Here is a 57671-nt window from a genome sequence, read left to right as displayed (position 1 = left end):
GTTTGACAGTACTACTAAAATAGATAGATTATCCAGGAGCTCATTGATTTTTTCTTCCTTTTTTTCAGTATCATCTTCACTATTTTGAATATCCCACAGCAAGCTGACTTGATATTGTGCTAAATTAGTGATTTGTCCAATCCACATTTGGCTTTTAGCCGTCTTCTCATCGATTTCAGCTATATTCTCATTGGTTAGCTCAACTGGACTAGCTTCAGATGTGATTTGATTCAAAATAACAGGGTAATTTCTATGTACCAATGTCCGATCTACTATTTTATTAAAATTTTCATCCGCAAAAATTAACACTGTATCGCTGTCCATATCCATTCCATTACATATATCCAAAATTGGCGACCCTATACTATTGATCACAACAATGTTCTTACTAAAATTAAAGTATTTATCTATCAGATTGCATTCTACATTTTCTGCTTTAAAGAAGTTGTGCATGGCATTATGTGGATTTCTTACAAGAGTGTATTCTACCCCAAATGGATGCAATGTTGTATGTATCTCATTACCCTTTAAAACACTTGCTACAACCTCTCTATCGCTGTCTAGGACAGTCTCTAGCATCTCATATGGATTACTCACCACTGTACAATAATCCGCCTTTAATCGAAGTTTACCGCCCTTCGCCTTAGTCTTATAGTTGCTGATTTGTCGCTTTCGATAATCACGGAACATTTTTGTTCGGACTACATCAGGATTAATTTTATATAAATCAACCATCATCTCATATGCATTTGTTAGCTCTTTTTTGTCGTTTAAATGCTTAATATAAGCCTCATCGTCATCCTGTAAGCCTTGAATATAATCCACCTCATATTGTGCTAATGCCTTTATGTCTTCTTTATTAGCGTCCAATGTATTTATCATTTGATATGAAGTATAGGAACGATCACCATATTTAGATGGCTTTTCATGTTTACAAATCCCAAACAGATTGTTATCCTGTTTCACACATTTTTTCCAGTTATTGAACGCTCCTTTTTTGTCCTCATTGGCATATTTGAGAAACTTTAGTGAGCTAGGAGTCGTTATGACTAGAATGTCCTTTGCCTTCATCGTATTCCCAAACATATCAATTAGCTCCCACTGATCATACTCAATCCCTTCTGGACAATTATCCTCCAAAAATTGCTGAATATTTGCATTAAAGACACAGGATTTAAAAAAGTGTTGCCGCAACAACGCCATTCCTTTATCACGTTGACCAATTGACTCGAAAATCGACACATTCATTAACCCTTGCCCATCCCAGATATTGTTCCTAATAGTAGCTTTATCATTAGGCTTAGCTTTTAGATCATTTCCCACTTCAATGGCATTCACTTCAAACTCACTAAATTTGTCATCAATAATAAAGATGTTATCAGGATTAATTGTGATCGTCCCCTCCAAGCTGCTTGACACGAGGCTCTCATAGGCTAACAAACTAGCTACATCAATCTTACCGGTCAAATCTAGCCCCATATGACTCCATTCCTTCATCGGCTCGAATAAATCTTCCAGGATAAATAGACACTGTGATTGACGTGATTTACTTGCTGTACGCTTATAAAACACGTATTTTCTCCCCTTAAAGGTGAATCCATCCACATATAGCTTCTGACGCAATTCTGGTGCTCCCATTGACTCATATATCCCATTATCCTTATCGGCTCGTATGCGTTCAATATGGCCATTCACAAGGCTTGCTCTGTTAGATAGGTAGTTGATCGTCTTCTCCATTTTGACACTCTCACGCTTATTCTGAGACGTTTCTAGTGCCTTCTGAGTGTCCTCAATGGATTTGTTTAGAGATTTGAGCTGATTGGTCATTCGTTCCATTAGATTATCGTATCCACGCACATTAGATACTATCTCTTTATTCTTTTTAATTTTGTTTTTAAACTTTACGTTGATCACGGCATCTGAGTAGTATTTTTCTTTGCTATTTTTAACAATCATCTTTTCTCCAAAAAGACGTTTAAATGAACGTAATTTGATAAGCTCTAGGCTGAATGGAACCATACCCAAATATTCGTATTTTGTTATGTTTTCCAGTCCTCTTACTGTCATGTCATATAGTTGCTCTGCTTCGATGGATGGTATGTATACACCTTTGTTATTGTCGTTAGTCATTTATAATCATTCTCCCTTTTTTGAATTTCCAATATTGGCAATTTTCCTATTACATCGACACTATCTTCACTGGCTCATAGTCATCTTTTTCACTTACCTGACGCTCTCTAAAATGTTTTTGAGAGTTGATAACAAATGTATCTCCAAACACTCTATGTCTATATTTTCTTTTTGGCTTAATTGGCTTATCATCTTCCAGCCCAATCTTGGTTATGTCAATAAGCTCTCTACCTTTAGCTCTTGCTTCCTCTTGATGTTTTCTATAACTTTCTTCAGCGAACAGTTGAGCAACCTCATCTTGATTGATACTAATATCCTTTTGCTGTTTAACCATATTGGCCTTTTTGATCTCAAACTCTTGCTTTTGTTTAATTAAGTCTGAAGCATAATCAGCCCTAATTTTTTCAATTTCTGCTTTTAAGCTAAATCTCAACATGTTAATCTCATCTGTTAACCACTTTGCACCCTTTATACGTAGAAATAAAAGAATATTAAAATAATAAAATCTCATGTTATAAGTAATTGCGTTTTTGTGCTTGTCCTTTGCCTGTTGCTTTTTCGCCAAGTGTACAAATCTATCTATAAATGCTCTGTAAGCTTCGTCATGTGATACAGCACCTGTTACGCTTAAATCAAGTATCTTTATCTTAATCGCCTTGTAATACCGCTTTATAAAAAATTCAACTTCCAAAAACTTGTCCATTTGTGGCAAAATCTCAATTACTTCTTTCTTAGCAAACTGTTTCCTAGTCCTGGCCATCATGTAATCATCAAACGAGAAACCAAATTCCTGAAGTTTTATCTCTTCAGCCTGTTGAATTTTCTCGATTTGCTGATCTGATAAGGTAGTTATTGACTTAACATTCCCTCCAAGATCATCTTGCTCCTGTTGAACAATCTCATCTGTTAATTGCGCCTTATATTCAACGTCACATTTAATCCTACTCTGCTTTTCCAATCGTTTAATGGCTCCATCGAACACATTAAATATACGATTATCCACTTTTTGGAGTGTGAGTTTCATCATGGCTTTGATCTTGATTTCATTACCATAGACTTCTTTTAACTCGTTCCCAAATGCCATTAAATCATTATTATCAATTACAAACAGGCCAATCAGGTTAATCCATTTCCTAGTAGTCATAGTGACTGCTTTATCTGATGCAACGGAAACTAAGCGATTAAATATAAATTCATCCATTATAAGATTTTCATCTGCTGAAATGCCTTTGTTGTTCCTTCTTCCATCTGAGATTTCCGTAGGTGAAGCTTTGGGATTGGAGAGAATGTATTTTCTCTTTTTACCCTTTCCTGTAACCTCCACTTTATGGAATCTTGTTTCAAGTTTCTTGATGAGTTTTTTTTGAGTCCTATCAAGCTGCAAACAACCTCTATCTTTCCATTTACTTGTTTCAAATTCTTCTCCATCAAATCCCCATTTAATTGTTAGTTCAATAACTTCCCTTTCTGTCAGTTCCATTTTTAATTCCTCATTCCTTTATAATATTTTTTATAATCATTTTGACGACAGTTCAAATTCGCAAGTATATTAATATATATATTTATGAAATTGATTTGTCGTCAAAATTATATTGAAGCTTTATCTATAATATTTTCTTTGTTTGTCCAAACATTTAACAATCTACTTAATTTTGGATTCATTTCAAATGTCCACATAGTTTTTCTAGACCTCTTATGTATAGACACACTAAAAGGCACTTGACCATTTTCCATCAAAAATCTCATTAGATTATAGCTGTAACATTCATAAATCTTTTTTCTCATATGTGATTCTCCTTATTTATTATGTTAGGAAATTTCCTCAAAAAATCTATGTAATACTTATTGACTTAAACAAACTAAAATAATATAATGTAATAAATATTAACGGTAACATAATAGAATTATTAGTACTAAACATAATGATAATGAGTAAAATCCCCACTATCACTATGTCTATTTGTGTTTGTAATATTTAGCGCATATAAAAATTAAAATATAAGCAATTCCTCATCATCAAATTGCTCAATATCAGAATACCAAACTCCTGCTAGATTGCTTCCTTTGATCTCTAAGCGCTCACCTTTATCATTTATCAGGATGATTGTTTGTGGATCTCCAAACTTCTCCAGGAAGTCGTCTGCCTTCATTTTCTCTGCCATAAAGTTAATATCCATATTACCTAGCGTGTGCTTGATTTTTTTGTTTGATTTAGTTTTTGTTGTCATGTTGATTTCTCCCTTTTTTGTTTTGATATTTTGGTAGAATTAATGCTTAAACTTTCCATCATAGATTATATGTTTATAAATGAATAAAGTAAACTTGATTCCAAAAACATGTCTTTAGCCCTATTGCTGCTCCCCTGCTGTCGCCCCTAGTTTACCTGATGACACAAGTGTTTGTAACTGAGGAATGAGTGAGTTGAGTTTTGAGTTTTGAGTTTTAGGATCTGTCTAGTGTTTCTAGATGTTTCTCCTATCGTTTTGCCAATGTCTTTTATATTTTTCAAGTTACAATTCTTGTCACTTGATCGTTTACTTGATGACACTAGGGATTGGAGTTGTGGGATTAGAGAATTAAGTTTTAAGATTCTTCTTGTAGATTTTTCGGACTCTCCGATAGTTTCCGCAATGTCTGCCGTTGTTTTAGACTGTCCATTATGTCCACTCATCGAATACCGATTCATTCCATGATTAACGCCCCAATATTCCTTCAAAAAATTTGCTATTCTACTTTTCTTAATGGGGTCAGTTTCGGCTTGTCCTCTCTCCTTTCTGTTTGATTAAATATAATATATCACTAATGATATATACTCGTCAAGTACATTTGTAAAAAAATATACTTTATATGATATAACACATATGTTATAATTCAATTTAATTAACTATAATAATATAAACAATATAGGAGTGATCAAATGATCGATCATAAGATCAAATTGGTGCTTAAAGATACACTCGATAGGCACGGCATAAGCATGAACAAACTGGCTCAAACTGGAAACGTTAGATATCCTACAATCCATGAAATGTGTAACCATAAAGATAAGGTTAAACAGGTTAACTTTAGCACTTTGACTAAGATCGTTGATGCCCTTAGAGAGCTAACAGGTGATGATAGCATTAATGTAACTGACGTGTTTGTGTACGATGATATAGAGGACTGAGTGGCTTGATGACTACTCAGTCTTTTGTTTTACCGCAAACTATACATTTGCCTGTATAGTAGCTGTATCTGTGTTTTCCTCTCAACCTGCAATCGATCCAATGTTTTAACTTTTTCATTTTGTTTTTCTCCTTTTTAATGTATATTTTTATGCTTAATTTAGGTATATATACTTGACTTATGCCTGAACGCCCTTTAACTTGGATTGAGTCCTATGGACAACGGCTTGGCAAGAAAAGTTGCTACCTTAGTTTCAAGTTAAAAAAAATAACAAGAAACAAGGTAGCAACTCTTACATTAGGTACTTGGCTTATCGCCTTATGGTGTCCGTTTTGTATAAGTCCTGTTAGTTGTCAGATCATCTGAGACAAGCCTACACGCTTCACCTAGCCCTTAGCGGTTAGATTAGATAGATAGATATACCATCTGATCATTTATGGCTTGTCCTACGAGCGTGTTAAGCTCCTAGGCATCCTCCGTCAGCACTTAATGGCAGCTTTCTCCTTTTGATGACTTTTGCAAACAGGAATGCTACTTGTCACCTATCCCAATTTTTTTGCAACGGCTGGTCAAACCTTTCCAGTTTATTTACAATTGGTGTGAGTCGGCTGTCCACCAATGAAACCACCTTATATCATCAAATTTAGGCATAACTAATAAGCCTTGTATTACCTGAATTTTTTTGATAATATAAGGATAGGTTCCTATTCAGTTTTGAGTAGGTTATTATTTTTCTAACTGAACCTGAGAGATGGCAGTCTCTTGTGGTTCTTTTTTTATGTCATTTTTGATTGAATCCCAGCCATACAGCCAAACGTGCAGAATTGGGAATAGAACAGCTACTAAAGGGATCATAAAAATCCCAAAAAGGAAAGCTCCCACTATCTATCTCACCTCCTTTCTAATTCTGGCTGTCAATCCTGCATATAAAGGCCAACCATCACTAGAAAGCGTGTGTACGGCTTGCTCATAGGTTATAGAAACCCATTCAGTATCATTTAGGACTTCGATCTTATAAGTGTCATCTAGGATGATGATCTCATCTGAATCTTCAACTTCGAGAAAAGCGCAATCACCTGTGTATACTATTAATCTGCCAAGGGTTGTTTTGGTTAGAATGGCATCAATTTGATGAATTAATTTTTGTAGACTGTCTTGTGTTAGCACTGTCAATATCCTCCTTTTTAACAACCACTTTGGGATTACGCAATTCTTGGGCTAGTTGCTTGATGGCTTCGTCATTATTTATGAGCCAATATTGGTCTAGCACATTGACTATTTTGGATATTTCGTCATAGGTGGCTTGGATGTTGATTGATTGGTTTCCAATGTTTTTAACTTTCATTTACATCTTTCTCCTTTTCAATATTTAGAAAGGCTCGGATTTCTTCAATCGTGATCCCTAATTTTTTGCTTTCTTCGATGAGGGATAACCACTCCTGATCAAGGTTTTTCATTGTCATCTCCTTTGCCTACTTGTCCTAGTTTTTGATTTCTTTTTTAGCTTTTTGATCGGGCTAAAATGTTCATGATAATTTTCAATCGTTTGATCTAATACATGAGCATATCTTTCTGTAGTTTCTACGCTTGCATGACCCAATATAGTTTGAAGAATCCTGATGCTCCCTCCTTGTTCGATAAACATTTTGGATGCTGTATGTCTAAATATGTGAGGATACACATTCTTTTTAATTTCTGCCCTTTCTGCCACTTCGTACAGATTTTTTCTGAATGTAGCATCATCCAATGGCTCCCCAAATATAGTCAAAAAGACATACTCACTATCAAAGTCTTCATTTTCCTTTATCAATTCCCTTAAAAGTTTGAGTGTTTCATTCGACAATGGAACTGTTCTGATCTTTTTATTTTTGGTGCGCTTGAAGGTGACTGATTTTCTTTTAAAATCAATGTCTGATCGTCTGATGTTCAATGTCTCTGATACACGACTGTATGCATCTAGCATTAAGTGACAAGCAACATAGTTCCTAAATTCTACATAGTTTTTTTTATTGAATGTCCTGAACAATTTATTAATCTCATCAGTGGTAAGAGTTTCAATCATTTTTTCATGCTCTTTAATTTTTTTGATTGAGCTAAAAATATTGAAAGTAATACCCTCCTTTTCGAGAACATTGAAAACTGATTGAGCCAAAATTAAATAATTATTTGCTGTTCGTATGGACACTCCTTTTTCACCTTTTTTGTTACGCCTACTACTGTTTGAATAGGGTTCTTTTTCGTGTAACTGCCAGAATATATAATCTCTAGCATCATCAACTGTAAGACTTTTAACATCAACATCGTTCCCGAAAAACTTTTCAAAGTCATTGAATAGCAATTTGTATGCTCGAAGTGTTAAATCTGTTACACCGTCCAACATTTTAATTTTTAGGATTAATTCCTTCGCATCCTTGAGACTAAAAATTTCATCTTCAAAATATTTTCTTTTTCTTTTAGACGACAAAAAGACAACCCTCCTTAATAAGAAAGGTTGTCTTGGTTGGTAAAAATTTCTACCTGACAAGTAAAATGATAAGTTTTAAGAGAAATTGGTATTTACTGGGAATTATTACGAAAGAGTGATACTCCCTAAACCCAATAGTATCAAGGCTCTAACACAACTTCTACTTCATCTGCCATGGCAGATACGGATTCTAATCCCCCGCCAGATAGATACCAGTTTTCAGGATCTAAATAAACGATTTTATCATTTTTGTAAGCATTTGTTTTCTTCACTAAGTCATTCTCAACTAATTGTTTGGAACTTGACTCGCCACCAATGGCCGTTCCTCGGTCAATGACAAATAGATAGTCTGGGTTTTGTTCATGAAGATATTCGAACGATACGTTTTGTCCATGAGTAGAAACTTCGATCCCTTCATCTACTGGAGCAAATCCAAACACATCATGAATAATGCCGAAACGAGAGCTTGGTCCGTATGCACTCATCTTTCCTTCATTTGCCAAGATCACTAGAGATTTTCCATTATCTTTGCTCGCTTTTTCATGTAGAGCGGCAATTTTATCATCAATTTTTTCTAATTCTGTTTTCGCTACTTCTTCTTTTCCAAAAATCTCAGCTAATGTGTTCACATTTTCTTTAAAAGAATCCATATATCTTGTTGTATCTAAGCCAACGTAAATCGTTGGGGCGATTTCCGCAAAATCATCATAAAGCTCTGACTGTCTTCCTGAGATCAAGATCAGATCAGGATCCAAAGAATGAATCTTTTCAAAATCAGGTTCCTTTAGACTCCCAACATTCTCATACTCGTCACCTTCATATTTTGACAAATAGTTAGGAATATTCATTTTTGGAAGTCCTACAACCTCTTCAACACCTAAAGCATCTAGAGTATCAAGCGCACCAAAATCAAATACGACAACTTTTTGGGGATTTTTTTGAACGGGAGTTTCTCCTAACTCATGTTTGATTGTCAATGTTTCTTCTTGTTGCTCATTGTTATTTCCATTTCCTTCATTTGCTTGCTCATTATCCTTATTAGTATTTGAACCACAAGCAGCTAATACAGCTGTTACAAACAGAATGGCAAAAATAAAACTTAGTTTCTTCATTTCTACACCTCTTCTATTAGAATATGTATATTTTTCAATTGATAACCATTATCATTATAGCATAAAAAAATAAAACCCTTCACCACTTTCTATTTTCTTTTAGATAATGATATTCATTCTCAATTAGTAATATACCATATTTATATTTTTTTACAATATTTTTTTACAATATATTTTTTTATTTTCTTTTCGATCAGTGCTTTTTTCCTGGAACTTTCCTTTGGTTGAAAAAGATTGGTACAATAGAAGAAATGGAAAAAGTATGAAGGGGAGAATTTATTTTGCTTGGTATTCTGCTTATTATCGGCTCTTTTTTACTGGTTATACTTTCTTTTATTTGGGGCTTTATTGATATTCGAAAAAATCGCCATCAAGAGAATTGGAAAAAGTACCGTGTGGCCGCCTTTTTATTCACAATTGGCTTTATTCTCTCCGTTGGCTATATATTGGTGGCAAAAAAGTTCAATGACAATATGGACCTTACCATTTCGTGGATGTTTCTTTCATCCGGATTTCTTATTTCCTCTGCCGGTATTTTCGCTATTGGCTATCTGTCTCAACAAAAAAATACCGATGAATCATAATTAAGAAAAGCGTAAGCGCCTGTTTAGCGGCGTACAAATTTAAAAGATAAACAGCTAAAAGCGCGCCGTCCTGGCGCAACGCTGTTTTGTCCAACGTCCTGTTGGCCTAAACACGGTATGGACGAAGGACGAACCGATGTTGACTTATCGTAGGAAGAAGACGTAAATTTGCTAGCCGCTAGGCGCTGGAGCTGGATCCAAACACTAGCCAAATTTTACACCTTTTTATCTTTCAAAAAAAATCCATGGAGAATGTTCTCCATGGATCTTTTGTTAATTTTTAGCAGAGATTTCCTCTATTGGCTTTGCATTTCCATAAGTTGGATAGGCACGATCCACTGGTTTCACCCAATTTGCCGCATTTACTAAGACTTTTTGAACATCTTGATTGTAGTATGTTGGATAGGTTTCATGTCCTGGACGGAAATAAAAGATTTTGCCGTTTCCTCTCTTATAAGTGCAACCAGAGCGGAATACTTCTCCACCTTCAAACCAGCTAACGAAGACAAGCTCATCAGGTGCTGGAATATCAAAATGTTCTCCGTACATTTCTTCTTTTTCTAGCTCAAAATATTCTCCGATTCCTTCGGCAATCGGATGAGTCGGGTCCACAACCCAAAGACGTTCCCGATCATCTGCTTCACGCCATTTTAGGTCACATGAAGTACCCATCAGCTTTTTAAAAATTTTCGAGAAATGCCCGGAATGTAAAACAACCAAGCCCATTCCTTCTAATACCCGTTTATGTACACGGTCCACGATATCATCGGACACCTCATGATGAGCCATATGCCCCCACCAAAAAAGAACGTCCGTATTGTTTAAAACATCTTCTGTCAATCCATGTTCAGGTTGTTCCAAAGTGGCTGTTTGCACTTGATGCTCTGTGCCTTCAAATATTTTTGCAAGAGCCCCATGGATGCCTTCTGGATAGATTTCAGCTACTTTTGGATTGGTTTTTTCATGCTTATTTTCATTCCAAATCGTAATCTTCATACATTTCTCTCCTTTTTATCAAGCTTTAAAATCCTAAAATGCTCATTTAATAGAGTATTTTTCTGCGTTCACTTACTCATTCTATTTTAAAGAGCATTCCCTTTTCTGTCTAATCATGTGATTCATTCTCTAGGAGTTTATCCTCCTGTCTGATCTTATCAATCGGAACAAACACATCAAGATGGCGATATAAATTAAAAAATTCAGCTGGAAGCAGACCACCGTATTCACCGTCAATGTTTAATTGCATTTTCGCTGGTGATTTCACTTTGATATGATTGGCCTTTGTATAAATAAGATTCGGATCATGGATATGCTCACCTCGCAAAGCCAGTGTTGCAATCCGAATAAATTCCGCTAGATTTGTCTTTTTCAAAATCATTAGAGTAAATAGGCCATCATTGATGGAGGAATCTGGGGCTAATTTTTCGAACCCGCCAACCGAATTCGTCAACCCTACTAAAAAGAGCATAATTTCACCTTCAAATAGCTTTCCATCATATTCGATCGTTGCTTCTGCTGCACGAATCGATGGCAACATCTCAATCCCTTTTAAATAATAAGCGAGCTGGCCAATCATCGTTTTCAATCGACTTGGCACTTCATAAGTCAGTTCAGTTAACCGACCACCGCCAGCAATATTAATAAAATAATGATCATTCATTCGGCCAATATCAACGGGAATGGTATCATTTTGAATAATCACATCCACCGCTGCATCAATATCTCTAGGGATATGCAAAGCTCTGGCAAAATCATTCGTTGTTCCAGTCGGAATGACTCCTAGCTTAGGACGGTATTTCTGCTCAGCTAATCCATTCACAACCTCATTAATGGTTCCGTCCCCACCCGCAGCAATAACGACATCGTATTCTCTTTCCACCGCGATCTTAGCCGCCTTAATGGCATCCCCTTCCCCTGTCGTTGCATGGCAGGAAGCTTCATAACCTGCTTTTTCTAATTTCATTAGGACATCTGCAAGACTACGTTTAAAAATCTCTCTTCCAGAAGTCGGATTATAAATAATGCGTGCCCTTTTCAATCTCATCACCCATTCATAAAAAATAGGCATTGTTGTGCAATGCATTTGTCATACGCTTTATCTAGTATTGCTAAGTCTATCGAACTTATCATACCTTTTTTTGAGCGCAAAATCCACTGTATGTCTGGTAAGATAGAAAAGCTACATTTGTTTTGTTATAAAGCGCAGCGTAAACTTTTATGTTTAAAACGGAGTGATAAGCTGTTAAATTGGCAAATTTTAATCAGAAAGGGACAATTCAGTTATAACTGGAAAATGATCACTCGGATATTGATTGTCCTTTTTATAATCAATTATTTGAATTGATTTTGCCCTTATATTACCCTTTGCTAATATCCAATCTATACGATATTCGGGTCCGCCCCCATTCGGAATTCCAAATTGATTTAATGTTCCAATATTCTCATTTTCAGTTCCTTCAACTTCCCCCCAAAGATCAACAAACCCATTTTCGGCCGTTAAAATATTATATGGCAAACTTCTGGGCTTTGAATTAAAATCACCTGTTAAAATTATAGGCACACCAAGTTTAAATTCACCTGTTTGTTTTATAATAAATTCAGCACTATCTATTCTTGATTCGACTGATTGGTGGTCAAAATGAGTATTCATAAAATAAAATTCTTGCTTTGCGTTCTCATCCAGAAACTTACCCCATGTGACCATACGTGGAATTTTATTTCCCCATGTCCTTGACCCCTCAACATTGGGTGTATCCGATAACCAAAGATTTTCAGATTCTAAAACCTTAAAACGATCCTTGTTATAAAAGATAGCTGCATACTCTCCGTTTTCTCCACCCTCACGGCCAACTCCTATCCAGGCATAATTTGTTAAAGACTCATCTAGGTCTTTTATTTGTTGGCGAATAGCTTCCTGTGTACCAATGATTCCTGGATTATATTTTTTTATTACATGCTCAATTAACGGTAATCTTTCCTCCCAAGTATGTGGTGTCACATCATTATTATTTATATATCTTATGTTATATGTCATTATCCTTAATCCATTTTCTTGTTTTTGCGTTATACTATCCGTAAATTGGCATCCAGATATAATTAGACAAAAGGACAAAAGTAACAAGGGATAACCGTTGTTTTTCACATAAAAACCCCACTTTGTAATAACTATCATAGTGTAATCCATTTTAATTCTATGGCCATTTATAATAATTTAACCTATAGATTTTCAACAGGTTTTAAACTGTACTTATTTCTAATTGTAATTTTTCAATTGCCTTTTTAATAGTTTTTTTCGCTTCAGGTGAAACCTTGTGCTTCTGTTCCCCTTGATTTAATTGAATTAAGAATTTCTCTAAAAATTTTTCTGCTTGCCTTGTATGCTCGCGTTGATAATGATGCTCTGCCTGCCTAAGAGTATTCATTAATTTCGAGCACAGCGGTCCACTTATTTTATTTATTTCAATGTATCTTTCTACCATTTCACTAACCGTATCAAAATCTAAGTCCCTACTATGTTGTCCTGGGCTAGGATTCTGATTTTGTGCTTCCTTTTCTACTAAAATTGAAAATGGCTCAGGTGCCGAATATACAATTGACCTATTTTCTTCAGCCTCAATCTGACCATCATTATAAGTTAAAGCACTTATCATAATATTGTCAGGGGTCATAAGAGCGAGACTTCGACCGTCAATTGATGAGCCATTAAGTCCTTGATTTACTTGTGGAGTGAAAACGGCGACTAACTGATCTGGATTAAGCATTTTTTGATCCAATTTGTAATTATTCATAAACTGTTCGAAACTTAGCTTATAACAGCAGGGTTGTTTCTTAATCCACACAACCTTTGTTTCTAGTGGTTCAATCACAGTTGTTGTACTGTACAAGTCATCCTTCACTATTTCCCATACATTCCAGCGCCCTTTCATAAAGGGTTGAGTAGGATCGTAAAAATAAGCAATTTTATATCCATTAAGATCAATCGGTGTATACCCATTATTATAAATTTCTACGAAGTTATAATTTCCTTTTTCTGTTGATAACGGGACAAGCTCACTTATAAACAGTTCGGCATGTGCTTCCTTATAAAAAACAGAATCTTTATTTTCTGGATCTTTCCCTGTTTCTATATGGTTTAATATAAAATCCACCATAACCGGATAATGATCGCTAGGATATACATCTTCATTTGTATAGATAACAGTTTCAGCACGAAGTGTTGACACATTTCCTTGGAATAAAACCCAGTCTATGATATTTTTATCACCCTTTTCCGTTCTTTTTCCATAATCATGAAAAGTCCCAATATCCTTATTTATTTGTTCCTCCGCATTCATAAATCCATCTTCAAAGCCTCCTCTTATAAACCGATTGTAAATGTCACTATTTCTAGATGAGTTAAAATCTCCAGTAAGAATAATAGGTAAATCGGAATCAAAGTTCTTTATTGATTTAATGATAAATTCTGCGCTCTTTTGGCGTGATTTTTCAGATTGATGATCTAGATGTGTATTTACAAAGTAAAATGGTTTGTTTGTTTTTAAATCCATAAATTTTACCCACGTAACCATGCGTGGAATTTTGTTTCCCCAGCTATAGGAACTAACCACATTTGGTTTATCTGATAACCATACATGATTCCATTCAATCGGAGCAAAACGATTTTTCTTATAATAAACCGCCATAAATTCGCCGAAAATTCCCCCTTCTCTCCCTACACCAATCCTAGCGTATGCCGGTAAATCCTCCTCTATATCCATTATTTGACGGTACACTCCTTCCTGTGTACCAATAATATCTGGTTGCTCTTTTTCGATTAATTCCTTTACAATTGGGCGTCGACTTTCCCATGAATACTCATCATTAGCGTTAGCATACCGAAGATTAAAACTCATGGTACGAACCTGCTCTTCGGTGATATCTGAACCATAGGCCGCTTCAGAGGTCAACTGATTCCCGAAAAGAACAAGTAAAAGGGTAAAAAACACAGGGCACAATAGCCTTTTTATTGTCATACTGAACACCCCTCATTTGATTTATAAACAATCTAGCAAGAATCGTAGTAACATTCGAAATTAATTACATTAGCTTTAACCTAAAATAGAGATAATTTAAGGAAGTTTAGTTAAAGAAGGCTATGAAACTTGCATTTCATAGCCTTCTTTAATCATATTTATTAAAATTATTCACTCATATAACGTTTATAGGCTTCATTTTGTACTTCCATGTATTTGTCTAAGTTCAATTGTTTCACTCTATCAACATATTTCTCCCAACCATCAAAGGATTCTTCTCCCGAAATGAATTTTGCCTCCATTTCAGTTATATAAGTTTGAAGATCGGATCCTTCAGATTGTAAAAACCTATTTTCTTCATCAGTAAAGTTGAAACTATTCCAGAGCTCTTTTACAGCATTAGGCTCGGCCTTTTCACCTGCATCCATGGAATTCGGAAGAGTTTCGGAACCATTAAACCAATCTGGCTTTACATAACCTGGATAACTGCCCCCAAGCCAGGTAAAGTTTTTAGCCAAGGCCTGATCCAGGGTTAACCCCTGCGGGTTATCCGTTATTTCTTTCGTATATTGCAATGTTCCATCGTCCGATTTTTCGTACGTCTCTCCTTCTTTTCCCATAAAATAGAAGGTTGCGCCTTCATCTGAATAAAAGTAATCCATCCATCTTACAGAAGCCTCGGGGTACGGGTTCTTATCTGTAATAACAAAGGACCCAACCCATACCATAGGAACCTTCAGATGTGTGTATAATTGATCTCCAGATGGTCCTTTCAGGGCGCCTAAACCAATATATCCATCATCATTCATTTGGGCAGAAGGGTTTGGAATAATGGTTGCCCCTATTCTATTATCTGCTCCCTTTGCATATACCTGCGTGCTTTCTTGGGTAAAAATTTCTTGATCTATTAAACCTTCTTTATACAGCTTATTAACATACTCTAATAACTCTTTATACTTCTCGTCTATCCTAAAAAATCGAAGTTCATTCGTTTCAGGATCAACATCAATATATTTATGACCTAATCCGCGATTACCTAGTCCCCAAGCTCCCTTAAGTTGATCAAGAAGTGCTCCAGTTCCTGCGGCACTAAACGGAATCTCATCCTTTTCTCCGTTACCATTTAAATCTGTTTCTTTAACTGCTTTTAAATATTCATAGAACTCTTCTAGTGTCTCAGGTTCCTTCATATCTAACTTTTCAAGCCATTCCTCTTTGACCCATAAAGGTGTTCCAATTAACATGGGTAAAAAGTTTGGATCATAGAAGGTTGGAAAAGAATAGATATGTCCATCTGGCATTGTCAAGCCTTTTTTAATGTCAGGGTATTTTTCCATTAGCTTCTTTAAATTAGGTGCATATTGATCGATTAAATCATCCAACGGGATAAAAACTCCTTGTTTACCATACTTAGATAGATCAGCTGATGATACACGAGCAGAATAAAATCCATCAGGATAATCCCCACTAGAAAGCGCCAAATTCCTCTTCTCTTCTAAACTCTCAAAAGGGACGAGTTCAAAGTTAACATCTATTCCCGACTTTTTTGCATATTCGCTCCATACTAATGTTTCTTCAAATTTATCCCCATTTGAAGAGGCTTTACCAGTGAAAAAGGTTAACTCTATCGGCTCCTTTACAATTGGAAAACCTGTTTCATTCAATACATCTTTTTTTTCGGAAGTTGTTTGTTCCTTATTATTACTACAAGCAGTCATAGCAATTATTGATACAATTAATAAAACAGTCATTAATTTTTTTCCACCCATACAATTTCTCCCCCTTAGAATGTGTTTCACTTGCACTTTCAGCATGAATAACGAATCGCATCCCCCCTTTAAAGGATTCCTATCAACCTTTCAACGCACCAATCATGACACCTTTAACAAAATACTTTTGTAGAAACGGATATAAGACTAACATCGGCAAACTTGCAACAATCACAACTGAATATTTTATCCCTTCAATTTGCATTAAATAGCGTGCCATAGTATCATCAGTAACTTGAGCCATATCCCCCATGTCTTCCTTAATAAGCATGTCCCTTAAAAAAAGTTGAAGTGGAAACTTGTTCTGATCGGTTAAATAAATTAATGCATCAAAGAAAGCATTCCAGTGACTCACTCCGTAAAATAAAACCATAACGGCAATTATTGGCTTAGATAATGGAAGTAATATTCTTATTAAATATTGCATTGTTGAGCATCCATCTATCTCAGAGGATTCTCTTAGTTCCTCAGGAATAGATTGGAAAAATGTACGAATAATGATGACATTGTATACAGAAACGGCTCCTGGTATTAAAACCGCCCAAATCGTATTGAGCATTCCTAAATCCTTAATTAATAAATAAGTAGGAATCATTCCTCCACTAAAAAACATCGTAAAAACGAGGAAAATTGTGATCAAGTGTCTCCCTACAAAGTCCTTCCTTGATAAAGGATAAGCAATCATAATTGAAAGAAACAGATTAATCAGGACACCAAACACTGTATAAAATATCGTATTTCTATAACCAATTAAAATCTTTTCGTTTTGAAAGACCTTAATATATGAATCAAATGTAAAGCCTTTAGGTAGCAACCAAATCTCACCTTTTAAAATGGAGGATGGATCACTAAAGGAAGCACTTAATACATATAAAAGCGGATAGATCACAATAATCGCCACAACAGATAATATTACATAAACAAAAAAACCAAATATTCTATCTCCAAGGCTCTCTTTAACCACTTTACCAACCCCTTTCCCAATTACCAAAGACTAGTTGAACTAGTTCTTTTTGCAAAATAATTAACCATTATTAAAATGATAAAGTTTATAACGGACTCAAACAGTCCAATTGCAGCGGAGTAGTCGTATTGGGCCCCCACAATACCGGATCTATATATATGTGTGGCGATAACATCAGATGCTTCCATATTTAAGCTATTTTGCATTAAGAATACCTTTTCAAAACCAACACTCAATATTTGTCCTGATTGTAAAATAAGCAGGATAATAATCGTTGGTAAAATACCGGGTATATTCACATGCCAAATTCGTTGTATTCTACTAGCACCATCTATTTTGGCTGCATCATGAAGTTGTGGATCAACCGACGAAAGTGCCGCTAAATAAATAATGGAACTCCATCCCATTTGTTGCCAAACACCAGAAAAGACATACGTTGTTTTAAACCAACGGGGTTCCGTCATAAAGAAAATAGGTTCCCCACCGAACATCTCAATTAATTTATTCACAATTCCATTGGTTGGAGATAAAAACAAAAACAACATCCCTACTAAAACAATTACAGACAAAAAGTGTGGGGCATAAGTAATTGTTTGGACAAATCTCTTAAAGGCACTTTTTCTTACTTCATTAATTAATAAAGCGAGAATAATCGGAATTGGGAAACCAACCAATAGTTGATAAACGCCAATACCTAATGTATTTTTAATTAATCTCCAAAAATAGTGACTATTAAAAAATCTTTGAAAATGTTCCATTCCTATCCATTCACTGCCTGTTATACCTTTAGTTGCAATAAATTCTTTAAAGGCTATTTGAACACCATACATAGGAAAGTATTTAAATATTAAAAAATAAAGGATGACTGGAAAAACAAATATATACAAAATAAAATTCTTTCTTAAAGATTTCTTTAACCGTTTAAAGTTATTTTGTAGTTTATTTATTTTAATGGGCCCAGTATTTCCAGTGGCAGTAGTTATTTTCGCCAAATTATTCACCAACTCTCTAAATAATAATTAAAATAAAATTAAATGTATCGCATATTTATTCAATAATTTTATCTGAGAGTCCCAGATCTATCCGGGGTCTCAGATCTAGCAAATCAAGATTTAACTAATTTTTAACATTACATAAATTGAATTTGCCTCCTCCATATCTTTTTCACCAAATCACACAAAATGATGTTCCTCCCTTCAGAATACTAACGTCAATTGAAAAGGGTTGCAAAGGAAAACAAAAAGAGAACCCCAATTAGATTTTCGGCACGAAAATTTTCTGTACCAAAAATCAATTGGGATTCTCTTATTCTCCATCCATGTTATATGAACTTGTAAATCTTTATAAGAAATAATATTATAAATCGTTATAATTGTCAACCAATATTTGAAATTTTCTCTAATTCATACAACATTTTCCCAACAATCTGCTTTAAATCGAGACAGTGTGGTTTGCTATATCCCTGGTTTTCCTTTTGGGAACAAAATTCCCGTGTAGGAAATTGAAGTAGTGCCATTGTTCAGTGATCTAAATGAGGGACCAATTTCTAGAATGTAAAAATATAGGCAAGAAGGCTAAATAAGAAAGGTAAAAACTTTGGATTAAAACGAATACTCATTTTAACATTTATAAACCCATTTTTCCTAAAAATAAAATTTAGTAGAGGAAATTTAATATAAACAGAGAATGTATAAAATTAGGATAGATTTCAAAAAATTTCAAAGGTGGCTTTGATAATGAAAAAATTAGTAGATTCTAGGTTTTCCTTTCAAGTAGTCTTATATGCTACAATTGTCATTAGTTGCTTGTTCGGTATTAGCTTTGGCGCATCCATTACCCACGCGGAGGAATTCACATTTGATACTACCAGTGTTCAAAAACTATTTTCAAATGCACATGCCAATTCTACAATTATCCTTCCAAAAGGAACTTATGAGCTAAGTGGTTACATCGAATTACCTAGAGAAAATAATGTCACCATTGATGCAACGGATGCCGTTTTTACTGGACAAATCACTTTTCTTTCCGCGGGTAATTCGGGTATGAAATGGAAGGGAGGAACATTCAATGGTACCGGCGATACTCGACTTGGATTTACACTTTTGCATGTTGAAAATGCATCATTTGATGGAATGACATTTAACAGAGCAACTAGGTTTGGTCAACACGTTTTTGATTTGTTAGGAAGTTCTGATTTAACGTTCAAAAATCTTATAGTAGCCGGATATGGAAATTCAACTGATTTGTCTGGATTAAGTGCGTACCAAAAGTATGCAGAGGCCATTCAAACGGACTATGCAATCGCCGGTGCGTCTGGTTCAACTGCATCAGAAGAGCTATTAATAAGTTATGGTGGAGAACTTGATGGAGCGGCTACTGGAGGAATAACTGTAAAAAACTCTCAGTTTATACCATATTATGAAAATGGCAAAATGTTATCTTGGGCTCAATCTCCAATGGGGCAACATCTTTATGCAAAAGATACTCAAAATTACGATATAAACTTCACCCAAAATATTGTCACTAACCCAATTCCGTTGAACGAAATTACCCAAAATAAATATACTGGGGCTCTTCATTTTGTGTCAATAAAGAACTTGACTATTACTGACAATGTATTTACGAGTAATCATGTCGCCAAAAGGGAGAACTGGATTCAGGTCGTAAATAACGCAAATACGACTAATCCTGGAAATGGAAGTGGTAATCTTCCGACTTCTGGCGTGCATATTTCCCGAAATAACTTTATCGGAGTTCAGCCCACTCAATCTTATGTTAGCTTAGTATCTGACAAAAATAATGTAAACTTTAAAATCACAGAAACAATCATCAGTAATAATACATATTGGACCAATTCATTGGTCGATCCAACGAATTGGGTATCAATTACTGATACCGATTCGCAAATTGAACAACCCAGGGTAGAGCAAAACCATGTCCAGGTTGTGGATTTTTCAGTATTACTAAGCCAATTCGAAGAATATGTGAAAAATGATGACATTAGTGGCCCTCTTGTATCAATCTTAACCAACCGACTACAGCAGGTAGAGCATCATTTCAATAACGGCCACGATGAGCAAGCGAAAAAGCATCTGCAAGGATTTTTGAAACATATAGAGAATCGTGCCCACCAACAGCATATTTCCGAAAAGGCAAAGCAACAATTGACAATATTCGTTGAAATTTTGTTGGAGAAATAATTCTCTTTGTAATAGTGTCAGATTCTGAACAATTCAAAATCTGACACCATTACTATTCAGTTCTTCCTTCAGAATTATGAATTTCAATACATCTTGCGTTTATTGTAATTTGTCTGTGCAGTACCTTTATAATTATACTTGTCACCCATATTACCGTGGTACTTGATGTCATATACCTCATGATTACTTTTCCTGTATCCGTCCATACTTTCACCTTATATCAAGTACGGACATATAAGGGTAGGGCTAAAAGTTTATAGCTTCTTAAGACGGTGGAATTAGACTACGTAAGTTAAAGTGCCTTAATATAATTTTTATTCTTGTTATTTTTCATTTAAAAGAACATTATACGCACCCTGTATAGTTAGGCGATGTTCTCCTTTTCCATATTTCTGCAATGCAGATTCAATCGAATCCTCGTCTGTCTTTTTATTTTATCCCAATCCTGCTCATCTAAGTAATCAACGTTCTCTATCCCTAACGCTAGATTAGCTGTTGTTTTTTCTACATTTACGTGAACAGATTCTGCACCGTCAATATTCCAATCACTAAGAAGATTTCTAGGAGTAACTGTAATAGGTTGCCAATTGCCCTTTAATTCTAAAGCTATGTTTTGTGGGAGCAAGAGAGTGGCTTTCATTCCATCCATCGGCCGGTAAAAATGATTATAGGGGACTGCTTTCATTTTAATATAGATCGTGTCGCCTTTTTTCTCGACCATAGCATAATCCGAAACCTCTTTGATTCTCGTTTCATTAGCGAGCACGTCCCCCTGGTAAGTCCCAAAAAGGGAAATTTCCTTTTGATCCGTTGTTTCAACGGCAATAGCAAATGGGCCCGTATCCACTTGCACCCGTTTTATTCCCTTTACATCACTCTCTTCATATTTTGGTAAATCCAACTCACGCACTTCCGCTGAGACAACTTTTTGCGCAAAGTCGAATAATCCAGTAGAATGTAGGACCGCCATCCCAATCCCCGTTGTCCCGATCAAGGCGATGAAAATAATGCTAATAAAATCGTATTTTACCCGACTGTTTTCTGTTTTGACAAAGAAAAGATATAATAAAATCTCAATGCCTAGAACAATGAATAATGCAGGCCACCATGACATTAAAACGAGAGCAGGGTCCCACCCTAAAAATTGTTGTAGTAGTAAAAACACGCCCAGAAAAACGAGGGCTCCTCCCATTGAAAAGGAGCCAACACGCCATGTCCTCATTTTGCTTCACCCTTTTCTTGCTTAGATTTTGTTTTGTTACCTGTTAATAATTTGATTCCTCCACCGATCAACAAGAGACAAATAAAACCGGTTTGGATATATTCATGCAACACATAATAAAGATCAAACGAAAACCATCTATGGAGAAAAGGCTCCACGATTGGAAGGGCAACATTCATCCCAATATAATAAAAACCTAAGACAATTAACCCAATCCCCACCCATTTCTGATGATTCAAGAAGAAGGAAATAAGCGGTACATCTTCATTCTCTAATTCTTGATCTGATCTTGAAGCCTTTTGTAAACCATCAAAAAAGCTAAAGAACCAGATGATGGGGACAATAAACAGAAAGATCCCAAGTCTTAGTACATCTAAAATATAGATAGAGAATAGAAAAGCTGCCATCAATTGGATTCCGCGTTTTTGTAAGCCTAGATAGAGATGCCCAGCCCCGGGAAGAATCGCTAGTAATGTCGCGATCGCTTTACTTTTCTTTCCATCCGAATTGCGATTTTCCAAGTCTTCTAAAATCGATTTGTCTTGCAGCTCTTCTCCTTTTTGTTTTTTCTCTAATTGCTTCAATGCATCAAAAAAGCCGAAGAACCAAATGATCGGAAGCGAGGCCAGAAAAATGAGAAACTCGCTTCTTTCTGTCATCAAAGTGACAAAAAAGATCATCATCGCCGCTCCAAAGAAAGCAACTAGTAATGTCGTCCCCCGATACACCAAGCCGAGCTGGAAATGCCCTAATCCAGGAACAAACGAAAGGATAATCGTGAAGAAGCGCTCTGAATCATGTGTTTTCTTCCCTGCAACTACTTCTTCATCCACCTGATTGCCTTGCGGATAAAGTTTGGAAGCAGTGACAACTGTATCGATGAAATTCACTAGATAAAGGAGAACTCCTCCAAGTGAAAAGATGACAAAAACATCATAACTAAACATAACCGCAATCATCACGGAAAAAAGGGGGATGCCAATCACAGTCGCCGTATAAAAAAGCCCACGTAACACTTTCCCCATATACATTAGACCGCCACCCGGGAAAAAGGCGAGCAAAAAAGCTATAAACGGATTTTTATTCATTTTGTTTTCCCTCCTTAAAGTGAACATCCATTTCAAATTTATTTATAATCGAACCTTGTTTATCAAGAAAGCTTTGCACAAAGGATTCTCTGTGACGGGATTCATTATTTTCAACGGTATCTGTCATTTTCATCAATTGAGTAAAGACACCTGTCGACATGAAGATCATCGTCATCGCCACGGCAATCGCATAGTGAATAAATGTTTGTTTTCGTGAATGGAGAATGCGGGACTTTTTCTCCTCAGGCTGTATTGGCTTTTCCATTTCATGGATTTGTTCCATAATTAGATCTGTAAAATTCTCTTGTTTAGATAAATCCAGCTCCTGGGCATCATTGGATTCCACTGCCTGCAAATATAATTCTAAACAGTGATCACAATGATAAAGGTGGTTTTCATATTGAATACGAGTTTCTTCTTTGAGTTCATCACGTACATATTGCAGCCAATTTTCAACGCTATAGTGATTCATGAAAAATCATCCTCCTTCCAGTGCTTCTTCATCCATTGTCTTGCGCGATACAACCTGACTTCGATCGTTTTCGTCTTGACATTCGTTTTTTCAGCGATTTCCTGATAGGACTTTTCTTGAATATAAAAATCTTCCACGACCTCGCGATAATTTGCAGGTAATTCTTTTAAACGTTCCCTTAATAAATGTCTTCGTTCTTTTTGGATCACAAGAAATTCAACATTTTCAGTTGAGGGAGTATGGTAACTTTCTTCATATTCAACTTGCTGATCTTCTTTTCTTCTTACTTTCTTACGTTTTATATCGATCGCATGGTTTACCGCAATTCTAGTCATCCATGTTTTAAAACCTTGATTCTCATATTTGGGGAGAGAAGTATAGATCTTTAAAAACACTTCTTGGGTCGCATCTTCTGCATCTTTCTCGTTGCGAAGTACGCCATAGACAGTATGGAAGATCAAATTCCGATATTTCTCTACAAGTAATCGAAAAGCATGATCATTTCCATTCTTTATTTTTTCGATGAGTACATCATCCAACTCCTCTTCCCCCTTCCCCTTTGGCCTCTATGTATCTAAACGTTTGTTGAATGCTGACCCCTACACTTTACGCTATTATTTTTTTGTTTTACTAGGGATATAAACCTCTCTTCACCATTGTAAAGCACGCCTCCCATTTTCACATTCTCTTCTTGATAGACGCCATAAAAAATTTTAGCACTACACTTTTTGGAAGTTTTTTAGATGAGGGGAATAAAAGAATTTGTGATGAGAATACTAGAAGGCAAACAGCCCTGCAGTTCAACTTCTAATTGGATGTTGAGCTGCAGGGCTGTCCTTATTGATGATTATGAAATTGCAAATTCGCGATCAGGGGAAAATGGTCACTTGGAAAGCGTCCATCCACTTGGTCATCCACAATATGAACGCTAGATGTGGTTATTTTTCCTTTATGCAAAATCCAATCAATTCTCCCCTCCCCACCAGAAGGATCCTTAAAATTATTAAATGTTCCTAAATTTTCATTGATCCGTTCGTTTGCATCGTGCCAAGTATCGATATATTGACCTTCTCGGAGAAAGGTTTGATGAGTCTCTGTCTCAGCCACTGTATTAAAATCACCCGTTAGGATAATCGGCAAATTTGCTTGAAATGCTTCTGTCTTGCGAATAATCAGCTTAGCTCCATTCACTCTAGCTTTTTCAGATTGGTGATCTAAATGCGTGTTTACATGATAAAAAGTTTGCTTAGTCTCGCTATCAAATAATCGTACCCATGTAGCCATCCTTGTACAAGCACTCTCCCAGGCCGTTGATCCAATTTGATCAGGTGTATCAGAGAGCCAAAAATGATTAAATTCCATGATGTCGAATCGATCTTTTCGATAATAAATGGTCATAAATTCTCCATGACTTCCACCATCTCTTCCAAGACCAACCCATCCATATTCGGGAAGCAACGCCTCCATATCTTTAACTTGTGGATAAAGCCCTTCTTGTGTGCCGATTATATCAGGTTTTTCTCGCTGAATTAAGGCTTGGATCAGTCCTCTTCTTTCCTCCCACGAATTCGGTGGCACATCACTATTATTTCGTAGATTATAAGTCATGACTCGCAGACTTTCATTTTTCTTCAAACTTATCATCTCCTAAAATATTTAATGCTCATTGGTGGGAGAGGAACTTCCGTGTTGCCCACGCCCTGCGGGCAACGTAGAAGTCAGCATATTCTGTGTAAGTTACCTTTCATTTTCAAATACTGTGACATTTCTTTCGTTTAGAAAATCAATCGACTCTCGCAAAGATTCTTCCTCTATTTGATAAACTTCTTGAACTTGCTTTAACCATTTTTCCAATGAGTTTAGTTTAATCTCTTGAATGTTGCGGAATGTCATCACTTTCATTATCTTATTGCGTAAATAAAAACATTGATGCCCATTAAAACGAACAGCCGTGATTCTTCTCATCGTAATGTTTTCATCCTCATCTAGATAGGATTGGCGAATATCATCTGTGATCTCCTCTTCTGTGAGAGGATTCCAAATGATTTGCTTCGTTACAAATATTTTTCCATTCGATTTTCGCTCAATCTCATATAGATTAGCCTGCTTTTGTGTGATGGTAATTTCCTCGCCAAAGCCGTGCATCTTATGCTGTGGTCTTGCTTCTAAATCGACTGGCTTCATTATAGGGGAACCATAGCCAACATCGACATATAATTTTTTCCCTTGGATTTCAACCATAATGGCCAAATGACCTGGTTCCACTCTCACGAATGAACAGATGAATCCTAACTCCGTCAAAAGCCTAGCAAAATTCATATTTAATGTAAAACAAGTTCCTCCCCATCCCTTTTCCACTAAGTTATGAACAAATAATGAGAGAGGCGGAATAAAATCTGGTGCAAGAGTAAAATAATGAAACTTGCTGAAAGTTTCATAGGGAACTAATGTTAAATGGTGTTGAATGAGGCGTTGTAAATAGTTGATTGTCGGTAATTCTCGTTCCAATCGTAAAAAACGTACATATTGATCCACTGCTTGATTCACTATTCAACACCCCTTTCATTCAAATGGTTATTGTAATTTCAACTTAATGCTTTCATAAATATCATTCCACACCGAACGATCTTCGATATATTTTTTCATCATCTTCTCATACATTTCCTTTTGTCGCTCTTCAAATTGTGGTGCATCTTTCGGAGGAAGTTTTGAACGCTGTTCCTCTACAAAATATTGGACAGAATCTGCTCGAGGTCCCCATACTGCATATTCATTACCGGATTGATCTATGAAGATGAAAATCGGAATGGATCGAGATGTCCCATTCGTTAAATATTGATCCATCAGCTCCAAATTTTGGTCACGAAGGATCATTCTCACTTCCATGTTCGCCTTTTCGGCGAGACGTAATAGGATCGGAACATTCACCATGGCGTCACCACACCAATCTTCGGTGATTACAATTACGCGTAAATCTTTTTTCTTCAGTTCGGAAAAAAATTCTTCATCCTGAGCAGGAACCGCAAATTGTTCCAAAATATACTTTGAATTTTCTTGATGATTTTTCATTGATTGAATATATTCTTTAGATGGTATTCCTTTTTGAAACCATTGTGAAAGATTCATCATTCTTCCCCTTCCGTTTTAACTTGCTTACATTATATCTGGTTCGGAAAAACAAGCCAATACATTCGAATAAAATCTTGTAGTTAATTTTATGAGAGTATTTTAAAGTTTTACGATAGTAGAGCGGAAACGGGCGAGTTTAGACCAGAAACGGGCGATCGAGTCGCAAAATCGGGCTAACTTTGGTCGTAATTGGGCCGTTTGAACGTAAATGATAGTAAAATCAATTTTTACAAAAAATAAAGATGCAAGCTGGTTCGAATCAGCTTACACCTTTATTCGCTTATCTTTTCTCAATTTCTTGCTTTAGTAATTTATTCACCATCGGCGGGTTAGCTTGGCCTTTTGTTTCTTTCATGACTTGACCAACTAGGAAGCCAAGTGCCCGGCCCTTTCCATTTTTAAAGTCTTCAATTGATTGCTCATTGGCATCCAAAATTCCAGTGATGATCGGTAGAAGTGCATTTTCGTCCGAAATTTGCACTAATCCTTTTTCTTTGACGATCTTTTCAGGATCTCCGCCATTTTCAATTAGTTCACGGAATACCTTTTTCGCGATCTTCGAAGAAATCGTTCCATCCTGAATTAACTTAATCATACCCGCCAAACCTTCTGGAGTAAGAGCTGTATCATGCAGTTCTTTTTGCTCAGCATTGAGATAAGCAGAAACTTCACCCATTAGCCAGTTCGAGGCTAATTTTGCATCTGCTCCAGCTTTTAAGACTTCTTCAAAGAAATCGGACATTTCTTTTGTCAAAGTTAAAACCATTGCATCATAAGCAGGTAAACCTAATTCCTCTACATAACGCTTTTTGCGTGCATCTGGTAATTCAGGGATCTCTGCTCGAACACGTTCCTTCCATTCCTCATCAATATACAATTGTACAAGGTCAGGTTCAGGGAAATAGCGGTAATCATCTGCGCCTTCTTTTACACGCATTAAGATCGTTTCACCTGTGGATTCGTCGAAACGGCGTGTTTCTTGTAAGATTTCTCCACCAGAAAGAAGCACTTTCTCTTGACGCTTTTCTTCAAATTCAAGTCCTTTACGTACAAAGTTAAACGAGTTTAAGTTTTTCAATTCTGTTTTAGTTCCGAATTCTTCTTGGCCGATTGGTCGTAAGGAGATATTGGCATCACAACGTAGAGAGCCTTCCTCCATTCGGCAATCAGATACACCAGTAAATTGAACAATTGATCTTAGCTTTTCCAAATAAGCATATGCTTCCGCAGGAGTACGGATATCTGGCTCAGAGACAATCTCAATCAGTGGTGTGCCTGCACGGTTCAAGTCAACAAGCGAACCATCTTTAGCATGCGTTAATTTCCCAGCGTCTTCCTCAAGATGTACGCGTGTAATACCGATTTTCTTTTTGTAGCCATCGACTTCAATCTCGATCCAACCATGCTCCCCAATTGGTTTATCAAATTGCGAAATCTGATACGCCTTCGGATTATCTGGATAGAAGTAATTTTTCCGGTCAAATTTGGTATCTGTGGCAATTTCACAATTTAAAGCCATTGCTGCTTTCATTCCATATTCAACCGCACGTTTATTCAGTACCGGCAATACTCCTGGATAGCCTAAATCAATAACAGAAGTGTTGGTATTCGGTTTAGACCCAAATTGGTTAGGACTAGGTGAAAAGATTTTTGATTCTGTTTTTAATTCTACGTGGACTTCAAGTCCGATTACTGTTTCAAAATTCATGATTTTCCCCCCTTACAATTGTGGTTTTTGTTTGTGAAAATCTGTTGATTGTTCAAATGCATGAGCTACACGATAAACCGTTTGTTCATCGAAATGTTTTCCAATAATTTGCAAACCAAGTGGGAGCCCTTCTGTAAAACCACATGGCACTGAAATGCCAGGTAGCCCTGCTAGGTTGACTGGAATGGTTAATAGATCTCGCGCATACATGGTCACCAAATCATCCAACATTTCCCCAATTTTATAAGCTGGAGTTGGTGTTGTCGGACCAATCACAACATCATATTTCTCGAAGATATTGTCAAAGTCTTGTTTAATTAATGTTCTTGCTTGCTGGGCCTTTTTATAATAGGCATCATAAAAACCGGAGCTAAGTGCATAGGTTCCCAGCATAATCCGACGTTTCACTTCATCACCAAAACCTTCGGAACGACTTTTTTTATAAAGTTCCATTAGATTTTCTGGATTCGGTGTCCGATAGCCATAACGTACTCCATCAAACCGAGCAAGGTTAGCAGAGGCTTCCGAAGAAGAAAGTAAAAAATAAGATGAAACGGCGTATTTAGAATGAGGAAGAGATACTTCTTCCCAAGTGGCACCAAGACCTTCCAATACTTTTAACGCGGAAAGAACAGCTTCACGTGATGCTTGACCAATTCCTTCCCCTAAGTATTCTTTTGGAACAGCAATTTTCAAGCCTTTAATGTCCCCTGTAAGCCCTTCTGTATATTTTGGCACGGTTTTGTCCACGGTTGTTGAGTCATGTTCGTCCAAACCGGCAATAGCTTGCAACACGTACGCATTATCCTCAACATTTTTCGTAATCGGGCCGATTTGATCCAGTGAAGAGGCAAATGCAACCAAACCATAACGAGAAACACGGCCATATGTAGGTTTCATCCCCACGACTCCACAGAAAGAGGCTGGCTGACGAATGGATCCTCCTGTATCTGAACCAAGTGAAAAAGGTACTTGTCCAGCTGCTACTGCGGCGGCAGAACCACCAGAGGAACCTCCTGGAACAAAATCAAGATTCCATGGGTTTTTCGTTACTTGAAATGCGGATGTTTCGGTTGTTGATCCCATCGCGAATTCATCCATGTTCACTTTCCCAATCGTAATCACCTGTGCCCCATTCAATTTCTCCATCACGGTAGCGTCATAGATCGGATCAAAGTTTTCAAGCATTTTACTAGCACAGGTAGTTCTTAGATTCTTTGTGACAATATTGTCTTTAATTCCAGCAGGTATTCCAGCAAGGATTGAATCTCCAACTTGTCCATCAAGCGCTTTCGCCTTCTTTTGAGCATTTTCCTCATCCACTGTTAAAAATGCCTTAACCTGATCATCAACCTCATGGATTCTCTTAATCGATTGATCGACAAGATCTGAAGCTGTTATTTCTTTTTTATGTAGTTGTTCATGTAATTCTTTAATAGAATGATCGAATAATGACATATTGTTGCCCCCTTCCTTAATCGATAATAGATGGCACCTTGATTTGTCCATCTTCTTGTTCTGGTACGTTTTTCATTACTTCTTCTAGTGGTAAACCTTCGACTTTCTTATCATCACGCATCACATTCTTCTGAGCAAAAACATGAGAAGTTGGCTCAATATTGTCTGTGTTCAGTTCATTTAATGTATTTGCCATAGCAATGATATCATCAAGTTGATCTGAAAAATTTTCGGCTTCTTTTTCACTCATTTCCAGTCTAGCTAAGTGAGCCACATGAAGCACCTGTTCTTTCGAGATTTCCGACATCCTTCAACACCTCCGCATATTAAAATAAAGTGGAACTTTCATCAGTAGGGGATTTTCTGGCGCTTTCCCCACTAATATAAGTTGTGAATGCGCCATAAAACCGGGCACCTGCAATACTATTGATGATATCAAATAATCTTCCTAACAAGCAAGCTACTTAAGCTTCTAAGCAAAATCTTTTCTCAAATGTCCTGGTCGTTTCGCAGGTTGTATAATCTATTTATAAATATGAACAAACGGCTCCTTATCACCTGATTTTTTAGAGATTAAGGCCTCAGCCCCGTTGATCGAGGAAATATTGACATTCACATTAAAATTCTCGAAATGATCTATTACTAGTGAGGCCGCCCATTGAGTGAAACCAATGACTTCCGCTTCTCCATAAAGTTGAATAGGAATATCAATTTCTAAATTAACTAATTGATCATTTTTATAAAAAGCACGACCAATCAGCCCATTATAATTGGGAAAATATTTTTCTATATCATCTTTAAATCTCATGAAGTAAGCCACATCTTCGCGATGATCTTCTTCAGCGTCTGAAGATGGAAATAGATAGTGCTTTTCATCAATTTTTTTCCAATCCCCTAAGGATGAACTACCTTTTGCTGCGTGGGCATAAGCGAAAAAGCTTCCCGGAACAACGGCATTTTTGCTGTTTTGCTCAAATAAAGCGATTGTAATCGGGATATTGCTTAGCCCTTCCATGGAGCGGAGACGTTTAAGAACCTCGTCTGCTATTTTTTTGCCTTCCGCTTCAAGTTTAGCATGTTCAATCGGCTGTTCAAATGTCGCACCATATTGTTCTTTTTGATAATAATGAACAGAGTTCAGGGCAAGGCCTATGACCATACCACCTAGTTTTACGGTTTTACCATCCTTCACTAAATAATCATGTTCGAGGATATGGGCTAGATAAATAGGACTTTTTTCATTTTGTTCTTCTACAGAACCTTTTTCATCATTGACAGGGTTAAGCCCGACATTATCCTCCTCGTCTAATTTTAATTCTTTTAATTGTGCCTTCGTATATTTTCGATTCAACCAACTGCGAACCGTTTCCTGATCTAAATTTTGCCCCTCTTGGAACAGATAAGTGTCGGTCGAAAAATTTTCTTTGGCCACACGCATTAAGCCTGTTTCAAATTCATTAATATCATAAGTAGAATTCAATCGATCAACAACCATCCCTCTTGTTTTGCTCGGTTTAAAAGGTATTTTCGTACGATAGATTGAATCTGATATTTGATAATTAGGAATAATCGATTTCTCTTTCTTTTCATCCTTTTCTTGAACGATCTCATTCTCTTTTGTTATTTGGGGAGCACAGCCACTCAACAAAAAGATAATCAAACTGCTAATAAGCCACTTCTTCATAAGATTTTCCACCTTGTTTTTTTGTTAAGGTAATCTGTTGATCTCATTGTATTTGTAATTCTTCCAAAAACCTCTGCTCATCCCAGGTTTCAATGCCTAGTTCTTTCGCTTTCGTTAATTTAGAACCCGCTTCTTCACCAGCAATCACCAAATCGGTTTTTTTGCTGACACTTCCTGTCACTTTTCCACCCAAGAATTCAATTTTTTCTTTGGCTTCATTTCTGGTTAACTGTTCCATCTTACCCGTTAACACAATTATTTTATCATAAAAATAAGAATCCTTGTCAGCCGTTTCACTTCTTTTTTGACCAAGATATGTCATATTAACATGAGCTTGTTTCAATTTTGTTAGTAACTGTTCCACTTCCTGATTTTCAAAGAAGCTGACAATCGAATCAGCCATCTTTTCTCCGACCTCATCGATTTGTAGGAGTTCTTCCTCTGTCGCAGAAGCCAAGCGATCCATCGTCTCAAAATGTTCCGCCAGAGTAGTTGCTGCCTTTGCTCCTACATGGCGAATGCCTAATCCAAATAATAATTTTTCTAATGAGTTTGATTTGGAGTTTTCAATCGACTGAATTAAATTGGAGCTTGATTTCTCCCCCATTCTTTCCATTGAAAGGAATTGATCCTTTGTTAAGGAATAAAGATCAGCAGGATCCTTCACTAAATCAAGGGCAAAAAGCTGACTAATGACTTTTTCACCTAAACCATCAATATTCATCGCATTTCGAGACACAAAATGAATCAATCCTTCTCTTCTTTGCGCTGGGCATTTCGGGTTCAAACAGCGCAGGGCCACTTCTTCCTCTAACCTAACTAGTTCGCTATTACATTCCGGACAATGTTCAGGCATTTGAAATGGAAGTTCTTTTCCAGTTCTTCTCTCTTCCAAGGCATGTACGACCTCTGGAATAATATCGCCCGCTTTTCTGATGACAACCCAGTCACCAATTCGAATATCTTTTTCTTTAATTAAGTCTTCATTATGGAGTGAAGCTCTTTGTACTGTCGTTCCCGCTACTTGAACAGGTTCTAAAATGGCGGTTGGTGTGATGACACCTGTTCTGCCGACACTGAGCTCAATATCCGTTAATTTTGTCACAACCTCTTCAGCAGGAAACTTAAAGGCAATCGCCCAACGCGGCGTTTTAGCTGTTTGCCCCAATTGTTCTTGTTGATCAAGAGAATCCACCTTTATCACGATGCCATCTATATCATAATCCAATTGAGAACGATCATTTGTCCATTTCTCAATATATTCAAGCACTTCTTCAATGGAATGGCATTGTTTTCTTTCCTTGTTCACTTTTAAACCAAGCGTTTCAAGCAAGTTTAAACCGGCGTTATGGGAAGTCACACCTGTTGTGCCAAAATCGCCAATTCCATAAAGAAAAATATCTAGATTACGGGAAGCAGCAATCCGCGGATCAAGTTGCCTTAGGGAACCTGCTGCCGCATTACGAGGATTGGCAAAGACCATTTGTCCTTCCTCTTCCCTGATCTCGTTCAGCTTTAGGAAAGACCTCTTCGGCATATATGCCTCCCCACGCACTTCTAGAGAATATGGTTCCTTTAATCTTAAGGGGATGGAGCGAATGGTTTTCAAATTAGCTGTTATGTCCTCTCCAACTGTTCCATCTCCCCTTGTCGATCCTTGAACAAGAAGCCCATTTTCGTAGCGCAATGAAACAGCCAATCCATCTATTTTCAATTCACATACATAAGAGAAATCATCCCCAATACCTTGACGAACTCTTCGATCAAAATCGCGAAGATCCGCTTCTGAAAAGGCATTAGCTAAGCTTAACATCGGGGTTTGATGACGCACCTTTTCGAATTGGGATAAGACGGCTCCTCCAACTCGCTGTGTAGGTGAATCTGGGGTAATCATCTCAGGGTATTTTTCTTCCAACTCCTGCAGTTGTTGAAGAAGCTTATCATATTCTGCATCAGGAACAGAAGGATTATCTAGAACATAATACTCGTATCCATATTTATTCAGTAACTGATGAAGCTCCTTCACCTGTTTTGCAATACTTTCTTGATTCATCCTCACATCAACCTTTCCACCAAAACCAATACTTTTCATTGCAAGCTCTAAGTTTTAGAGATCAGAGCCCAGCTAGCTAGTAAGTGTCATGCCTTACTTATTATGCCTCAGCAATAAAAGCGCAAACGCCTGTCTTCGCCGTTCTAACCAACATCCTGTTAGCCTAGACTTTTTGGATAGGGGCAAACTGGGCAAGCAGTCGTTTAATCCCCACAGGGCTTGGAAAGGCAATATCCAATTCTTTATTATCTGCATCCCCCTTGACGCTCACAACGGTCCCAATTCCCCATTTTTTATGTTCTGCTTTGTCCCCAACCTTCCATTCCGAACCAGAATCAGGAGAATTATCGGTCGACATCGGTCTTGTAACAGGTTTTCTTCGTTCCCTATTCATGACTCGACGATCCGCGCTAGCTCTTTTCTGTTTTTCTTGTTCGTTGACATTTTCCAGAAGTTCGGCTGGAATTTCCGCAATAAATCGAGAAACTGGGTTCATATTGGTACGACCAAATAAGGTCCTCATTTGCGCATTCGTTAAGTATAATTCTTCTTCTGCACGTGTGATCCCGACATAGGCGATTCTTCTTTCTTCTTCCATTTCAGCTTCTTCCATCAAGGAACGATTATGCGGAAAAACGCCCTCTTCCATTCCAATTAAAAAGACGACTGGGAATTCAAGGCCTTTTGCTGAGTGCAAGGTCATTAGTGTGACCCCTTCCTCTGGTACCCCATCTTCATCGAGACGATCAATGTCGGCAACAAGCGCTAAATCCGTAAGAAAAGCAACTAAACTTTTATCTTCACTTCCGTCTTCAAAATTTTTCGTAACGGAAAGGAACTCTTCGATATTTTCTAATCTACTCTCTGCTTCTAGCGATTTTTCCGCTTTTAACATATCGCGATATCCTGTTTTCTCGATTACTTCTTCAACCAATTCGGTCACAGGCAAATACTCTTGCATGCCGACATAATTGCGAATTAATAGATAAAATTCAGCGGCTGCATTTGCGGCTTTTCCAGTTAAACCAATAAAATCAACTTCAGCTAACGCTTGATACATGGAAAGGTCTCGTTCTCTGGCATATGCAGCAATTCTATCTAAAGAGGTTGCTCCAATTCCACGTTTTGGAACATTGATAATGCGCTGCAAGCTAATATCATCATCTGGATTCGCAATTAATCTTAAATAGGCAAGTAAGTCTTTAATTTCTTTTCGATCATAGAATTTTGTACCGCCAACAATTTTATATTCGATATTTGATTTTAATAATACTTCCTCCATCGCACGAGATTGAGCATTTGTTCGATAAAGAATCACAAAGTCCGAAAGTTTCCGTTGTCCTTTTGTACTTAATTCCTTAATTTTCCCTGCTACATATTGAGCTTCTGATTGTTCACTGTCTGCCCGATAATAGCTAATCCTTTGCCCCTCTATATTTTCCGTCCATAATTTTTTCGGTTTGCGATTTGGATTATTTTGAATGACTTCATTCGCTGCATCAAGAATATACTTTGTAGAACGATAATTTTGTTCGAGAAGAATGACTTTGGCATTTGGGTAATCTTTTTCGAAGGATAAAATATTGGCGATATCTGCTCCCCGCCATCGATAAATCGACTGATCCGAGTCCCCCACGACACAAATATTTTTAAGGCGTGCGGCAAGACTTTTGACAAGCATATATTGAGCACGATTCGTATCTTGATATTCATCGACGTGAATATATTGGAATTTGCGTTGATAGAATTCCAATATTTCAGGGACGCGTTCAAATAATTGAATAGTCACCATGATTAAATCGTCAAAATCTAGAGCGTTATTGCGACGTAATCTACGTTGATACTCTGTATAAATCTTGCTGATGGTTTGCGCATAAAAACCGGCTGCTGTTTTTTCATATTCCTTCGTCGTCACTAATTCATTTTTCGCACTGCTAATCGCACCGAGTGCAGCTCTTGGGTCAAATTTCTTCGCATCAATATTTAAATCCTTGATCACATTTTTTACAACCGATAGTTGGTCAGTTGAGTCAAGAATAGTGAAATTACTATTATAGCCTAGACGATCAATATCACGCCGTAAAATCCGTACACACATGGAGTGGAAAGTGGAAATCCAAACAGCTTCTGCCGAGCCGCCCATAATATTTCCAATCCGTTCCTTCATCTCTCGTGCGGCCTTATTTGTAAATGTAATCGCAAGAATATTGTAAGGATTGACCTCTTTTTCTACCATTAAATAGGCCACCCGATGTGTGAGGACTCTTGTTTTTCCACTACCTGCCCCCGCCATAATCAGCAAAGGCCCTTCTGTCGTTTTGACCGCCTCTTTTTGTTCAGGATTTAATCCTTCTAAGAGACGTGTACCCGAAATTTGCAACTCTACTACCTCCTCACCTAGAAACGTTTGTTCTATTATAACTTGATTTTATACAAAAGTCACGGAAGCACATGAACTGTTTTCAAAGCTTCTTTTAAATTTTCATAGACGACATTACCGACGATAATACAATCAGCAAATTGTTTCATTTCTTTTGCCTGTTGGACTGTTTGAATACCGCCACCATAGAAAAGAATGGTATTTGATAATTGACCACTTACCTTTTCCACTAATTTCGGATCACCATAATTCCCACTATATTCCATATAAAAGATCGGCATCTGAAACATTTTCTCAGCCATTCTTGCATATGCTATGACATCTTCATCATCTAGTGAAGTGACTGCCTTTGTTAATTTGGCCGCCTTGCAATCGGCATTTAGAATACAATAGCCTTCCACTAGGACCTCATCCCAATCCATCAGCTCTCCATATTCTTTGATCGCTTGATGATGGAGGCCGGAAAACCATTGGATTTCTTCTGTATTTAAAACAGATGGAATAAAATATAAATCAAATCCTGGTGTAAGGGATTCAAGATTACTTACTTCTAGTACACACGGAACAGTGTATCTTCTTACTCTTGACATTAACTGCAAAACATTTTCCAATGTTACATGATCTGTACCACCAACAATAATGGCGTCTGTTCCTGATTCACAGATTTTTTCTAAATCTTTATCTGAAATCGGCTTATTAGGATCCAGTTTAAAGGCGTGGCGCCACTCTTTCACATCGTACATATTGATTGGGTCCTCCATTTCTATTGGGCATCTATCATTATAGCATTTAGGGATGGGGAGACTAAAGTAGATGGGGAAATTTTATGGATATCAGTATTGGAAAAACACAAAAAGGAACAGCTTGCTATCTCACTGCCCCCGTATTTAAGAATAAAAGCGCAAGCGCCCGTTTAGCGACGTACAAACTTTTTAGGGGCCTGACGAGATAAAGGAAACACGATGAACCCGAAGGGTGAATCGATGTTGACTTATCGTAGGAAGGCACCGAAAGTTTGCTAGTCGCTGGGCGCTGGAGCTGGATGTCAATACCCACTTTTAGTACTTATCCACAAGCTAGAATTTTATATTACGCTAAGCAACAAAAAAGAATAGTCATTCATTCCGTTGGAAGACGAAATGAATGGCTCTATTTTATTTTTCCCCTTCAACACGATCAAGAACCATTTCATATGTGTCATTTCCATAATTCAAACAGCGTTTCACCCTGGAAATCGTAGCGGTACTTGCTCCCGTTTCCGCTTCAATTTTATGGTACGTATTACCTTCTCGCAGCATCCTAGCTACTTCTAGACGTTGCGATAAGGATTGTATTTCATTAATGGTACATAAATCATCAAAGAAGCGATAACACTCCTCCCGATCTTGCAATGTGAGAATCGCATCAAAAAGCTGGTCTAATTCTTTTCCTCTCAATTTTTCAATTTGCATACACCTATAATCTCCTTTAGCACGTGTTCAAAAAGGAGGATAAAAAGGACCCGTCGGCTAAAGGCGCTGACGTCCTGTCAGCAACGCCGACACTAGCACATCCTGTGCGTCGAAAGTTCTAGGCGGCGCAGCTTCGAGCAGCGGACTTGTACAGGATGTACTGACTTCTGCGTTGCCCACAGGACGTGGGCGGTTTTAGCAGAAGAACCTTCTCCTGATACATGAGCAGCGAAGAAGCAAGCCAACGAAGAAATTCGAAGTGTCATTTTTACCGGACTTTTTGAACATCCTCTTTTAGCACACACACTATTTATTATAAGAAACGATATCTAGGCTCGGTATAATACTGATCCAAGTTTTGCCTGGTACTAGCTTAGCTGGAAGGCCATCCTCATATGGTAAAGGGCGACCATCAAAATCTTTCCATTCTATTTCTCTAACTAAACCCTTTTGAAATAGTAATGCTTTTCCACCAGATGTCAAATCAATTGCGCGTCTTCCTTTTGAATCCATTACCTGGTGTTCGGTTTCTATCACAATCACATTATCCAATAAAACTGGTTCCTCGGTTTCCGAATCAATTGTTTGTTCCCCGTTAGAGGTACGTGTATACTTTTCGTTTTCTTGATCATATTCATAGTTCGAGATAAATTGATCATTTTGGCTATAAGAAACTTGTATGGCGCCAACTTGATCTCCTTCAAGGCTCTCCACTTCCTCATTTGTCAGAAATTCTAATGGTTCTGGTGGGGTATCCAACTCATACCCTTCATTTTCAGCCCCTTTTACGATGTTTCCTTGCGTAATATAGGAATTATGAGGAGCTTGACGATCAGAAGACCGTTTAAACAACGTTCCATCGTATTGAATGCCATTCAACTGATCGATTTCCCCAGATAATAACCTTTTTTTAGCACTAGGACTATAACCATGGGCGATATACAGACTTTGGAATCCTTTCGCAATATCAATAAAATAATCGCGAGAACTCCGAATAGGCCCTATTCGCTCAGGTAGTTCACTTTGATAAATGGCTAAAAACCGGGTAATCGATCCTTCCGCTAATAATTCATATACGATATCTGCCTGGGATAGCCCACTTTGAGGTCGTGCTATGGGATGATTATTCACTGTGACGGCAATTGCCCTTTGAGTAGAAGCTGTTTCTGTCGGCAAACCAGTAAGCGGGTAACGAAAAGATGATTGTTCCTTTTCCGTTTCAGATGCAGGACCGTCTGATCCGGAATCCGTCTGCTGTTCTTCTTTTTCATTATCCCCACATGCAGCCAAGACAAGACCAATTACAAGCAAAAGTATACAAGTTCTTCTCCTTTTTGAAAACAAAAATGCCAACTCCTATATCTATGACTAATTTTACATTTACTTCGTGTTCAAAAAGGAGGATAAAAAGGACCAAGACGCTGTTGTCACGAATTTAGGCTAACACGAGTGGCGCCTTTAGCCGTTTATCCTTTGTGCATCCATTTGATCCTTACCTTTTGAACATCTTATTTACTATTTTAACGCATTAATGTTGGAAAGAGTACCTTTTTGTTCATCACATCATATAATCCACTTTGAGTAAGCCGTATATAAGGTAAGTGAGTAGCCGAAAAAAATAATAAAGAATAAATCGGATCTGTAAAAAGATATCCTCTCTCCACTAATCGATCTTTTAACGTTTCCGTTTCTTGTGCTAGATCTTCTATTCGTAGATCTGACATTAACCCAGCAAGAGAAAGTTTCATTTCAAAAATAATCTTTCCTTCTTCTGCCAATACGATTCCTCCGCCAATCTCTTTCATCCTTTTAAATGCAAGTAACATATCTTCTTTTCTTTTCCCAATCAAGATAATATCACCTGTAGAAGAAAAGGAAGAGACAAATCCTGAAACCGATGTTGCAAAGCCTTTGATCATTGTATTAATCCGCCATTTCCCCTTACGATCCACCAACATTAAATAACTTTCATCTTGTCCTTTAGGCAATGGGTCAATCGCTAAATCAACACCAATCGTGTACGGCTTTGTAATCACATCATTCACCATTTCTATACCAAATGGCATTGAAAATTGTAAATCATCGCGCTCAAGCTCCCATTCTAACTGAAGGGGCTCTAAATCATATTGCGGCCAATGGATAGGATCAGCAAAAACGACCTCTTTCCCTGCTTTTCGGACCCATTGCCCCTTCGCTAACACGGAGACAGGTGTCGGTTCATGTTCATTTGCAAGGAAATTGATATTCGCCACTCTCCCAGTTGCAATCTGCCCATGTTCAGAGGAAAGATTAAAATGGCGGGCAATATTATAGGAAACCATATGATAGGCGTCAATAGCAGGTACATCATTTTCTAACGCTAGCCGAATGAGATAATCTGCCATGCCCTGCTTGTAAAAGGCTGGCGTTGCTCCGTCTGTCGTCATCATCAGAGAATCATATTGAGTAGTGAGTCCCATCCTTTTCATTTCTTTTAATAATACTGGCAAATCAGGTCGAATGGATGAATGTCGTAGCGATACCGCATACCCATGAAGCAGCCGTTCATATATTTCTTCTCCTGTCATGGCTTCATGATCACCATCTACACCGAAAAGCTTCATTTTAGCCAATGTTTTTTCTGATGCCCCTGGAAAGTGACCTTCCACCTTTTTTCCAAGTCGTTTCGTTTCCTGAATCCAATAAAGCATTAAATCATCACCATCAAGGAGCTTGGGCCACCCTGTTAATTCGCCACCTTGAACAACAGCCTTGTGTTCAAGCCATGATTTTACATCCCTATTCGTGAAAACGAGTTCCTCTTCGCCCATAGCGGTTTGCGCATCATACCGACTCCACCAATACATCGTTATGGGTGATTCATTCAATTGATCCATCAAGGAAAACGCTTTCTTTTTGTTTAAGTGTAAAAAGAAAAGAAGATTGTCATTAATCAATGTCGTTGTGCCTGTTTGCGCAGCAAAGCGAGATAATGTTTGCGGGTTATATAATTGGAACGGATGAACATGAGGCTCTATATAACCGGGGACAAGCGTCCATTCAGAACAATCCACCACTTCGCAATCCTTTAACTTCCTTGGTAACTCTTTTCCAACATATATAATGCGATCATGTAAAATCCATATATTAGCAACGACCCATTCACGTAAGGTTGAATGTAAAAAACGGGCATTTTTCAGTAAAATTGAAGGAGACGCTTTACCATCTAAAACAGATATTTGTTCACGAATTTGCTTATTTTTCCATCTAAATCTCTGTTCTAACATCCTAATCCTCCCATCAAATCGCCTTCTTTTAAAGTGATGTTCAAAAATGTCCATAAAATTCAAAGTCTCATTTAGGCCTACAGGACGCAGGTCACAAAGGCGTTGCGCCAGGACGGCGCGTATTTAGCCTTTGATCCATAGCTTAGCCGTTTATCCTTTGTTCCCATTTGATCCTTACTTTGAACATCTTCTTATAATGACATTCTAACATACTATACCCTGTAAAGATGCTACGATCTATCCCTCAATCGTACATTTTTGTGAATTGTAATAGAACGGTAAAGCTGGTGTAATAAATGGGAGTCTATACTTAAAAAATGGATTTTATTTAAAGGTAGTTGTTGATATTTGATGACCGAACTCTTTATATAATCAACATAGGAACAATAGTTTGTTAAGGTTGTCAGAGCGAGCAAAGCGTTTAGCAATTTGTTGAAGAATATTGATAAATTATCACACACCCAAATAGAGGGTTAAACGCTATGTTGCTCCATTTTCCTTGGCTGGTGGTCGTTTAATCAATGAAATGAGAGAGACTCGTTTCAAAGAAGTGGATAGACCGCTTTAAAGGCGTTGTACAAAGTATCTTGATAATTGCCTTGCCTGGTTCTTATTTGTTGTTAGTCGAAATACTGTCAAAATTCAAATTCATAAGTAGTCCTTCTTCAAAGTGTGTGTAGTTGAAGAAAAAGTTCATTGGGGAGGAGAAACAATTGCCACCAATACATATCAATGAAATTCCAATTGAGATTAGAGAATACTTAAATAAGATAATTTCTATAAGTTTCCCACGTCAAGGCTATACATCTAATTTAGGAATAATTGAAAGTGACCAAGGAATTTTTGCACTTAAAAGAACAAAGGGAAAATTATTTAGTTCAATGTTAAAGAAAGAAGTATCTATCTTAAATTGCTTGAACAAAAAGACAGAATTACCCGTTCCAAAAGTAAAAAAATTCATAGAACATAATAATAATATTGAATCTTGGGCTCTTATAGACTTTTTAGAGGGAAAAACTATAAGAATGGCTTTATTAAATGAAGATAACAATCAAAGACGACAGGAAATCATATTTAATTTTGGCAAAATCTTGTCTAAAATCCACTCAACCCCGTGTCCCGATGAACTTATAATAAATGAACAACCCTGGCTTGACCAGATGTTATATCAAGCCGAATATAACTTCAATAATCACGAGGTTGATGGTACTAAAGAGTTATTAAAAAGATTGAAAATAAAGAAACCAAAAGATTATAAACAAACTCTTATTCATGGAGATTTTACGATTGATAATATTATGGTTTCAAATGGAGTAATTACTGGAGTTATCGATTGGAGTAGTGGTGCTTATGGTGACCCTCGTTGTGATGTTTCGTTAGCTATTCGCCCTAAACCAAATGCCTTTGTAAATGAATTAGATAAACAAATCTTCTTTGAAGGCTATGGAGGTAAGATAATTGATAACGATGATTATGATTATTTTGCCAACGGGTTATATGAGTTCTTTTAACGTACTTTTTCAACGGGGACGTTAAAAAGGATTGAGAGGCTGGGACACAACTAAAATGCTAAACTTCAATGACGAACAATGTATTGCCTTAGCGGAGGAAATATACGTAGACTCCTGCGGGAAGTAAGAGTTCGTCAAGACCCCGGAAGGCAAAGCCTGAGGAGGCTTGACACTCGCCCGCGGAAAGCGAAGTATATATCCGGAGCGAGTTTTATACACGCTAGTAGTTCGTTTTACTCTTCGGTGAAAACACTTTTGTCCTAGCCTCTTTAAATTTTATACAAGTATCAACATTAAATAATAACAGAGACTATTTAAAAAAGCGGATAGGCTATTCACCCATCCACTTTTACTAATGCTTTCCCTGCTATGTCCTTTCTATAAAAGAACTCATTTTCCGGTATTTGTGCCATTTCGGAATAAACTTGCTTCACTGCAGATGATATGGTGTCAGCTTTGGCTGACATTAACAATACTCTCCCGCCATTTGAGTAATACGTTTTTTCTTTATCAGGTCGACTCGTCCCTGCATGATAGAGCGATACATTCGGACTACCTACAACAATTTCGGGTATTGGAACTCCTTTTTTATACTCAGCTGGGTAACCTTTTGCCGCTAATACGACGCCAACAACGGCTGTATCTAACCAAACCAATTTAGGCGTTTTTCCTTCTAACAAATCAAGTAAAAGCTGTACAAGGTCTGTTTCCAATCTTTCTAAAACCACCTGTGTTTCCGGGTCTCCAAAGCGAGTATTAAATTCAATGACTTTGGCGCCTTCATTCGTTTGAATTAAACCCGCATATAAAATTCCCGTAAACGGACGATTTTCTTGGACCATCGCTTTTGCAGTAGGAAGGAGAATTTCCTGTACAGCTTTTTCAACTTCTAATGTAGAGATATGTGGAACAGGTGTATAAGCCCCCATCCCGCCAGTGTTTGGTCCTTGATCACCGTCAAAAGCCCGCTTATGATCTTGGGCGATGACCATTGGATATACCGCTTCACCATTTACAAAAGCCATTAATGAATATTCTTCTCCACCTAAAAATTCTTCGATTACCACTTTGGAAGAAGATTTTCCGAACTTCGCTTCTAACAACATTTCCTCTAAGGCTTGATCGGCTTCTTCTTCCGTCATCGCGACCACGACCCCTTTACCAGCGGCAAGCCCATCCGCCTTGATCACAATTGGCGCACCATTCTTATGCACATATGCTTTCGCTTCTTCATAGGAAGTAAACGTTTCATAAGCGGCCGTAGGAATGTTGTATTTCTTCATCAGGTCTTTCGCAAATGTTTTACTTCCCTCAAGAATAGCGGCATTTTTTCGCGGTCCAAATATTCTCAAACCAGCCGCCTCAAATTCATCGACGATTCCAGCAGCTAACGGTACTTCTGGACCCACAATCGTAAGGTCGATTTTTTCTTCATGTGCAAATTCAATCAGACTTGAAAAATCCGTCTCTTGAATTGGGACCAAAACTGCATCCTCGCTAATTCCACCATTTCCAGGAGCACAATACACTTTGGAAACAAGCTTGCTTTCTTTTACCTTTTTACAGAGGGCATGCTCCCTGCCACCACTACCAACAACTAAAATGTTCAAGGTCTTTCACTCCCTCTCAATGTTTAAAGTGTCGTACTCCTGTGAATACCATGGCAATTCCGTGTTTGTCGGCTTCTTTGATGGAGTCTTCGTCGCGTATGGAGCCACCTGGTTGGATGATCGCTGTAATACCAGCTTTGGCTGCTTCTTCGACTGTGTCTCCCATTGGGAAGAAGGCATCTGAACCCATGACCGCTCCTTTGGCCCGTTCTCCTGCTTGCTCTAGCGCAATTTTTGCGGCACCGACACGATTCATTTGTCCCGCTCCGATGCCGAGTGTCATATTATCTCCCACTACGACGATTGCATTGGATTTAACATGTTTTACCACTTTCCAAGCTAGTTTTAAAGATTCTAATTCCTCCGCTGTCGGCTCTCTTTTCGTTGGAATCGAGATGTTGCCATCCTCAAATGTATAACCATCTTGGTCTTGGACGAGCAAGCCGCCCTCTACAGAAGTTAAAACTTTCTCTTGCCTATGACCCTCATCAAAAGGAATCGTTAAAAGTCGAATATTCTTTTTCGCTTGTAATACCTCTAACGCTTCCTGCGAAAAAGCGGGAGCAATCACAATCTCTAAAAATATTTCATGTAGTTGCGTCGCTGTTTCGCGGTCCACTTCACGGTTTAAAGCGATAATTCCTCCAAAAATGGAAGTAGAATCCGCTTCATAAGCCTTTGTAAATGCTTCTGAAATCGACTTTCCAATCCCGATCCCACATGGATTCATATGTTTCACCGCTACCGCTGCCGGCTCCGTAAACTCCTTCACAATTTGCAAAGCGGCATCTGCATCGCGAATATTATTGTAGGATAACTCCTTACCATGTAATTGCGTTGCATTGGCAATCGAAAATTTTGAGCCTAATGGATGTTGGTAAAAGGCTGCATTTTGATGCGGATTTTCCCCATAACGTAGGCTCTGTTTTAATTCATATGTAAATGTGACACGTTCTGGTTCTTCTTCCCCGGCAAGTTGCGTCATATACTCGGCAATAAGTGCATCATAAGCAGCTGTATGGCGAAAGACTTTAGCAGCTAATTTGCGTTTTATCGTGGAGGATATGCTTTCTTTTTCCTTCAGTTCTCCTAAGACTACATCATAATCCGCTGCATCAACCACAACTGTTAGATCAGCATGATTTTTAGCAGCTGCTCTTAACATCGAAGGACCACCAATATCAATGTTTTCAATCGCTTCTTCAGGTGTCACATCTGGCTTTTCAATCGTTTTTTGGAATGGGTACAGATTGACACAGACAAGATCAATCGGATGAATTCCTTGTTCTGCCAATTGTTGCATATGATCTTCTGAATCCCTTTTCGCTAGTAATCCTCCATGAATCATGGGATGAAGAGTCTTTACTCTTCCTTCTAAAATTTCCGGAAAACCTGTAATCTCCTCTACACCTTTAACAGGAACTTGGTTTTCTTCCAACGTTTTTTTGGTCCCACCAGTAGACAAAATTTCGAATCCTAACTCTACAAGTCCTTTTGTAAAATCAACAATTCCCGTTTTATCGGAAACACTAATCAAAGCTCGTTTCACTTAAATTCCTCCTCGAATTCTCTTAAGCACAACTTTTGTAATGTTTGTGGGTAAAAGATATGTTCAACTTGATGAATCTTTCTCTCCACATCGAAAAGCGTATCGTCGTCATGTATCACCACAGCCTCTTGAGCAATAATCGGACCTGTATCCATTCCTTCATCAACATAATGAATGGTAATCCCCGTTATTTTCACCCCTGCCTGAAATGCTTGCTTGATTGCTTCTTTCCCGGGAAATGCCGGAAGTAAGGATGGATGAAGATTAATGATTTTATTTGGATAAGCCTGTAATAGAGTCGACCCTATTAATCTCATATAACCCGCAAGTACAATGAAATCCACCTTTGCATCCTGAAGCTGTTTACAAATGATTGATTCAAAGACTGCCTTTGATGCAAACTCTTTCGGCTTAAACGTAAAAACCGGAATATTGGCCCGCTTAGCCTTCTCCACCACAGGTGCTTCTGGTTTATCACAAATGAGTAAGGCGATGGTTGCTTGAAGACTACCTTTCTGTACAGCATCCACAATTGCTTGAAAATTACTACCTGTTCCTGAGGCAAAGATGGCCATCCTCTTCATCTTTCTCTCTCCCTGTCAACGAATTGAACACCTTCTTCTTTTGTCACAACCCCAATTTTATATGCCTTTTCCCCCTGCTCAATAAACGTTTTGATCGCTTGATCTGCATCTTTTGCCCTGACAGCTACGACGAATCCAATTCCCATGTTAAAAATATTAAACATTTCTTTTTGATCGAGCTCACCATATTTTTCTAAGGCATGAAAGATCGGTAAAATCGGCCATGATTCATTAAGAATAATGGCACCAAGCCCTTCTGGCAGCATCCGGGGAATATTTTCAATAAACCCTCCACCCGTTATATGGGACATCCCCTTAATTTCAAACTGCTGCAAGGCAGCTAAAACAGACTGAACATAGATACGGGTTGGTGTCAGTAACTCTTCTCCTAAAGGATGGGATAACTCAGGCAACTTGGCACTCAATGAAAATGAATGTTGGTCAAAGAATATCTTTCGAACAAGGGAGTAGCCATTACTGTGAATGCCACTGGAGGCTAATCCAATTAACACATCTCCCTCTTGAATCGTTTCCCCAGTAATAAATTTTGCCTTCTCACAGGCCCCAACAGCGAATCCAGCTAAATCATACTCCTCTTCTTCGTATAGTCCGGGCATTTCAGCTGTTTCCCCACCAATTAAAGCACAGCCAGCTTGCTCACAGCCATCCGCAATCCCACTGACAATTTCTTCAATCTTTTTGGGTCTGTTTTTTCCTACAGCTAGATAATCAAGAAAGTAAAGGGGCTCCGCTCCTTGTACAACAATATCATTCACACACATCGCGACACAATCCACTCCAATTGTGTCGTGTCGCTCCATCATAAATGCCAGTTTTAATTTAGTGCCGACACCATCTGTCCCTGAGACCAATACAGGTTCTTGCAGCTGAAGCTGGGATAAATCAAACACACCACCAAAGCCACCTAATTGACCAAACACACCTAATCGATTTGTCCGCTGAACATGCTTTTTCATTCTTTCAACCGCTTCATACCCGGCTTCAATGTCTACGCCGGCTTGCTGGTAGGCATTTGTCACGTTATGTGCCCCCCTTATATTATTTTCGCACTGTCTCTTTCATTTTCGAACATTCCTATCAAGGCCGGCTCATTTCTTTTTCGTAAGGTAAGAGTGTATCCGGATAGATTTCCGTTGGGTACTCCCCAGTAAAGCATGCAGCGCACTGCCCACAATTATCTCCATATCCCTTTCGGCCAATCACTTCCAACATCCCTTCAACACTTAAAAATGTCAAAGTATCAGCCCCAATGATCTTGCACATTTCAGCTACACTATGAGTGGAAGCCATTAATTCTTCATGAGAGGACACATCAATCCCGTAAAAACAAGGGTGTTTCATTGGAGGAGAACTAATACATACATGGACTTCGGTTGCACCAGCCTCTTTTAACATTTTCACAATCCGTTTGCTCGTTGTGCCACGAACAATTGAGTCATCGACCATAATCACTCGTTTGCCTTCAACGACTTTTCGAACAGGAGAAAGCTTCATTTTCACGCCCTGTTCTCGCAGTTCTTGAGAAGGTTTAATAAACGTTCTACCAACATAACGGTTCTTAATTAATCCCATCTCATAGGGAATCCCCATCGTTTCAGCAAAACCAATGGCAGCGGAAATACTAGAATCAGGAACACCTGTCACGACATCGGCGGAAATATCTACTTCTTTTGCGAGCATTTTTCCAAGATTCTTTCTTGCTGTATGAATATTAATCCCTTGGATATCACTGTCTGGTCTTGAAAAATAGACATACTCCATGGAACACATTGCCCGTGAAGTCGAGAGAGCAAAAGGTTCTGCATGCAATCCCTCATCGTTGATGATGATCAATTCTCCTGGCTCCACATCACGAACAAATTCCGCGCCAATTAAGTCAAATGCACATGTTTCCGATGAAACACAATAGGAGTCTCCGACTTTTCCAATTGATAAGGGTCTTAGACCATTGGGATCAAGGGCTATAATCATTTCGTCTTCTGTTAAGAGAACAAGCGCATAAGCGCCTTTCACCATAGAAAGAGCATTTTTCACTTTGTCTTTCGTGGCTAAATAGCCGCTCCGTTTAATTAAATGGGCAAGTACCTCTGTGTCTGAAGTCGATTGAAAAATACTCCCTTGCATCTCTAATTGGTGTTTTAAATCAAATGCATTAATCAAGTTGCCATTTTGCGCTAACGCTAGACTTCCACTTGAAGAGTGGAAGAGAAGAGGTTGAACATTTTCCAGCCCCCCCTTGTCTGCTCCTCCATATTTCACATGCCCAATTGCATTGTGTCCTGGTAAACTAGCAAGATTCGATTTATTAAATACGTCATTGACCAGCCCTTCGCCCCGAATCCCTTTTAAACTGTTTCCATCTGTCGCTACGATTCCTGCTCCTTCTTGTCCTCGATGCTGAAGACTATGCAACCCATAATACGTAATTTGGACGGCGTCCGGATGTCCCCAGATCCCAAAAACACCACATTCCTCATTTAATCCTTTGCTGTCAGCAAACATGGAATAGCTCCTCTCCAGGCATCTTCCAATATTTTTACTTCCGTTTGAATCAATGGTTGTTGATTAAGTCGGACCACCAATTCAGGTTGATCTTTTACTTTTCCGATTAGCTTGGCATCTTCCACAATCTCCTCAAATGCTGCTTGATCTGCTTCTTTTACAGATACAATGAAGCGAGATTGTGTTTCCGAGAAAAGAGCGGCAACAGGATGACCAGAAAGCTCAACTTCCGCCCCCAAATAAGTACCGAACAGAGATTCAGCAATCGCCACTGCTGCTCCACCTTCTGAAACATCGTGAGCGGAAGCAACTTTTCCACTACGAATCGCCTCTAACAATTGTTTCTGTCTTCTCACTTCCACGATGAGATCGATTTCTGGTGCTTTCCCGAAAAATTCTCCGTGTACAAGCTTTTGTAATTCACTTCCACCAAACTCTTCTTTTGTCTCTCCGATTATATAAATCAAATCACCAGCGGATTGAAAGCTTTGCGTTGTCACATGAGCTAGGTTTTTAATGAGTCCTACCATCCCGATTATCGGGGTTGGATAAATCGCTTTACCACCTTTTTCATTAAACAAAGATACATTCCCACTGATCACGGGGCTATCCAAAGCCAGGCAAGCCTCACGAATCCCTGCTGCTGATTGTTCAAGCTGCCAAAAAATTTCCGGTTTTTCCGGGCTGCCAAAGTTTAATCCATCTGTGATCGCTAGTGGTTCTGCACCAGAGCAGACAATGTTTCTAGCCGCTTCGGCAACGGCAATTTTCCCGCCTGTCTCTGGATCCAAATAAATATACCGTGCATTACAATCGGTTGTAATCGCAATCGCCTTTTGGGTATTTTTAATGCGAACAACCGCAGCATCAGATCCTGGCTTGACAATCGTTTGATTGCCAACTTGTTGATCAAATTGCTGGTAAACCCATTCTTTACTCGCAATGGTTGGTTGTTGTAATAACTTTGCAAGCGTTTCTGTATAATCCGCTACTTCAGGAGTTTCAGGTGCCATTGCTTGAAATTCGCGAAAATAATCTGGTTCCTTAGATGGCTTGTGGTACTCAGGAGCATCTTCCGCCAAAGCATCTGCCGGCACCTCCGCCACAACCTTTCCCTTATGGAACAAACGGAACATTTTGTCATCTGTCACGACTCCGCAAGCTACAGCTTCTAAATCATAACGGGAGAAAAGATCGATTATTTCTTGCTCTCTGCCCTTTTTAACAACGAGTAGCATTCGTTCTTGTGATTCAGATAACATCATTTCATACGGTGTCATGTCTGCTTCCCGTTGGGGGATAAGATCTAAATTCATTTCAATACCTGATCCTGCTTTACTGGCCATTTCAGCTGCAGAGCTTGTCAGTCCAGCGGCTCCCATATCTTGAATCCCAATTAACGCATCGGATTTTACTAATTCTAGGCAAGCGTCCATAAGCAATTTTTCGGTAAAGGGATCTCCAGCTTGGACAGCTGCGCGTTCTTGTTGATCTACTTCCTCGGCTAATTCAGAAGAAGAAAAGGTAGCACCATGAATCCCATCTCGACCCGTTGGGGACCCAGCATACATGACTGTATTTCCAACACCCTTCGCTTGGCCTTTCTGCATATCTTGATGATCAATTACCCCAACGACCATCGCATTCACAAGCGGATTTGCTTCATAAGCGGAATCAAATTGGATTTCTCCCCCCACTGTAGGAACACCAAGCTTATTCCCATAATCACCGATTCCCTCTACCGCTTTTTCAAGTAAATACCGAACTCTTGGTGAATCCAATTCGCCAAATCTTAGAGAGTTTAAAGACGCAATTGGCTTGGCTCCCATAGAAAATACATCACGTATAATGCCACCAACACCTGTTGCTGCTCCTTCATATGGTTCAATCGCAGAAGGTGAGTTATGACTTTCAATTTTGAACACGACAGCCTGATTGTCACCAATATCGACAATGCCAGCACCTTCTCCAGGTCCCTGCAACACCTGCGGACCTTCTGTAGGGAAGGTTTTTAAAATCGCTTTTGAATTTTTATAACTACAATGTTCTGACCACATAACAGAAAACAAGCCTGTTTCTGTATAATTTGGCGTTCGACCTAGCATTTTTTCAGCCAAAGCAAACTCTTCGTCCGTCATCCCCATTTCACGATAGATCTGCTTTTCTTTAATTTGTGCTGGTGTTGGTTCATGCGTCATGTGATTGCCTCCCATCACTTACTATAGATTGAAAAAGTTTGCTTCCATCTACACTACCTAAAATTTCCTCTACCGCTCGTTCAGGATGGGGCATCATGCCAACAACATTACCGGCGCGATTAGAAATGCCGGCAATGGCTTCTATGCTGCCGTTTGGATTTTCTTCGTAGGTAAAAAGAATTTGACGATTGTCTTTTAATGTTTGTAATGTTTCTGAATCACAATGATAACGGCCATATCCATGGGCAATTGGGACAGATATCTTTTCATTTTGTTCGTATTTTTTCGTCCATAAAGTTTCATTATTCTGAACAAGTAGTTTCATAGAGGCACAAATAAATTTTAGTTGATCATTTTTTAATAAAACACCTGGTAATAATTCTGCTTCGGTTAGAATCTGGAAACCATTTCCTATACCAAGTACAGGTTTCCCTGCCTCTGCGGCTTTCTTTACCGTACTCATGACAGGCTGGAGGGCAGCAATCGCTCCTGGGCGAATCGCATCTCCGTACGAAGCCCCTCCTGGAAGCAAAATAGCGTCATAGTCATCTAGATTCGTTTCATACTCACGGACAAAATCTGCCTCTAGCTTTAATTGATGAGTGCAGATCGTATGCATCTCATTTTCACAGCTTGTTCCTGGAAAAACAATGATAGCAACTTTCACTGAGCTGCAACCTCCTCGATTTCAATACTGTAGTCTTCTACTTCTTGGTTCACAAGGAGTTTTTTACATATCTCATCGATTGTTGCTGACAGATCTCCATCCGTCTCTTCCACTTGCAACTCCATTAATTTTCCAACCCTAACTTCTTTTACCCCGGGATATCCCATTTTTTGTAGCGCTTTTGTGGCCGCTGATCCTTGAGGATCAATGACACTTTCTTTTAGAGTGACAAATACTTTTACTTTATATGTCATATTGTTTCTCTCCTTTTAAAACAAACATTTTTGTTTGGAAGAATATCAATCTATTTTTTGGATCCGTGTAGCTAAAAATGGTTTGCTCTTATTTGTTTGTGATAGGCTCGTCACTCATTTGTTTCTGACCAAATGTTTGTGGTTTTTAGCTCTTTTGTTGTTTCGACGATATTATCCGTTAATACTGTTATATGGCCCATTTTTCGGTTTTGCTTTGCTTCATCTTTTCCATATAAATGAACCGACCAATTCGGTTTTTTCGGGATTTCTTCTATGACAGGTTGAACATGTTGCCCTAAAATATTGATCATAATCGCGGGACGTAACAATTGAATTTGCTGTAAGGGCCAACCACAAATCGCTCTTATATGCTGGCCAAATTGAGAAATATTACATGCTTCAATCGTATAATGTCCAGAATTATGCGGTCTTGGCGCCAATTCATTCACATAGATTTCGTGATTTTCCGTGAGAAACAATTCAACAGCTAATGTCCCAACCAAATCAAGATGATCAGCGATTTGTTTCGCTATTTGATGGACCTTTTGTTCGATCTCTGCCGAAATTTTTGCTGGCGCGATTGTTTTATGGAGAATATTTTGAAGATGAAGGTTCTCTCCTACTGGGAAACACGTCAGTTCATTCGTTACTCCTTTTGTCATGACAACGGATATTTCTTTTGCAAAGGAAATCCACGCTTCCAACACACATGGCCCATGTTCTAACAAACGGGCTGCTGCTTCTATTTCTTCTTGTGTTTTTATTACGAATTGGCCTTTGCCATCATAGCCTCCACGAGCTGTTTTTAACACGGCAGGGTAGCCTATAGTTTGAATCCCTTGTTCCAGATCTTTCCTCTCCCGAATAACGAGATAAGGTGCAACATTTACTCCGGCATCTGTTAAAGCCTGCTTCTCTAAAATTCGATCTTGAGTGATTTTGATTAATTCTGCCCCTTGCGGAATATAAGCTTTTTCTGCTAACCATTGTAAAGATTGATAATCAATATTTTCAAACTCATATGTGATCACATCGCTTTTTCGCGCAAGTTCGGATAAGGCATTGCGATCGTGATAGGACGCTACAATCTCTTCATCCGCAACCTGACCGGCAGGCGATTGGGGAGAGGGTTCCAGTACAATGACTCTAAAACCGGCTTCTTTCGCTGATAATGTCATCATTCTTCCCAATTGACCACCACCGATAATGCCAATGGTTTGCCCTGGTTTAATAAATGAACTAGACAAGCTGATCACTGCTTTCTAAAACTTTTTCTTTTAAAATCTCTCTTCTTTCGATGAGACGCTTTTGAATTGGTTCACATTCTGCCCCTAAAATTTGTGCTGCTAACAGGCCAGCATTGGTTGCTCCTGCTTTTCCAATGGCGACTGTTGCAACTGGAACTCCACCAGGCATTTGCACAATCGATAGTAGAGAATCCATTCCTTTTAAGGCTTTCGATTCTACTGGTACTCCTATAACAGGCAACACCGTTTTTGCTGCAAGCATTCCTGGTAAATGAGCTGCTCCTCCCGCTCCTGCAATGATCACCTTTATCCCCCGATCAATCGCTGTTTCCGCGTATTCAAACATATAATCGGGAGTCCTATGTGCCGAAACAACTCGCTTTTCATAGAGGATGGCTAACTCATCTAAAACAGTACAAGCATGTTTCATCGTTTCCCAATCAGATGTACTCCCCATCACAATGCCAATCTTCACATCCATATTGATCCTCCCATCTTTTTATAAAGGATTGGGACAGCCTAAGCCGGTAAATCCCCAGCAACCCGCGAACTTTTACTAAACAAAAAAAGGATAGTCTGCATTCTATGACAGAAAGCAGACTATCCGGGAGTAAAAAAATATGTATATTCTCCCCAAGTTCCACTTCCTCATAGTCCGATCATTTACGGTGATCAGGTAGAAACTTATGGGCCATATCCCCATTATATATGAGGCCTTTCTTGTTAAGTTCATCTTAACAAATCTAAGAAGAGAATGTCAATCTAAAATCGAACATTTTATCAAAACACATATTCATCGTTCGTGTTTTAGCCACTCTTCACTCCTTTGAAAACGATTTTCCGTGAAACTGGGACGTATTCGATTTTTCCATTTCGTTTTACCTCTTGAAAGATAGGCTTTTCGCTTCTTTTAATCGGAAGATAGCCTTCTCTTTCCATTCTTTTCAAACACTCTTCAATACTTTCATTTTCCAATACTTCAAATTCCTTTTTCATCGATGCAATCTACCTTTCCTTACCGCTTTCACCCAAAATCCACCATAAATCGTTTTCGGTTCGTAGGCAATGATAAAAGCCTTTGGATCTAACTCTTTAATGGTTTGATATAATTTTAGTTCCATTTTACGTGGCGTTAATACCTGTAGAGCCATACGATCTCCTTCCAAGCCTTGTGCTGCCCAACTTGTCACACCATAGCCTGCATCCCGTAATTGTTTCGGCAGATCTCGGTCATATTCTTTTGTGATGACATTTACGGTAATATAACCCAGTGCCATTTTTTCCTCTATTTTCGTACCGACTAATACCCCAAGCCCATAGCCCACTGCATAGGCGATTAAGTTTTGAATTTGATTTAGATTATCCAGAACAAGACCGAGACCCACAACATAAATCACCACTTCGACCATACTGATCAATGCTGCCATATAGCGGTACCCTTTTAACGTCAAAATCATTCGAATCGTGAAAAAGGAAACATACACGATATTAATAACTAAAATAATCACAACCATGACAAGACTATTTTGCAGCATACATACCCTCCATCTAGATTTGCTCTCATTATATCATTGTGATTCTGCCTGCGCCTCCATATACATTTACCCGTTTCAAAGATAAACATTCCTGACGCATAAAGAAAACCTACTCCATGATCTTTATTAGGAATAGGTTTTCTTTATTACAAAGAGATTTGCTTCATTCGGTTCAATACACCAGCTTTTTGTAAACGCGCAGCTAAAATGATTCCAATTAACATCCCACTCGCACTCGAGATAAAAAAGGAGGGAAAGAAAAAGAAAGCTGTTGTTGTCGTTCCCATTAATATTTTTGCATAGGGAACAGCTAGGAGAGAAGCGACTAATCCGGTACCAATCAATTCCCCCATCCCTGCTAACCAAATTTTCCCAAACCGCTTAAACATTAGCCCTGCAAGACAGGCGCCGATCATCCCACCAGGAAAAGCTAGCAAAGAACCTGTCCCAGTTAAGATGCGGATAAGCGCCGTTAAAAAAGCAATAATAACCGCCCCTACTGGTCCAAGCGTGACAGCAGCCATGACATTGACAGCATGTTGGATTGGATAAGCTCGTGCGATTCCGGCAGGAAAGGAGATAAAAATAGAGCCAGCCACAGCGATTGCGACAAACATTGTCATCACAATCATTTTACGCGTGTTCACTTGGAAAACGCTCCTTTTCCAAAACCTGTTCAATCTTATCCCGTAATTGTTTTGCTTGATTTCGCGGATCTTGTGATGAAGCAATCGCTGATATGAGGGCGACACCAGCCCCTCCAGCCCTTATCACAGGCACTAGGTTCCCCTCTGTAAGACCGCCGATTCCCACAATCGGCAGATTAGGATATTGGATCGCAACCTGTTCGATCACTTTCGTTCCAGCCGGAATTCTTGCATCCTCTTTGGATGAAGTCGTATAGACAGGTCCTATCCCAACATAATCTGCACCAGCTTTTTGAGCTAAAAAAGCCTCCTCCACATTATGTACGGAAACGCCTAAGATTTTTTCAGGTCCTATTTTCTTTCGTACCAGTGCGGCGGCTTCGTCTTCTTGGCCGATATGGATCCCATCCGCATTTAAAGCAAGAGCTAACTCCACGTCATCATTGACAATAAAGGGGACATGGTATGTTTGACAAAGCTTCATACACTTTTCCGCGAATGAATATTTTTCCTGCCCTTGTAAAGAGGCAACACCTTTTTCCCTTAATTGAAAACAAGTAACTCCGCCTTGTAAAGCTTTTTCTAACACGTCTAATGGGTCATTCTCTTGCGTATTCATGCTTCCCATAATAAAGTACAATCGTAAAATATTTTTAATCAAGCAAAACCACTTCCTTTATCTCCGCTTTATAGGATCGATAGGCCCAATGATTTGTCGGTCCATGTCCTTTCCCAAGATGTAAGCCTTCTTTAATGGCAACATGAATATAATCTTTGGCAATTCTGACCGCTTCTTCCATTCTCTTTCCCTTCGCTACAGATGCCGTAATGGCTGCTGAAAAAGTACAGCCCGTTCCATGCGTATCCTTTGTATGAATCCGTTCGGAACGCAGTTTAAATTTTTTACCACTTGCGGACATAAATAGATCCTCTGCAAATTCTTGATTGTCAAGATGTCCTCCCTTCATCACCACTGCATCTGCTCCAGCCTCCAATAAAAGTTCAGCTGCTTTTTCAATGTCCATGGCTGTCTCAATTTTCATTCCAGCTAGCAACTCTGCTTCAGGAATATTTGGTGTAATAATAGCAGCTAATGGTAAAAGCTCTTCTTTTAAAGCTTTAACAGCTTCATTTTGTAATAGAGAAGCTCCACCCTTTGCAATCATCACCGGGTCAATGATTAGAGCTGGTGCTTGATAATACTTTAATGTCCGAACCACCTCACGAATAATTTCTGCCGAAAATAACATGCCCGTTTTTACAGCGGTTACTGGAAAATCATCCATAACGGCACAAATTTGTTTCTCCACTTCCGAAGCATTCAGTGGATACACTCCGTGAACACCAAGGGTATTTTGGGCGGTAACTGCCGTCAACGCAGAAGTACCAAATACCCCCAATTCTTGAAATGTCTTTAGATCCGCCTGAATTCCGGCTCCTCCACCACTGTCCGATCCAGCAATCGTTAATGCTACAGATGTCATTTATTTTTCCCCCTTCTAAGATTACTAGATTACATATCACCGTAGAGCTCATCTAAAAAATGAACAGCAAAATGACCAGGTTGCTGAGACTTTTGTGCTGCCTTCTCCCCAGCTTTCTTATAGAAAGCTAAAGCTTCATAAGTTGCAGCAAAGTTCTCTCCAACACTTACTGCCAGATAAGCCCCCACAACCGCACTTAATAAACAACCAGATCCCGTAATTTTGGACATGAGTGGATGACCACCGGCGATTTCTTTCACCCTTTTTCCATCACTCACGACATCAGTCTCACCTGTAACAGCCACTATACAATGGAAACGTCGGGCCGTTTCTCTAGCTAGTGTCGGTAAATCCACGTCCCCTTCACCAGCATCAACACCACGCGCACGCCATTCAACACCAGCAATAGTCGCTAACTCCCCCGCATTACAGCGAATAAGTGAAACATTCACCTCTTCTAAAATTCGAAAAACAGTCGCTTTTCGAAATTGGGTCGCTCCTGCACCGACTGGATCAAGAACAACGGGAATATTATGCTGGTTCGCACTTTTCCCTGCTAATATCATTGCTTCAATCGTTTCCTTGCTTAAAGTTCCTATATTTAAGACTGTACAATTCGCCGCTGCGGCTATTTCAGGAGCTTCCTCAACAGCATCAGCCATAACAGGAGATGCTCCCAAAGCTAATAGCCCATTCGCTTGAAAATTAGCTACAACAATATTCGTGATACAGTGCACTAAAGGTGTTTTTGCCCTCACTTTATTAAGATAATAATAATCCTCCATCCCCTTGCACCCCTCTTTTTTTAAAAGCGATTGTAAAAAATAAAAAATCCGCTCCCTAATCAAAATAAGGAAGCGGATTGCTTTATAAACGTATACCAAAAAAGCAGCCCCACTTCCCTACGCTGGTATTAACCAGATCAGGTTCCAAGGGTCCACATCTCTTTTGTATGTGTCTCAGTCTCTTTCAGACTCCCCTAGTGGTGTAAAACGATATTTTATTTTCAATTTTACTATATCATATTTAGTAATTGCTGCAAGTTTTTAAACTGGATTTTATCCATATAAAAAAGACACCCTCTTCATGAGGATGTCCTTCATTTGCCTGGCAACGTCCTACTCTTACAAGGGGAAGCCCCTTATTACCATCGGCGCGCGAGCTTAACTACCGTGTTCGGGCTACGGAGCAGGATGACCGGCGAATCTCTGCGTCAGCTTCTCTCGTTCGAGTCTCATGGGCGTTGCCCATTCCGAGTCTCTCTCCTTCGCTTCCTTGACCTTCTTGGTCCTCCTGTTCCTCGCCTACATTGCATATCGTTCTATTACATTTATACCTTCGGTATAAAAAAGACACCCTCTTCATGAGGATGCCTTCGTTTGCCTGGCAACGTCCTACTCTCACAAGGGGAAGCCCCTTATTACCATCGGCGCTGAAGAGCTTAACTGCCGTGTTCGGGATGGGAACGGGTGTGACCTCTTCGCGATTGCCACCAGACTATAAGCTTACACAGGATGTGTAAGGATTGTAGAGAGTTTATTCTCTCAAAAC

At 38.5% G+C, this 57671-nt stretch carries 53 protein-coding genes, 1 rRNA gene, 2 pseudogenes and 2 riboswitches (1 of these 58 running past the window's edge); of the genes and pseudogenes, 6 read left to right on the top strand and 50 right to left on the bottom strand.

The features are described from left to right. The 4 genes from KI363_RS13810 to KI363_RS13795 all read right to left on the bottom strand — a co-directional run. Window positions 1-2130, bottom strand: partial view of a hypothetical protein gene (locus tag KI363_RS13810; RefSeq protein WP_212966678.1) — the 5' portion only. It extends 645 nt beyond the left edge of the window; 2130 of the gene's 2775 nt are visible here — the first part of the coding sequence; the start codon lies at window positions 2128-2130; the stop codon falls past the left edge of the window. Between the two features lie 49 nt (window positions 2131-2179). Next, window positions 2180-3610, bottom strand: a complete 1431-nt coding sequence (locus KI363_RS13805; RefSeq protein ID WP_212966677.1) for a hypothetical protein — start codon at window positions 3608-3610, stop codon at window positions 2180-2182. A 107-nt stretch (window positions 3611-3717) separates the two neighbouring features. Further along, window positions 3718-3915, bottom strand: coding sequence for a hypothetical protein (locus KI363_RS13800; RefSeq protein WP_212966676.1), 198 nt, complete (start codon window positions 3913-3915; stop codon window positions 3718-3720). 206 nt (window positions 3916-4121) lie between these two features. Then, window positions 4122-4358 carry a hypothetical protein gene (locus KI363_RS13795; protein WP_212966675.1) on the bottom strand — a complete coding sequence of 79 codons (237 nt, stop codon included), beginning with the start codon at window positions 4356-4358 and terminating at the stop codon, window positions 4122-4124. Between the two features lie 689 nt (window positions 4359-5047). On the opposite strand from KI363_RS13795, the gene KI363_RS13790 reads away from it, so the two are divergent. Further along, window positions 5048-5296: a helix-turn-helix domain-containing protein gene (locus KI363_RS13790; protein WP_212966674.1), complete on the top strand. Its 249-nt coding sequence runs from the start codon at window positions 5048-5050 to the stop codon at window positions 5294-5296. Between the two features lie 884 nt (window positions 5297-6180). On the opposite strand, the gene KI363_RS13785 is transcribed toward KI363_RS13790, so the two are convergent. The 5 genes from KI363_RS13785 to KI363_RS13765 all read right to left on the bottom strand — a co-directional run bounded on the left by KI363_RS13785 (window position 6181) and on the right by KI363_RS13765 (window position 8871). After that, window positions 6181-6462 (bottom strand): hypothetical protein, encoded by a 282-nt coding sequence (locus KI363_RS13785; protein WP_212966673.1) that lies wholly within the window; start codon window positions 6460-6462, stop codon window positions 6181-6183. Continuing rightward, window positions 6419-6640 (bottom strand): hypothetical protein, encoded by a 222-nt coding sequence (locus tag KI363_RS13780; protein ID WP_212966672.1) that lies wholly within the window; start codon window positions 6638-6640, stop codon window positions 6419-6421. Before KI363_RS13780 ends, KI363_RS13785 begins: the two co-directional genes overlap by 44 nt. Next, the gene (gene sinI, locus KI363_RS13775; protein ID WP_212966671.1) at window positions 6630-6752 is read right to left on the bottom strand and encodes a DNA-binding anti-repressor SinI; all 123 of its coding nucleotides are present in this window, start codon (window positions 6750-6752) and stop codon (window positions 6630-6632) included. The genes KI363_RS13780 and sinI overlap by 11 nt, the downstream gene beginning before the upstream one ends. 2 nt (window positions 6753-6754) lie before the next feature. Further along, on the bottom strand, window positions 6755-7759 hold the full coding sequence (locus tag KI363_RS13770; protein WP_212966670.1) for a tyrosine-type recombinase/integrase: 1005 nt from the start codon (window positions 7757-7759) through the stop codon (window positions 6755-6757). A 140-nt stretch (window positions 7760-7899) separates the two neighbouring features. Continuing rightward, the gene (locus KI363_RS13765) at window positions 7900-8871 is read right to left on the bottom strand and encodes a siderophore ABC transporter substrate-binding protein (RefSeq protein ID WP_212966669.1); all 972 of its coding nucleotides are present in this window, start codon (window positions 8869-8871) and stop codon (window positions 7900-7902) included. Window positions 8872-9152: 281 nt separating this feature from the next. Between KI363_RS13765 and KI363_RS13760 the strand changes: the two genes are divergently transcribed. Then, on the top strand, window positions 9153-9455 hold the full coding sequence (locus tag KI363_RS13760) for a hypothetical protein (protein WP_191967491.1): 303 nt from the start codon (window positions 9153-9155) through the stop codon (window positions 9453-9455). A 273-nt stretch (window positions 9456-9728) separates the two neighbouring features. On the opposite strand, the gene KI363_RS13755 is transcribed toward KI363_RS13760, so the two are convergent. The 7 genes from KI363_RS13755 to KI363_RS13725 all read right to left on the bottom strand — a co-directional run bounded on the left by KI363_RS13755 (window position 9729) and on the right by KI363_RS13725 (window position 18153). Continuing rightward, window positions 9729-10451, bottom strand: coding sequence for a ThuA domain-containing protein (locus KI363_RS13755; protein WP_158322588.1), 723 nt, complete (start codon window positions 10449-10451; stop codon window positions 9729-9731). Between the two features lie 109 nt (window positions 10452-10560). Beyond that, the gene (locus KI363_RS13750) at window positions 10561-11493 is read right to left on the bottom strand and encodes a diacylglycerol kinase (protein WP_246516874.1); all 933 of its coding nucleotides are present in this window, start codon (window positions 11491-11493) and stop codon (window positions 10561-10563) included. Window positions 11494-11712: 219 nt separating this feature from the next. Next, window positions 11713-12597 (bottom strand): endonuclease/exonuclease/phosphatase family protein, encoded by an 885-nt coding sequence (locus KI363_RS13745; protein WP_212966668.1) that lies wholly within the window; start codon window positions 12595-12597, stop codon window positions 11713-11715. Between the two features lie 94 nt (window positions 12598-12691). Then, entirely contained in the window at window positions 12692-14467 is a 1776-nt protein-coding gene (locus KI363_RS13740) for an endonuclease/exonuclease/phosphatase family protein (protein WP_246516871.1), read from the bottom strand. Window positions 14468-14634: 167 nt separating this feature from the next. Further along, window positions 14635-16236, bottom strand: a complete 1602-nt coding sequence (locus KI363_RS13735) for an extracellular solute-binding protein (RefSeq protein WP_212966667.1) — start codon at window positions 16234-16236, stop codon at window positions 14635-14637. Between the two features lie 82 nt (window positions 16237-16318). After that, window positions 16319-17200, bottom strand: coding sequence for a carbohydrate ABC transporter permease (locus KI363_RS13730; protein WP_212966666.1), 882 nt, complete (start codon window positions 17198-17200; stop codon window positions 16319-16321). Between the two features lie 20 nt (window positions 17201-17220). Next, window positions 17221-18153 carry an ABC transporter permease gene (locus KI363_RS13725; RefSeq protein ID WP_246516873.1) on the bottom strand — a complete coding sequence of 311 codons (933 nt, stop codon included), beginning with the start codon at window positions 18151-18153 and terminating at the stop codon, window positions 17221-17223. 783 nt (window positions 18154-18936) lie between these two features. Between KI363_RS13725 and KI363_RS13720 the strand changes: the two genes are divergently transcribed. After that, window positions 18937-20400, top strand: a complete 1464-nt coding sequence (locus KI363_RS13720; protein ID WP_212966665.1) for an FIMAH domain-containing protein — start codon at window positions 18937-18939, stop codon at window positions 20398-20400. 364 nt (window positions 20401-20764) lie between these two features. On the opposite strand, the gene KI363_RS13715 is transcribed toward KI363_RS13720, so the two are convergent. The 17 genes from KI363_RS13715 to KI363_RS13635 form a co-directional block, all read right to left on the bottom strand. Beyond that, complete coding sequence (locus KI363_RS13715; RefSeq protein ID WP_212966664.1) at window positions 20765-21622, bottom strand: hypothetical protein; 858 nt, start codon at window positions 21620-21622, stop codon at window positions 20765-20767. After that, entirely contained in the window at window positions 21619-22710 is a 1092-nt protein-coding gene (locus tag KI363_RS13710; RefSeq protein ID WP_212966663.1) for a hypothetical protein, read from the bottom strand. Before KI363_RS13710 ends, KI363_RS13715 begins: the two co-directional genes overlap by 4 nt. Beyond that, window positions 22703-23182 carry an anti-sigma factor gene (locus tag KI363_RS13705; RefSeq protein ID WP_158322584.1) on the bottom strand — a complete coding sequence of 160 codons (480 nt, stop codon included), beginning with the start codon at window positions 23180-23182 and terminating at the stop codon, window positions 22703-22705. The genes KI363_RS13710 and KI363_RS13705 overlap by 8 nt, the downstream gene beginning before the upstream one ends. After that, entirely contained in the window at window positions 23179-23721 is a 543-nt protein-coding gene (locus tag KI363_RS13700; RefSeq protein WP_158322583.1) for an RNA polymerase sigma factor, read from the bottom strand. The genes KI363_RS13705 and KI363_RS13700 overlap by 4 nt, the downstream gene beginning before the upstream one ends. Before the next feature lie 298 nt (window positions 23722-24019). Next, complete coding sequence (locus KI363_RS13695; protein ID WP_212966662.1) at window positions 24020-24817, bottom strand: endonuclease/exonuclease/phosphatase family protein; 798 nt, start codon at window positions 24815-24817, stop codon at window positions 24020-24022. Between the two features lie 102 nt (window positions 24818-24919). Then, entirely contained in the window at window positions 24920-25729 is an 810-nt protein-coding gene (locus KI363_RS13690; protein WP_158322581.1) for an arylamine N-acetyltransferase, read from the bottom strand. A gap of 27 nt (window positions 25730-25756) precedes the next feature. Then, a complete protein-coding gene (locus KI363_RS13685; RefSeq protein WP_158322580.1) occupies window positions 25757-26308 on the bottom strand; it encodes a thioredoxin family protein in 552 nt (183 codons plus the stop codon). Window positions 26309-26591: 283 nt separating this feature from the next. Further along, on the bottom strand, window positions 26592-28019 hold the full coding sequence (gatB, locus tag KI363_RS13680; protein WP_158322579.1) for an Asp-tRNA(Asn)/Glu-tRNA(Gln) amidotransferase subunit GatB: 1428 nt from the start codon (window positions 28017-28019) through the stop codon (window positions 26592-26594). A gap of 12 nt (window positions 28020-28031) precedes the next feature. Continuing rightward, window positions 28032-29477, bottom strand: a complete 1446-nt coding sequence (gene gatA, locus KI363_RS13675) for an Asp-tRNA(Asn)/Glu-tRNA(Gln) amidotransferase subunit GatA (protein ID WP_212966661.1) — start codon at window positions 29475-29477, stop codon at window positions 28032-28034. Between the two features lie 16 nt (window positions 29478-29493). Continuing rightward, entirely contained in the window at window positions 29494-29784 is a 291-nt protein-coding gene (gene gatC / locus KI363_RS13670; RefSeq protein WP_158322577.1) for an Asp-tRNA(Asn)/Glu-tRNA(Gln) amidotransferase subunit GatC, read from the bottom strand. Between the two features lie 216 nt (window positions 29785-30000). Next, window positions 30001-31161 (bottom strand): CamS family sex pheromone protein, encoded by a 1161-nt coding sequence (locus tag KI363_RS13665; RefSeq protein ID WP_212966660.1) that lies wholly within the window; start codon window positions 31159-31161, stop codon window positions 30001-30003. Between the two features lie 43 nt (window positions 31162-31204). Continuing rightward, on the bottom strand, window positions 31205-33214 hold the full coding sequence (ligA, locus tag KI363_RS13660; RefSeq protein ID WP_212966688.1) for an NAD-dependent DNA ligase LigA: 2010 nt from the start codon (window positions 33212-33214) through the stop codon (window positions 31205-31207). A gap of 163 nt (window positions 33215-33377) precedes the next feature. Next, the gene (gene pcrA, locus KI363_RS13655; protein ID WP_212966659.1) at window positions 33378-35594 is read right to left on the bottom strand and encodes a DNA helicase PcrA; all 2217 of its coding nucleotides are present in this window, start codon (window positions 35592-35594) and stop codon (window positions 33378-33380) included. Window positions 35595-35653: 59 nt separating this feature from the next. Next, on the bottom strand, window positions 35654-36337 hold the full coding sequence (gene pcrB, locus KI363_RS13650; RefSeq protein ID WP_212966658.1) for a heptaprenylglyceryl phosphate synthase: 684 nt from the start codon (window positions 36335-36337) through the stop codon (window positions 35654-35656). Window positions 36338-36748: 411 nt separating this feature from the next. Next, on the bottom strand, window positions 36749-37045 hold the full coding sequence (locus KI363_RS13645; RefSeq protein ID WP_158322573.1) for a YerC/YecD family TrpR-related protein: 297 nt from the start codon (window positions 37043-37045) through the stop codon (window positions 36749-36751). A 306-nt stretch (window positions 37046-37351) separates the two neighbouring features. Beyond that, the gene (locus tag KI363_RS13640) at window positions 37352-38389 is read right to left on the bottom strand and encodes a DUF3048 domain-containing protein (RefSeq protein ID WP_212966657.1); all 1038 of its coding nucleotides are present in this window, start codon (window positions 38387-38389) and stop codon (window positions 37352-37354) included. A gap of 176 nt (window positions 38390-38565) precedes the next feature. Then, a complete protein-coding gene (locus tag KI363_RS13635; protein WP_158322571.1) occupies window positions 38566-40311 on the bottom strand; it encodes an adenine deaminase C-terminal domain-containing protein in 1746 nt (581 codons plus the stop codon). A gap of 429 nt (window positions 40312-40740) precedes the next feature. Here KI363_RS13635 and KI363_RS13630 point away from each other — a divergent pair. The 3 genes and pseudogenes from KI363_RS13630 to KI363_RS13625 all read left to right on the top strand — a co-directional run. Further along, window positions 40741-40861: pseudogene (locus KI363_RS13630) on the top strand (IS1595 family transposase); the annotation flags it as partial. Further along, a pseudogene (locus KI363_RS22385) lies at window positions 40857-40963 on the top strand (IS1595 family transposase); the annotation flags it as partial. The pseudogenes KI363_RS13630 and KI363_RS22385, both read left to right, overlap by 5 nt. A gap of 61 nt (window positions 40964-41024) precedes the next feature. Continuing rightward, window positions 41025-41822: a phosphotransferase family protein gene (locus KI363_RS13625; protein ID WP_158322570.1), complete on the top strand. Its 798-nt coding sequence runs from the start codon at window positions 41025-41027 to the stop codon at window positions 41820-41822. A gap of 335 nt (window positions 41823-42157) precedes the next feature. On the opposite strand, the gene purD is transcribed toward KI363_RS13625, so the two are convergent. The 17 genes from purD to rrf form a co-directional block, all read right to left on the bottom strand. Continuing rightward, window positions 42158-43432: a phosphoribosylamine--glycine ligase gene (gene purD, locus KI363_RS13620; protein WP_212966656.1), complete on the bottom strand. Its 1275-nt coding sequence runs from the start codon at window positions 43430-43432 to the stop codon at window positions 42158-42160. Window positions 43433-43448: 16 nt separating this feature from the next. Continuing rightward, window positions 43449-44981 (bottom strand): bifunctional phosphoribosylaminoimidazolecarboxamide formyltransferase/IMP cyclohydrolase, encoded by a 1533-nt coding sequence (gene purH / locus KI363_RS13615; protein ID WP_212966655.1) that lies wholly within the window; start codon window positions 44979-44981, stop codon window positions 43449-43451. Next, a complete protein-coding gene (purN, locus tag KI363_RS13610) occupies window positions 44978-45565 on the bottom strand; it encodes a phosphoribosylglycinamide formyltransferase (RefSeq protein ID WP_212966654.1) in 588 nt (195 codons plus the stop codon). The genes purH and purN overlap by 4 nt, the downstream gene beginning before the upstream one ends. After that, window positions 45562-46605, bottom strand: a complete 1044-nt coding sequence (purM, locus tag KI363_RS13605) for a phosphoribosylformylglycinamidine cyclo-ligase (RefSeq protein WP_212966653.1) — start codon at window positions 46603-46605, stop codon at window positions 45562-45564. Before purM ends, purN begins: the two co-directional genes overlap by 4 nt. Window positions 46606-46663: 58 nt before the next feature. Further along, window positions 46664-48088, bottom strand: a complete 1425-nt coding sequence (gene purF / locus KI363_RS13600) for an amidophosphoribosyltransferase (protein WP_158322565.1) — start codon at window positions 48086-48088, stop codon at window positions 46664-46666. After that, window positions 48064-50286 (bottom strand): phosphoribosylformylglycinamidine synthase subunit PurL, encoded by a 2223-nt coding sequence (gene purL, locus KI363_RS13595; protein ID WP_158322564.1) that lies wholly within the window; start codon window positions 50284-50286, stop codon window positions 48064-48066. The genes purF and purL overlap by 25 nt, the downstream gene beginning before the upstream one ends. Continuing rightward, entirely contained in the window at window positions 50276-50953 is a 678-nt protein-coding gene (purQ, locus tag KI363_RS13590) for a phosphoribosylformylglycinamidine synthase subunit PurQ (RefSeq protein WP_158322563.1), read from the bottom strand. The genes purL and purQ overlap by 11 nt, the downstream gene beginning before the upstream one ends. Then, window positions 50950-51207: a phosphoribosylformylglycinamidine synthase subunit PurS gene (purS, locus tag KI363_RS13585; protein WP_212966652.1), complete on the bottom strand. Its 258-nt coding sequence runs from the start codon at window positions 51205-51207 to the stop codon at window positions 50950-50952. Before purS ends, purQ begins: the two co-directional genes overlap by 4 nt. Before the next feature lie 110 nt (window positions 51208-51317). Beyond that, on the bottom strand, window positions 51318-52460 hold the full coding sequence (gene purK, locus KI363_RS13580; RefSeq protein WP_212966687.1) for a 5-(carboxyamino)imidazole ribonucleotide synthase: 1143 nt from the start codon (window positions 52458-52460) through the stop codon (window positions 51318-51320). Next, window positions 52447-52935, bottom strand: coding sequence for a 5-(carboxyamino)imidazole ribonucleotide mutase (gene purE / locus KI363_RS13575; RefSeq protein ID WP_212966651.1), 489 nt, complete (start codon window positions 52933-52935; stop codon window positions 52447-52449). The genes purK and purE overlap by 14 nt, the downstream gene beginning before the upstream one ends. Window positions 52936-53085: 150 nt before the next feature. Beyond that, window positions 53086-53186: riboswitch (purine riboswitch) on the bottom strand. Between the two features lie 75 nt (window positions 53187-53261). Then, window positions 53262-53450, bottom strand: a complete 189-nt coding sequence (locus tag KI363_RS13570) for an NETI motif-containing protein (RefSeq protein WP_212966650.1) — start codon at window positions 53448-53450, stop codon at window positions 53262-53264. Beyond that, the gene (locus tag KI363_RS13565) at window positions 53447-53989 is read right to left on the bottom strand and encodes a DUF2179 domain-containing protein (protein WP_212966649.1); all 543 of its coding nucleotides are present in this window, start codon (window positions 53987-53989) and stop codon (window positions 53447-53449) included. Before KI363_RS13565 ends, KI363_RS13570 begins: the two co-directional genes overlap by 4 nt. A gap of 146 nt (window positions 53990-54135) precedes the next feature. Next, a complete protein-coding gene (gene thiW / locus KI363_RS13560) occupies window positions 54136-54636 on the bottom strand; it encodes an energy coupling factor transporter S component ThiW (protein ID WP_212966648.1) in 501 nt (166 codons plus the stop codon). Further along, the gene (thiE, locus tag KI363_RS13555; RefSeq protein WP_246516872.1) at window positions 54623-55264 is read right to left on the bottom strand and encodes a thiamine phosphate synthase; all 642 of its coding nucleotides are present in this window, start codon (window positions 55262-55264) and stop codon (window positions 54623-54625) included. Before thiE ends, thiW begins: the two co-directional genes overlap by 14 nt. 25 nt (window positions 55265-55289) lie before the next feature. Beyond that, window positions 55290-56120 (bottom strand): bifunctional hydroxymethylpyrimidine kinase/phosphomethylpyrimidine kinase, encoded by an 831-nt coding sequence (gene thiD, locus KI363_RS13550; protein WP_212966646.1) that lies wholly within the window; start codon window positions 56118-56120, stop codon window positions 55290-55292. 29 nt (window positions 56121-56149) lie between these two features. Further along, entirely contained in the window at window positions 56150-56905 is a 756-nt protein-coding gene (gene thiM / locus KI363_RS13545; RefSeq protein WP_158322555.1) for a hydroxyethylthiazole kinase, read from the bottom strand. Between the two features lie 97 nt (window positions 56906-57002). Next, a riboswitch (TPP riboswitch) is annotated at window positions 57003-57111 on the bottom strand. Between the two features lie 390 nt (window positions 57112-57501). Beyond that, window positions 57502-57617: ribosomal RNA gene (rrf, locus tag KI363_RS13540) — 5S ribosomal RNA — on the bottom strand. Window positions 57618-57671 lie beyond the last annotated feature (54 nt).

This window comes from Lederbergia ruris (assembly GCF_018332955.1).
Lineage (GTDB): Bacteria > Bacillota > Bacilli > Bacillales > Bacillaceae_C > Lederbergia > Lederbergia ruris.
Note: the sequence above shows the minus strand (reverse complement) of the source record. Positions and strands in the feature narration are given on the sequence as shown.

Bases quoted from the DNA above. Each gene is read 5' to 3' on its own strand.
- KI363_RS13805 (WP_212966677.1), bottom strand. From the start codon at position 3,610: ATGGAACTGACAGAAAGGGAAGTTATTGAACTAACAATTAAATGGGGA.
- KI363_RS13800 (WP_212966676.1), bottom strand. From the start codon at position 3,915: ATGAGAAAAAAGATTTATGAATGTTACAGCTATAATCTAATGAGATTT.
- KI363_RS13795 (WP_212966675.1), bottom strand. From the start codon at position 4,358: ATGACAACAAAAACTAAATCAAACAAAAAAATCAAGCACACGCTAGGT.
- KI363_RS13790 (WP_212966674.1), top strand. From the start codon at position 5,048: ATGATCGATCATAAGATCAAATTGGTGCTTAAAGATACACTCGATAGG.
- KI363_RS13780 (WP_212966672.1), bottom strand. From the start codon at position 6,640: ATGAAAGTTAAAAACATTGGAAACCAATCAATCAACATCCAAGCCACC.
- sinI (WP_212966671.1), bottom strand. From the start codon at position 6,752: ATGAAAAACCTTGATCAGGAGTGGTTATCCCTCATCGAAGAAAGCAAA.
- KI363_RS13765 (WP_212966669.1), bottom strand. From the start codon at position 8,871: ATGAAGAAACTAAGTTTTATTTTTGCCATTCTGTTTGTAACAGCTGTA.
- KI363_RS13755 (WP_158322588.1), bottom strand. From the start codon at position 10,451: ATGAAGATTACGATTTGGAATGAAAATAAGCATGAAAAAACCAATCCA.
- KI363_RS13740 (WP_246516871.1), bottom strand. From the start codon at position 14,467: ATGACAATAAAAAGGCTATTGTGCCCTGTGTTTTTTACCCTTTTACTT.
- KI363_RS13735 (WP_212966667.1), bottom strand. From the start codon at position 16,236: ATGGGTGGAAAAAAATTAATGACTGTTTTATTAATTGTATCAATAATT.
- KI363_RS13720 (WP_212966665.1), top strand. From the start codon at position 18,937: ATGAAAAAATTAGTAGATTCTAGGTTTTCCTTTCAAGTAGTCTTATAT.
- KI363_RS13715 (WP_212966664.1), bottom strand. From the start codon at position 21,622: ATGAGGACATGGCGTGTTGGCTCCTTTTCAATGGGAGGAGCCCTCGTT.
- KI363_RS13710 (WP_212966663.1), bottom strand. From the start codon at position 22,710: ATGAATAAAAATCCGTTTATAGCTTTTTTGCTCGCCTTTTTCCCGGGT.
- KI363_RS13705 (WP_158322584.1), bottom strand. From the start codon at position 23,182: ATGAATCACTATAGCGTTGAAAATTGGCTGCAATATGTACGTGATGAA.
- KI363_RS13685 (WP_158322580.1), bottom strand. From the start codon at position 26,308: ATGAATCTTTCACAATGGTTTCAAAAAGGAATACCATCTAAAGAATAT.
- gatB (WP_158322579.1), bottom strand. From the start codon at position 28,019: ATGAATTTTGAAACAGTAATCGGACTTGAAGTCCACGTAGAATTAAAA.
- gatA (WP_212966661.1), bottom strand. From the start codon at position 29,477: ATGTCATTATTCGATCATTCTATTAAAGAATTACATGAACAACTACAT.
- gatC (WP_158322577.1), bottom strand. From the start codon at position 29,784: ATGTCGGAAATCTCGAAAGAACAGGTGCTTCATGTGGCTCACTTAGCT.
- KI363_RS13665 (WP_212966660.1), bottom strand. From the start codon at position 31,161: ATGAAGAAGTGGCTTATTAGCAGTTTGATTATCTTTTTGTTGAGTGGC.
- ligA (WP_212966688.1), bottom strand. From the start codon at position 33,214: ATGAATCAAGAAAGTATTGCAAAACAGGTGAAGGAGCTTCATCAGTTA.
- pcrB (WP_212966658.1), bottom strand. From the start codon at position 36,337: ATGTACGATGTGAAAGAGTGGCGCCACGCCTTTAAACTGGATCCTAAT.
- KI363_RS13645 (WP_158322573.1), bottom strand. From the start codon at position 37,045: ATGCAAATTGAAAAATTGAGAGGAAAAGAATTAGACCAGCTTTTTGAT.
- KI363_RS13635 (WP_158322571.1), bottom strand. From the start codon at position 40,311: ATGTTAGAACAGAGATTTAGATGGAAAAATAAGCAAATTCGTGAACAA.
- purN (WP_212966654.1), bottom strand. From the start codon at position 45,565: ATGAAGAGGATGGCCATCTTTGCCTCAGGAACAGGTAGTAATTTTCAA.
- purF (WP_158322565.1), bottom strand. From the start codon at position 48,088: ATGTTTGCTGACAGCAAAGGATTAAATGAGGAATGTGGTGTTTTTGGG.
- purL (WP_158322564.1), bottom strand. From the start codon at position 50,286: ATGACGCATGAACCAACACCAGCACAAATTAAAGAAAAGCAGATCTAT.
- purS (WP_212966652.1), bottom strand. From the start codon at position 51,207: ATGACATATAAAGTAAAAGTATTTGTCACTCTAAAAGAAAGTGTCATT.
- purE (WP_212966651.1), bottom strand. From the start codon at position 52,935: ATGGATGTGAAGATTGGCATTGTGATGGGGAGTACATCTGATTGGGAA.
- KI363_RS13570 (WP_212966650.1), bottom strand. From the start codon at position 53,450: ATGAAAAAGGAATTTGAAGTATTGGAAAATGAAAGTATTGAAGAGTGT.
- KI363_RS13565 (WP_212966649.1), bottom strand. From the start codon at position 53,989: ATGCTGCAAAATAGTCTTGTCATGGTTGTGATTATTTTAGTTATTAAT.
- thiE (WP_246516872.1), bottom strand. From the start codon at position 55,264: ATGGGAAGCATGAATACGCAAGAGAATGACCCATTAGACGTGTTAGAA.
- thiD (WP_212966646.1), bottom strand. From the start codon at position 56,120: ATGACATCTGTAGCATTAACGATTGCTGGATCGGACAGTGGTGGAGGA.
- thiM (WP_158322555.1), bottom strand. From the start codon at position 56,905: ATGGAGGATTATTATTATCTTAATAAAGTGAGGGCAAAAACACCTTTA.